Source organism: Rhizobium sp. NFR07 (genome assembly GCF_900111905.1).
Taxonomy (GTDB): Bacteria; Pseudomonadota; Alphaproteobacteria; order Rhizobiales; family Rhizobiaceae; genus Neorhizobium.
In genome coordinates, this window is the sequence record NZ_FOKM01000009.1 from 226,313 (window position 1) to 269,695 (window position 43,383).

General features: G+C 61.7%; 44 protein-coding genes and 1 tRNA gene (1 of these 45 running past the window's edge). 26 read left to right on the top strand and 19 right to left on the bottom strand.

The genetic code is table 11. From position 1 onward, the window contains the following. Both BM216_RS19970 and BM216_RS19975 read right to left on the bottom strand, forming a co-directional pair. Nucleotides 1-89 carry the start of a methyl-accepting chemotaxis protein gene (locus tag BM216_RS19970; RefSeq protein ID WP_093000956.1) on the bottom strand. It extends 1,678 nt beyond the left edge of the window, so only the first 89 of its 1,767 coding nucleotides appear in the window; its start codon is at nt 87-89; the stop codon falls past the left edge of the window. A 193-nt stretch (nt 90-282) separates the two neighbouring features. Continuing rightward, nucleotides 283-1,161 carry a DMT family transporter gene (locus BM216_RS19975; RefSeq protein WP_093000957.1) on the bottom strand — a complete coding sequence of 293 codons (879 nt, stop codon included), beginning with the start codon at nt 1,159-1,161 and terminating at the stop codon, nt 283-285. 308 nt (nt 1,162-1,469) lie between these two features. Here BM216_RS19975 and BM216_RS19980 point away from each other — a divergent pair, with 308 nt between their 5' ends. The 4 genes from BM216_RS19980 to BM216_RS19995 all read left to right on the top strand — a co-directional run bounded on the left by BM216_RS19980 (nt 1,470) and on the right by BM216_RS19995 (nt 5,265). Further along, nucleotides 1,470-2,879, top strand: a complete 1,410-nt coding sequence (locus BM216_RS19980; RefSeq protein WP_177230846.1) for a circularly permuted type 2 ATP-grasp protein — start codon at nt 1,470-1,472, stop codon at nt 2,877-2,879. Between the two features lie 9 nt (nt 2,880-2,888). Beyond that, nucleotides 2,889-3,833 (top strand): alpha-E domain-containing protein, encoded by a 945-nt coding sequence (locus BM216_RS19985; RefSeq protein WP_093000959.1) that lies wholly within the window; start codon nt 2,889-2,891, stop codon nt 3,831-3,833. Nucleotides 3,834-3,842: 9 nt separating this feature from the next. Further along, complete coding sequence (locus BM216_RS19990) at nt 3,843-4,694, top strand: transglutaminase family protein (RefSeq protein ID WP_093000960.1); 852 nt, start codon at nt 3,843-3,845, stop codon at nt 4,692-4,694. 70 nt (nt 4,695-4,764) lie between these two features. Beyond that, on the top strand, nt 4,765-5,265 hold the full coding sequence (locus BM216_RS19995; protein ID WP_093000961.1) for a hypothetical protein: 501 nt from the start codon (nt 4,765-4,767) through the stop codon (nt 5,263-5,265). A gap of 4 nt (nt 5,266-5,269) precedes the next feature. Here the strand turns inward: BM216_RS19995 and BM216_RS20000 are convergent, their stop codons facing one another. Together BM216_RS20000 and BM216_RS20005 are read right to left on the bottom strand one after the other, a co-directional pair. Continuing rightward, on the bottom strand, nt 5,270-5,479 hold the full coding sequence (locus BM216_RS20000) for a hypothetical protein (RefSeq protein WP_093000962.1): 210 nt from the start codon (nt 5,477-5,479) through the stop codon (nt 5,270-5,272). Nucleotides 5,480-5,483: 4 nt separating this feature from the next. After that, a complete protein-coding gene (locus BM216_RS20005; RefSeq protein WP_244530241.1) occupies nt 5,484-6,737 on the bottom strand; it encodes an ROK family transcriptional regulator in 1,254 nt (417 codons plus the stop codon). Nucleotides 6,738-6,920: 183 nt separating this feature from the next. Between BM216_RS20005 and xylF the strand changes: the two genes are divergently transcribed. The 4 genes from xylF to BM216_RS20025 all read left to right on the top strand — a co-directional run bounded on the left by xylF (nt 6,921) and on the right by BM216_RS20025 (nt 10,601). Then, nucleotides 6,921-7,961: a D-xylose ABC transporter substrate-binding protein gene (gene xylF / locus BM216_RS20010; RefSeq protein ID WP_093000964.1), complete on the top strand. Its 1,041-nt coding sequence runs from the start codon at nt 6,921-6,923 to the stop codon at nt 7,959-7,961. Nucleotides 7,962-8,223: 262 nt separating this feature from the next. Further along, nucleotides 8,224-9,570 (top strand): sugar ABC transporter permease, encoded by a 1,347-nt coding sequence (locus BM216_RS20015; protein ID WP_093001017.1) that lies wholly within the window; start codon nt 8,224-8,226, stop codon nt 9,568-9,570. A 17-nt stretch (nt 9,571-9,587) separates the two neighbouring features. Next, a complete protein-coding gene (locus BM216_RS20020; protein WP_093000965.1) occupies nt 9,588-10,406 on the top strand; it encodes an ATP-binding cassette domain-containing protein in 819 nt (272 codons plus the stop codon). 118 nt (nt 10,407-10,524) lie between these two features. Continuing rightward, a tRNA-Arg gene (locus BM216_RS20025) sits at nt 10,525-10,601 on the top strand. Nucleotides 10,602-10,663: 62 nt separating this feature from the next. Here the strand turns inward: BM216_RS20025 and BM216_RS20030 are convergent. From BM216_RS20030 to BM216_RS20055, 6 genes are all read right to left on the bottom strand, one after another. Further along, nucleotides 10,664-11,539 carry an SDR family oxidoreductase gene (locus BM216_RS20030; RefSeq protein WP_093000966.1) on the bottom strand — a complete coding sequence of 292 codons (876 nt, stop codon included), beginning with the start codon at nt 11,537-11,539 and terminating at the stop codon, nt 10,664-10,666. Between the two features lie 170 nt (nt 11,540-11,709). Further along, entirely contained in the window at nt 11,710-12,105 is a 396-nt protein-coding gene (locus tag BM216_RS20035; protein ID WP_093000967.1) for a PRC-barrel domain-containing protein, read from the bottom strand. A gap of 143 nt (nt 12,106-12,248) precedes the next feature. Next, a complete protein-coding gene (locus tag BM216_RS20040; RefSeq protein ID WP_093000968.1) occupies nt 12,249-12,866 on the bottom strand; it encodes a DNA binding protein in 618 nt (205 codons plus the stop codon). A gap of 104 nt (nt 12,867-12,970) precedes the next feature. Beyond that, nucleotides 12,971-13,747 carry a molybdopterin-binding protein gene (locus tag BM216_RS20045; protein WP_093000969.1) on the bottom strand — a complete coding sequence of 259 codons (777 nt, stop codon included), beginning with the start codon at nt 13,745-13,747 and terminating at the stop codon, nt 12,971-12,973. After that, entirely contained in the window at nt 13,744-14,598 is an 855-nt protein-coding gene (locus BM216_RS20050; RefSeq protein ID WP_093001018.1) for a cytochrome b/b6 domain-containing protein, read from the bottom strand. The genes BM216_RS20045 and BM216_RS20050 overlap by 4 nt, the downstream gene beginning before the upstream one ends. A gap of 88 nt (nt 14,599-14,686) precedes the next feature. Further along, a complete protein-coding gene (locus tag BM216_RS20055; protein WP_093000970.1) occupies nt 14,687-14,977 on the bottom strand; it encodes a pentapeptide MXKDX repeat protein in 291 nt (96 codons plus the stop codon). Nucleotides 14,978-15,170: 193 nt separating this feature from the next. On the opposite strand from BM216_RS20055, the gene BM216_RS20060 reads away from it, so the two are divergent. From BM216_RS20060 to BM216_RS20075, 4 genes are all read left to right on the top strand, one after another. Beyond that, nucleotides 15,171-15,728 carry a sigma-70 family RNA polymerase sigma factor gene (locus BM216_RS20060; RefSeq protein ID WP_093000971.1) on the top strand — a complete coding sequence of 186 codons (558 nt, stop codon included), beginning with the start codon at nt 15,171-15,173 and terminating at the stop codon, nt 15,726-15,728. Then, the gene (locus tag BM216_RS20065) at nt 15,715-16,356 is read left to right on the top strand and encodes an NrsF family protein (protein WP_093000972.1); all 642 of its coding nucleotides are present in this window, start codon (nt 15,715-15,717) and stop codon (nt 16,354-16,356) included. Before BM216_RS20060 ends, BM216_RS20065 begins: the two co-directional genes overlap by 14 nt. A 284-nt stretch (nt 16,357-16,640) precedes the next feature. After that, nucleotides 16,641-17,828, top strand: coding sequence for an efflux RND transporter periplasmic adaptor subunit (locus BM216_RS20070; protein WP_093000973.1), 1,188 nt, complete (start codon nt 16,641-16,643; stop codon nt 17,826-17,828). After that, nucleotides 17,825-21,007, top strand: coding sequence for an efflux RND transporter permease subunit (locus tag BM216_RS20075; RefSeq protein ID WP_093000974.1), 3,183 nt, complete (start codon nt 17,825-17,827; stop codon nt 21,005-21,007). The genes BM216_RS20070 and BM216_RS20075 overlap by 4 nt, the downstream gene beginning before the upstream one ends. Before the next feature lie 98 nt (nt 21,008-21,105). On the opposite strand, the gene BM216_RS20080 is transcribed toward BM216_RS20075, so the two are convergent. Together BM216_RS20080 and BM216_RS34070 are read right to left on the bottom strand one after the other, a co-directional pair. Further along, complete coding sequence (locus BM216_RS20080) at nt 21,106-22,113, bottom strand: aldo/keto reductase (protein WP_093001019.1); 1,008 nt, start codon at nt 22,111-22,113, stop codon at nt 21,106-21,108. 259 nt (nt 22,114-22,372) lie between these two features. After that, the gene (locus BM216_RS34070; RefSeq protein WP_093000975.1) at nt 22,373-22,528 is read right to left on the bottom strand and encodes a hypothetical protein; all 156 of its coding nucleotides are present in this window, start codon (nt 22,526-22,528) and stop codon (nt 22,373-22,375) included. 695 nt (nt 22,529-23,223) lie between these two features. Between BM216_RS34070 and BM216_RS20090 the strand changes: the two genes are divergently transcribed. The 7 genes from BM216_RS20090 (at nt 23,224) to BM216_RS20120 (ending at nt 29,672) form a co-directional block, all read left to right on the top strand. Next, nucleotides 23,224-24,822, top strand: a complete 1,599-nt coding sequence (locus tag BM216_RS20090) for a peptide ABC transporter substrate-binding protein (RefSeq protein ID WP_093000976.1) — start codon at nt 23,224-23,226, stop codon at nt 24,820-24,822. Between the two features lie 55 nt (nt 24,823-24,877). Beyond that, entirely contained in the window at nt 24,878-25,801 is a 924-nt protein-coding gene (gene oppB / locus BM216_RS20095; RefSeq protein WP_093000977.1) for an oligopeptide ABC transporter permease OppB, read from the top strand. Then, on the top strand, nt 25,794-26,939 hold the full coding sequence (locus BM216_RS20100; protein ID WP_093000978.1) for an ABC transporter permease: 1,146 nt from the start codon (nt 25,794-25,796) through the stop codon (nt 26,937-26,939). Before oppB ends, BM216_RS20100 begins: the two co-directional genes overlap by 8 nt. 1 nt (nt 26,940) lies before the next feature. Beyond that, nucleotides 26,941-28,542 (top strand): ABC transporter ATP-binding protein, encoded by a 1,602-nt coding sequence (locus BM216_RS20105; RefSeq protein WP_093000979.1) that lies wholly within the window; start codon nt 26,941-26,943, stop codon nt 28,540-28,542. 60 nt (nt 28,543-28,602) lie between these two features. Beyond that, entirely contained in the window at nt 28,603-28,794 is a 192-nt protein-coding gene (locus BM216_RS20110; RefSeq protein ID WP_093000980.1) for a hypothetical protein, read from the top strand. Between the two features lie 112 nt (nt 28,795-28,906). Then, nucleotides 28,907-29,296, top strand: coding sequence for a group II truncated hemoglobin (locus BM216_RS20115; protein ID WP_093000981.1), 390 nt, complete (start codon nt 28,907-28,909; stop codon nt 29,294-29,296). 4 nt (nt 29,297-29,300) lie between these two features. After that, nucleotides 29,301-29,672: a DUF423 domain-containing protein gene (locus tag BM216_RS20120; protein WP_244530242.1), complete on the top strand. Its 372-nt coding sequence runs from the start codon at nt 29,301-29,303 to the stop codon at nt 29,670-29,672. 171 nt (nt 29,673-29,843) lie between these two features. Here the strand turns inward: BM216_RS20120 and BM216_RS20125 are convergent, their stop codons facing one another. The 4 genes from BM216_RS20125 to BM216_RS20140 all read right to left on the bottom strand — a co-directional run bounded on the left by BM216_RS20125 (nt 29,844) and on the right by BM216_RS20140 (nt 31,564). After that, nucleotides 29,844-30,065 (bottom strand): hypothetical protein, encoded by a 222-nt coding sequence (locus tag BM216_RS20125; RefSeq protein ID WP_177230847.1) that lies wholly within the window; start codon nt 30,063-30,065, stop codon nt 29,844-29,846. Then, nucleotides 30,046-30,459: a DUF2325 domain-containing protein gene (locus BM216_RS20130; RefSeq protein ID WP_093000983.1), complete on the bottom strand. Its 414-nt coding sequence runs from the start codon at nt 30,457-30,459 to the stop codon at nt 30,046-30,048. Before BM216_RS20130 ends, BM216_RS20125 begins: the two co-directional genes overlap by 20 nt. A gap of 179 nt (nt 30,460-30,638) precedes the next feature. After that, entirely contained in the window at nt 30,639-30,971 is a 333-nt protein-coding gene (locus tag BM216_RS20135) for a FliM/FliN family flagellar motor switch protein (protein ID WP_093000984.1), read from the bottom strand. A gap of 161 nt (nt 30,972-31,132) precedes the next feature. After that, nucleotides 31,133-31,564 (bottom strand): hypothetical protein, encoded by a 432-nt coding sequence (locus tag BM216_RS20140; RefSeq protein ID WP_093000985.1) that lies wholly within the window; start codon nt 31,562-31,564, stop codon nt 31,133-31,135. A gap of 216 nt (nt 31,565-31,780) precedes the next feature. Between BM216_RS20140 and BM216_RS20145 the strand changes: the two genes are divergently transcribed. After that, a complete protein-coding gene (locus tag BM216_RS20145; protein WP_093000986.1) occupies nt 31,781-33,154 on the top strand; it encodes an NAD(P)-dependent oxidoreductase in 1,374 nt (457 codons plus the stop codon). Nucleotides 33,155-33,169: 15 nt separating this feature from the next. Further along, on the top strand, nt 33,170-34,483 hold the full coding sequence (preA, locus tag BM216_RS20150; RefSeq protein ID WP_093000987.1) for an NAD-dependent dihydropyrimidine dehydrogenase subunit PreA: 1,314 nt from the start codon (nt 33,170-33,172) through the stop codon (nt 34,481-34,483). A gap of 26 nt (nt 34,484-34,509) precedes the next feature. On the opposite strand, the gene ftrA is transcribed toward preA, so the two are convergent. Then, the gene (gene ftrA / locus BM216_RS20155) at nt 34,510-35,511 is read right to left on the bottom strand and encodes a transcriptional regulator FtrA (protein WP_093000988.1); all 1,002 of its coding nucleotides are present in this window, start codon (nt 35,509-35,511) and stop codon (nt 34,510-34,512) included. Between the two features lie 76 nt (nt 35,512-35,587). On the opposite strand from ftrA, the gene BM216_RS20160 reads away from it, so the two are divergent. The 3 genes from BM216_RS20160 to BM216_RS20170 all read left to right on the top strand — a co-directional run bounded on the left by BM216_RS20160 (nt 35,588) and on the right by BM216_RS20170 (nt 40,309). Next, a complete protein-coding gene (locus BM216_RS20160; RefSeq protein ID WP_093000989.1) occupies nt 35,588-35,995 on the top strand; it encodes a rhodanese-like domain-containing protein in 408 nt (135 codons plus the stop codon). 347 nt (nt 35,996-36,342) lie between these two features. After that, entirely contained in the window at nt 36,343-38,256 is a 1,914-nt protein-coding gene (locus BM216_RS20165) for a methyl-accepting chemotaxis protein (protein WP_093000990.1), read from the top strand. A gap of 202 nt (nt 38,257-38,458) precedes the next feature. Further along, entirely contained in the window at nt 38,459-40,309 is a 1,851-nt protein-coding gene (locus tag BM216_RS20170) for an ABC transporter ATP-binding protein (RefSeq protein ID WP_093000991.1), read from the top strand. Nucleotides 40,310-40,338: 29 nt separating this feature from the next. Here the strand turns inward: BM216_RS20170 and BM216_RS20175 are convergent, their stop codons facing one another. Then, on the bottom strand, nt 40,339-41,220 hold the full coding sequence (locus BM216_RS20175; RefSeq protein ID WP_093000992.1) for a LysR substrate-binding domain-containing protein: 882 nt from the start codon (nt 41,218-41,220) through the stop codon (nt 40,339-40,341). 111 nt (nt 41,221-41,331) lie between these two features. On the opposite strand from BM216_RS20175, the gene BM216_RS20180 reads away from it, so the two are divergent. Further along, complete coding sequence (locus BM216_RS20180) at nt 41,332-42,363, top strand: YeiH family protein (protein WP_177230848.1); 1,032 nt, start codon at nt 41,332-41,334, stop codon at nt 42,361-42,363. A gap of 56 nt (nt 42,364-42,419) precedes the next feature. Here the strand turns inward: BM216_RS20180 and BM216_RS20185 are convergent, their stop codons facing one another. Next, the gene (locus tag BM216_RS20185; RefSeq protein ID WP_093000993.1) at nt 42,420-42,611 is read right to left on the bottom strand and encodes a DUF2735 domain-containing protein; all 192 of its coding nucleotides are present in this window, start codon (nt 42,609-42,611) and stop codon (nt 42,420-42,422) included. Nucleotides 42,612-43,024: 413 nt separating this feature from the next. On the opposite strand from BM216_RS20185, the gene BM216_RS20190 reads away from it, so the two are divergent. Beyond that, the coding region (locus tag BM216_RS20190) for a glutamine synthetase beta-grasp domain-containing protein (RefSeq protein WP_177230849.1) at nt 43,025-43,383 on the top strand (359 nt) is incomplete at its 3' end.

The window sequence follows — 43,383 nt, forward strand, 5'->3', positions numbered from 1 at the left end:
TCGGGCGTAAAGGAGATGATCGCCTGCGAGCGACCGAAGGCTTCGAGAATCGCTGAGGATTCATTTCCGAGAAATGTAGAAAGCGGCATATCCGGCCCTTCAGCAAACAAATTGATTATTATCAATATTGTGCTGCAGGCCCTGCTAAAATTGAGTTAATACTGAAGCAATAATAGAATTACACCCAATAGATGCGTGAATAGAAATAATAAAAACCGGAAATTGCGCATCACCGAAACAGAAGTTCGTGGATTTCATTTGCGGGCGCGACACAATACCTGATCATGACTTGGGTTTTCGATTGACCATCATGACGCCCAGCACGACGATGACCGTGCCGACGATCATCGGCCATGTCAGCGCCTCGCCGAAAAGGACGGCGGCTTCGATCGCCACCATTGGCGGCATCAGGTAGATCAACGAGGCAGCGCGCGACACCTGCCCGCGCCCGATTAGATAGAGCAAAAGCAGAACCGCTCCCATCGAGATGCCGATCACCGACCAGGCCATGGCAGCGATTGCCTGATAGGTCCAGTCGAAACGCATCTGTTCCGTCAGCATCGCGATCGGCAGCGTGACGATGAAGGCGCCGACGAATTGCAGCGTTGCCGTGGTCCAGAGATCGCCATTCTGCAGGTAGCGCTTCTGGTAGAGCGTGCCGTAGGTGACCGAACTCATCGCCACGAGATTGATGATCAGTGGAATGCCGAGCCCCGTCAACCCCGACGAAAGGCTCGCGATCAGCTGCGGCGAGATCGCAAGGAGGATGCCGGCAAAACCGAGAAACAGACCAACACGCTGCCGGCCGGCAAGACGTTCGCCGAGCAGGAACGGCGCGGCCAGGGCCGTCAGCAGCGGCTGCAACCCGGCGATGATGCCCGACAGCCCAGACGGCACGCCTTGCCCGATCGCATACCAGACACCGGCAAGATAAAGCCCGTGCAGTAAGACGCCGGACAGCATGGCGCGGCCGGCCTGCGCAAGGCTTTCCGGCCAGCGCGCCCGGATGACGAGACAGACACTCACAAATGCGCAGGCAGCCAGCGCATGGCGCGCGGCCAGGAACGTCACCGGGTCGGCATGCATGGCAGCATATTTTGCGACGATCCAGCCGGTGGACCAGAGGAAGACGAAGATCGCCGGGGCAAGGCGGTCGAGCATGGGAGATTCCCGTGACAGAGGTGAAGCCCCAATAAGCGCCGCCCTCGCCACGGTCAAAGCAGAAATGCTGACGGCTATTTCAAGCCCGGCTGATCACACACTGAGCAGTTGGCGTTTTTGCGGGCAAGGTATTGTTTTACTGAACACAAGCGCAACCTAATCCATGCGCCGAAAACGTCGTTTTGGGGCCGGCGCGGCTTTCTTTTGGAACCTCAAGACCGCTCGCGATTTTGTCTTCGCCGATCGCGCATGGTTCTTGCATTGCCCTCTGCGTTGTATTCTTATGGCCAAAAAAGGGGATCGTTTCTTTGGCATTTGATGAAATGTTAACTGCGGAGAACCTTCCGCGCCCACCATACCAAAACTATCACGACTGGTACGCGGCCCAGGATACCGCGCATCTGATCCGCAAGACCCAGGACGCGGAAAACATCTTCCGCAAGACCGGCATCACCTTCGCCGTCTACGGTCATGCGGACAGTTCAGAGAAACTGATCCCCTTCGACATCATTCCGCGCATCATCTCCGCCCGCGAATGGCGCAAGCTCGCCCAGGGCATCGAACAGCGGGTGCTGGCGCTCAACGCCTTCCTTGATGACATCTACCACAAGCAGGAAATCATCAAGGCCGGCCGCATTCCCCGCGAACTGATCGAGAAGAATGTCGCCTTCCTGCCCGAGATGATCGGCTTCAAGCCGCCGGGCGGCGTCTACACCCATATCGTCGGCACCGATATCGTGCGCACCGGCGAGGACCAGTTCTACGTTCTGGAAGACAATGCCCGCACGCCCTCCGGCGTCTCCTACATGCTGGAGAACCGCGAGACGATGATGCAGATGTTCCCCGAACTGTTCACGCTGAACAAGGTGCAGCGGGTGGAAGACTATCCGCGTCTCCTGCGCCAGTCGCTTTCGGCCGTCGCCCCTCCCGGCTGCAAGGGCAAGCCCCGCGTCGCGGTTCTGACGCCCGGGATCTACAATTCCGCCTATTACGAACACTCCTTCCTCGCCGACCAGATGGGCGTCGAACTGGTTGAAGGCTCCGACCTGCGCGTCATAGACGGCAAGGTGCAGATGCGCACCACCCGCGGCTACGAGGCGATCGATGTTCTCTATCGTCGCGTCGATGACGACTTCCTTGATCCCCTGACCTTCCGGGCTGATTCCGCGCTCGGCATTCCCGGCATCATGGATGTCTACCGCGCCGGCAACATCACCATCGCCAACGCCCCCGGCACCGGTATTTCCGACGACAAGGCGATCTATTCCTACATGCCGGAAATCGTCGAATTCTATACCGGCCGCAAGGCGCTGCTCGAAAACGTGCCGACCTGGCGCTGTTCGGAGCCGGACAGCCTGAAATACGTGCTGGAGAACATCGCCGACCTCGTCGTCAAGGAAGTCCATGGCTCCGGCGGCTACGGCATGCTGGTCGGCCCGACCGCGACGAAGAAGGAGCGCGCCGACTTCGCCGAAAAACTGGCGGCCAAGCCGGGCAATTACATCGCCCAGCCGACGCTGGCGCTCTCCACCGTACCGATCTTCGTCAACAAGGGCGTCGCCCCCCGCCACGTCGATCTGCGCCCCTACGTCCTGGTCTCCGACAAGGTGAAGATCATCCCCGGCGGCTTGACCCGCGTGGCCCTGAAACAGGGGTCTCTGGTGGTCAATTCCAGCCAGGGTGGCGGCACCAAGGACACCTGGGTTCTGGAAGATTGAGGGCGTAACATGCTGGGAAGAACTGCAAACGGCCTCTACTGGATGTTCCGTTACATCGAGCGCGCCGAGAACATCGCTCGCCTCGTCGATGCCGGCCTGCGCGTCTCGCTCACCCGCGCCGGCTCCTCCGACGAGGACTGGCACGGCGTGCTTGAAAGCGCCGGCGTGCGCGAGGCCTATTCCGAGGTCCATGAAAAACTGACGGCATCGGATGCGATCGACTACCTGCTGCGCGACCGTTCAAACCTGTCGAGCGTCATGTCTTGCATCGAGGCGGCCCGCAACAATGCACGCATGGTCAGAACCGCGCTTACCCGCGAGACCTGGGAAGCCACAAACGAAGCCTGGATCGACCTCAAGGCGCGGCTGTCGCGAAAACTCCGGCCTGCCGACATGCCAGAACTGATCGATGGCATCAAGCATCGTTGCGGCCTCATCCGTGGCGCCTTCCACGGTTCGATGCTGAGAAACGAGATCTACAATTTCGCCCGCATCGGCACATTCATCGAGCGCGCCGACAACACCGCCCGTATTCTCGACGTCAAATATTACGTGCTCCTGCCCTCGATCAGCCAGGTCGGCTCGGCACTCGACAACATGCAGTGGGAATCGATCCTCCGCTCCGTCTCGGCGCATCGCTCCTACGGCTGGGTCTATGATGGCGACTACCAGTCTGCCAACATTGCCGACTTCCTGATCCTGCAGGTGCAGATGCCCCGCTCGCTCGCCTATTGCTACGAGAAGATCACCAGCAATCTCGGCTACCTTGCCTCCGACTACGACGGCGAGCGACTGAAGGCCCACGAGACGGCGGACGCGATACGCGTGATGCTCAAACGCGGTTCGATCACCGAGATCATGGATCACGGCCTGCACGAGTTCCTCGAGGACTTCGTCTCACGCAACAGCCAGCTCAGCGCCGAAATTTCCGACGGCTATCGCTTCTACCAGTAGGACCTCTCGATGCGGTTGAAGATCTCTCACACGACCGAATATGTCTATGACGAACCGGTCCCCTACTCCCTTCAGCGCCTGAGGCTGACGCCCGTCAGCGGCCCGACGCAGAAGGTGCTCGACTGGTCCGTCACCGTCGACGGCGCCAAGATCGAGACCGGCTATGCCGACCAGTTCGGCAACCGGACGGAGCTGGTTTCGGCCGAAGGCGCCGAGCACAGGATCCGCATCATCGCTTCCGGCGAGGTCGAAACCTTTGACAAGGCGGGCGTTTTCGGGGCCCACCAGGGCTTCTGCCCGCTCTGGCTCTTCCTGCGCGAGACCGCACTGACCAAGCCCGGCAAGCTGGTACGGGAACTGGCGAAAAGCGCGAAGGGCGACAGCGAACTCGCCCATATGCATGCGCTGATGGATGCGATTCACGAGGCGGTCGCCTACACGCCCGGCACGACCACGACGGAGACGACCGCCGAGGAAGCGCTCGCGGCGAAAACCGGCGTCTGCCAGGACCACGCCCATATTTTCATCTCCGCCGCGCGCCTGCAGGGCATTCCGGCCCGCTATATTTCCGGCTACCTGCTGATGGAAGGCCAGGAGGAACAGGTCGCGACCCATGCCTGGGCAGAAGCGCATATCCCCGGCCTCGGCTGGGTCGGCTTCGACCCGGCCAACAAGGTCTGCCCGGATGATCGCTATGTGCGGATCGCATCGGGGCTCTGCTACCGTGACTGCGCCCCGATTTCCGGCATGCGCATCAGCCGCGGGGGGGATAGCCCGAGCGAGAACCTCAAGGTGTCGCTGACGGTGTCGAGCCAGACGCAGAGCCAGGGACAGCAGGAGCAGAGCCAGACCCAATCCTGATCTCCGAACCGGTCGCAAGCCCGGCACCACCTCCGTCTGATTGCATGCGCACCGGAATCGAGGTGAGTTTATGCTGTTCGGGCAATCGGTCTTCCAGTCGGTGCTGACACGCCTGAAGGAAGAAGAGACGGACGAGGAAGAAGCGGATGTGGCGGTCGCGGATTTTCGTATCCGCGGACTCGGCGCCGGCTTCGTCGCACCGACCGAAGAGCATTCGGTTGCGACCGAGGCCGATATCGAGGCCTATTTCGCCTATCTGCCCGATGAGCCTGGCGAACAATCATCAGGTGCCGGCGACACTCTCCCTGAAGAGGTCCATGTCGACGAAACGCAGGCAGAAGGCGCGCTCGTTCCCGAACATCTGCTGCGGCTGACGGAAGCGGAGATTGCCGAGGATCTGGCGATTTCGGCCGACGACACGGAGGCCACTCTGGCGGACAAGCGTCGCCAGTTCGCCAAGACCAATCACCCCGACCTCGTGGCCGCGCAATTCCGCGACAATGCAACGATCCGAATGACGATCGCCAATCAGCTGATCGACCGGGCGATCAAGGGCCTGTTCTGGCGCTGACTGCCTATTCCTGCGGCTCGGAAGGCTTGTTGGCCGGCGGATCTTTCCGTTCGATGAACAGCTTATAGGCCGCAAACAGCCCGACCACCGCGACGATGCCCGCCCAGACCGGGGATCCCATATAGAGTTCGATCCCCACCCAGGTGGCGCATGCGACGACGATGAGCACGCGCCGCCACAGGGCATCGTAGAACGGATGGTTCGGATCGATCATTCTGTCATTCTCCCGCAGCCTGGATGGCCGGTCTCGACTGGATGATATCCCGATCCGCGACGGAAAAAGCAAGGCTGAGATGGCCGGTAAACACAAGCGAGCGCTCGTCGGGCATCACCGAGATATCCGGCATGCCGAGAAGCCGGATCACCTGCGACTGCCTCAGCCCCTCCTCGACACCGGCCCGAAGCAGGTCGAAATGCTGCGCACCCGGCCCGGTCAGGACCATCGGCATATGCCCGTGGAGACTGAGCAGGCGTGACAGCCCGTTGCCGATCGCGATGCCCGCCTGGCGGAAAGCATGTTGCGCCCGATGGCCTCCCTGCCGGGCCTGGCCGGCGATCTTTTCGATCTCGCCGAATGGCACGAACTTCGCCGGAATGGTGTTGAGCGGCACGTCGAAGGCATTACGCAGGATGGCGTAGAACCCGGCATAGGCTTCGACGCAGCCAAGCGCCCCACAGCGACAGAGCGCTCCGTTCGGCACATGCAGCATATGGCCGAAATTCGGGGCGGAGATCGCCCATCTACCGCCATCACTTCTTTGTGCCACCCCGAGGCCGACGCTGTGGCCGAGCGACAGCGCAGCAAGACTGGTCCTGCCGTCATCGTCCTTCCTGTCTTCCAGCTCGCACAGGGCGCCGGCCACCAGCAGCGTCTCGTTGCTGAGCAGCACGCGGGTCCCTTCCCAGTCACCCAGTGCTTCAGCAAAATCGATCGGCTGCGAACCGAGGATCGGCGACCAGACGAGGATCGGCCTCATGGCATCGACCAGCCCCTTGCTGCTGATGGAAATGCAGAGAACCCCGTCGCGGGCAATCGACGAACGCCGGATCAACCGGTCCAGCGCCGCCTTGAGTTCGGCAACGAAAGGAGCCGGATCCGCCCGACCGCGAGGCTCGGAAAACCGGTCGATCAGCGTGCCTCCGTAATCGACCAGGGAATATTCGATCACATCCGACGAGATGATCACCGCGATCACATGGCCGCATCCGCGCCGCTGACCAAACAGCACGCGCGGACGCCCTCGCCCACCGGCGGCCTGCTGCTCGACCCTTTCGATGACGCCGTGAGCTTCCAGATCTGCAGTAATGGCCGAAACTGTCGCGGAGGAAAGCCCGGTTGCGGCCGAGATTTCCGTATGGGCAAGCCGCCCGAGCTTCCTCAGTTGCGACAGAACGAGGCTGCTATTAGCCTGGCGCACCAGTTCCGTGCTTGCCTTGCCCGCCTGCCCTCCAACCGCATTCCCGACAATCAACCGCCGCGTCCCAAATCCTGCCGCACAACTGCCGATTGACAGCCTTTCGGATTCCTGACATCTATTTTCTCGACTGTCGAGAAAAAAGCTGGAGGAGCTTCTTTCGACAGTTTTTGGCGGAGGGGGAGCTTGGGGGCCAAGCCAGGACGCCGGGCCCATCCGCGGGTCACTCGGGAGGATAGAATGAACTCGTTTCTGAAGCTGATGGCCGGCGCGGCCATCTTCGTTTCCATGCATGGCGCCGTGCAGGCGCAGCAGGCCGTCGTCGGCGTGTCCTGGTCGAATTTCCAGGAAGAGCGCTGGAAGACCGACGAGGCCGCGATCAAGAAAGCGCTCGAAGCAGCCGGCGCCAAATACATTTCCGCCGACGCCCAGTCGTCCGCATCCAAGCAACTCACCGATGTCGAAGCGCTGATCTCGCAGGGCGCGACCGCGCTCATCGTGCTGGCGCAGGACAGTGATGCCATCGGTCCGGCCATCGAAAAAGCCTCGGCCGAGGGCATCCCGGTCGTCGGCTATGACCGCCTGATCGAGAACCCCGATGCCTTCTATATCACCTTCGACAACAAGGAAGTCGGCCGCATGCAGGCCGAGGGCGTGTTCAAGGTGAAACCCGAGGGTAATTACGTATTCATCAAGGGCAATTCGGCCGATCCGAACGCCGACTTCCTGTTCTCCGGCCAGATGGAAGTGCTCAAAGGTGCCATCGACAGCGGCAAGATCAAGAATGTGGGCGAGGCCTATACGGACGGCTGGAAGCCGGAAAACGCCCAGAAGAACATGGAGCAGTTCCTCACCAAGAACGACAACAAGGTCGACGCGGTGGTCGCCTCCAATGACGGCACTGCCGGCGGCGCGATCGCGGCACTGGATGCGCAGGGTCTTGCCGGGTCCGTTCCCGTCTCAGGCCAGGATGCCGACAAGGCGGCATTGAACCGCGTCGCGCTCGGCACCCAGACCGTCTCCGTCTGGAAGGACTCCAGAGAACTCGGCAAGACGGCCGCCGAAATCGCCCTGGAACTGGCATCCGGCAAGAAGATGACCGAGATCAAGGGCGTGCAGGTGTTCGAGGGCGGGCCGAAGAAGCAGAAGATGCAGTCCGTCTTTCTCAAGCCGCAGCCGATCACCAAGGACAACCTGAACCTCGTCATCGATGCCGGCTGGATCACCAAGGCGGAAGCCTGCCAGGGCGTGAAAGCCGGAACGGTGGCGGCCTGCAAGTAGCGAAGGTCGGAGGGGCATATCGGGGGCGTTGAGTTTTCATCAAGGCCCCTCCCCAACCCTCCCCACAAGGGGGAGGGCTTAACCTGGTCGCGCCGCCGCATTCCTCGATTGAGGCAGGTGGGTGCCGCAAATTTTCTCCCCCCTTGTGGGGGAGATGGCCGGCAGGCCAGAGGGGGACTTTCTTTCGACGAACAGGCCAGCACGGCACGGCCGATCCTGACTGGACGAAAAATTCGATGAGGAACGGCAGGACATGGCCGACATGACGCAACCCACGACACCGCCACCCCATACTTCGACAGGCACATCGGCATCGACGAGCACGCCGACAACGAGAGCGTCAGACGGCAACCTCGTCACCCGCTTCTTCCGCGCCACCGAGATCGATACCCGACTGCTCGGCATGGTCGGCGCGTTGCTGATCATCTGGATCGGCTTTCATATCCTGACAGGAGGCCTGTTCCTGACGCCGCGGAACCTGTGGTTCCTGTCGGTGCAGACCGCCTCCGTGGCGGTCATGGCGACCGGCATGGTGCTGGTCATCGTCACCCGCAATATCGACCTCTCGGTCGGCTCGATCCTCGGTTTCACCGGCATGATCATGGGCGTACTTCAGGCGCAGCTCCTGCCCGCCTGGCTCGGCTTCGATCACCCCGCGACATGGATCCTGGCGCTTGCCGGCGGCGTCATCGTCGGCGGGCTGATCGGCACGCTGCACGGCGTCATCATCGCGTTTCTGAACGTCCCCTCCTTCATCGTCACCCTCGGTGGCCTGCTCGTCTGGCGCGGTGCCACCTGGTATGTCACCAGCGGCCAGACGGTCGCCCCTATGGATGCCAATTTCCGCCTGATGGGCGGCGGCACGGAAGGCTCGATCGGCGCGACCTGGAGCTGGGTCGTCGGCGTCATCGCCTGCCTTGCCATCATCGCCGCGATCATCAATGCGCGCCATCAGCGCAAGCGCTTCCACTTTCCCCGCCGGCCGCTCTGGGCCGAATATGTGCTGGCGGCACTCGGCTGCGCCATCGTGCTCGGCGTCGTCTCAATCGCCAACCACTATTACTGGCCGGTCAACATCGCCCGCCGTTACGCCGAGGCAAATGGCATCGCCTGGCCGGAGACCGGCCTTCTGATCCCCCATGGGATCGCAATCCCGGTGCTGATCGCCGTCGGCGTCGGTATCGTCATGACCTTCATCGCCACGCGCCTGCGCTTCGGCCGTTATGTCTTCGCCATCGGCGGTAACCCGGAAGCGGCCGAGCTTGCCGGCATCAAGACCCGCTGGGTGACGGTCAAGATCTTCATGCTGATGGGCGTGCTCTGCGCCATCGCGGCGGCAATCTCGACCGCCCGCCTCAACGCCGCAACCAATGCGCAAGGGGAACTCGACGAGCTCTACACGATCGCCGCGGCCGTGATCGGCGGCACGTCGCTGTCGGGCGGCATCGGCACGATCGCCGGCGCCATGCTCGGCGCGCTTCTCATGCAATCGCTGCAATCCGGCATGGTGCTGCTCGGCATCGACACCCCCTTCCAGCGCGTCGTCGTCGGCATGGTGCTCGTCATCGCCGTCTGGCTCGACACCGTCTATCGCGCCAGAGCCAAGTGATCAGGGAGAACGGCAAGATGACGGACATTCCGAACACGACACAGGCGCCTTCTGCCACCCATCCTCACCCGCTGGTGGAGATGAAGAATATCTCGATTTCCTTCGGCGGTATCCACGCCGTGGACGACGCCTCGGTCGATCTCTATCCCGGCGAGGTCGTCGCCCTCCTCGGCCATAACGGTGCGGGCAAGTCGACGCTGATCAAGGTCCTGTCCGGCGCCTACAGGCGCGACGAAGGCGACATCCTGATCAACGGCGAACCGGCCGAGATCCGCAATCCGCGCGACGCCAAGAAATTCGGCATCGAGACGATCTACCAGACGCTCGCCGTGGCCGACAATGTCGATGCCGCCGCCAACCTCTATCTCGGCCGCGAGCTGCGCACCAAATGGGGCACGCTCGACGACGTTGCGATGGAGGCCAGTACCCGTGAGGTGATGGGCCGCCTCAACCCGAATTTCCGTCGCTTCAAGGAGCCGGTAAAGGCGCTCTCCGGCGGCCAGCGGCAGTCGGTGGCGATCGCCCGCGCCATCCTGTTCGACGCCCGTATCCTGATCATGGACGAACCGACGGCGGCCCTCGGCCCGCAGGAAACGGCCCAGGTCGGCGACCTGATCAAGCAGCTGAAACGCGAGGGCATCGGCATCTTCCTGATCAGCCACGACATCCACGATGTCTTCGATCTGGCCGACCGCGTCTTCGTGATGAAGAACGGCAAGGTGGTGGGCCATGCCCGCACCGGAGACGTCACAAAGGACGAGGTGCTCGGCATGATCATCCTCGGCAAGGTGCCGCCGGGCGCGGTACCCGGCCCCGGTGCGATGAAGGTGGCGTGACAGGCAGATCGGCGACGAAAGATTTCCGCCGCCGATCAACGTATGGGCATTGATGCCGGTCACGACCTGGGTTAAGAACCTGCCATCGGATACCGGCGAGTCATCGCCGGCACGGTTAGCACCCGTAGCTCAGCTGGATAGAGTGTTGGATTCCGATTCCAAAGGTCACAGGTTCGAATCCTGTCGGGTGCGCCATTTTCTCTGAGAGCTTCGAAGCTCATTCCTCCGTTTCTTGACCGTCACGTGCGCCAATCGCCTCACGGCTGGCCGCTGCCGCCCGCCGCGCCGTAGACCTGCCCCGTCGAGAAGCTCGCGCCGTTGTCGGCGAGCTGGACGTAGATCGAGGCGAGCTCGGCCGGCTGGCCGGGGCGGCCGAGCGGGGTCTTTCCACCAAACTGCTGGAGCTTTTCCATCGTCGCGCCGCCAGCCACCTGCAACGGCGTCCAGACCGGGCCGGGCGCGACGCCGTTGACGCGGATGCCCTTCGGGCCGAGCTGCTTTGCCATGGACTTGGTGAAGCTCATGCCGGCCGCCTTGGTGATCGCATAGTCGACGAGGTCTTCGGATGGATCATAGGCCTGCTCGGAAGTCGTCTGGATGATCGACGATCCCGGCTGCAGATGTTTGAGCGCAGCCCTGGTCAGCCAGAACATGGCGTAGATATTGGTCTTCATCGTCGCGTCGAAGGCATCCGACGTGATGTCGGAAAGCGACGCCGCCTGCTGCTGGCGGCCGGCATTGTTGACGAGGATATCGAGACCGCCGAGGGCCTTCACGGCGTCTTCGACAAGCTTTTCGCAGAACGCCTCGTCGCGAAGATCGCCTGGAAGCGCGATCCCCTTTCGGCCCTCCTTCTCGATCAGTTCGATGACCTCCCTGGCGTCCGGCTCCTCGTCCGGCAGGTAGTTGATCGCGACGTCGGCGCCTTCCCGCGCGTAGGCGATTGCCGCCGCACGCCCCATCCCGGAATCGCCGCCGGTGATCAATGCCTTGCGGCCGGCCAGACGACCGGAACCCTTGTAGGACGCTTCGCCGTGATCAGGCTTCGGGTTCATTTGCCCCGCAAGTCCCGGAAACGGCTGCGACTGCTTTTCGAATTCCGGCTTGGGATATTTGCTGATGGGGTTTTCCACGGGAGGCGCTCCTTCATAACAATGCGTATGCGAGTAAGAAGGGAACCGATCACACCGGCGTCTGTTCCGCAGACTTTTCTGCCTTCTTGATGATCATGAAGTGCGAAGGGACGGCACAAAGAGAAGAGGCCCCGCATAGCGAGGCCTCGATCCCTTGATCCTTATGGCGATCACATCCGGGTGGGCGGGATGCCATAATAATCGTCGACCCGTCGATCGTTCGCACGATACCAGGAATCGTCGTCCAGATCGGCATAGCGCGGAGCGCCGCTGATCTGGTCCTTGGTCAGATCGATCCGGTAGCCATCCAGGCCTTCGTCATAGGCCAGTTTTTCCCAAGGCAGCGGATAGTAGTCGTCACCGATACCCAGGAAGCCACCGAAGCTGAGGACAGCGTAGGAAACTCGACCGCCGCGCTTTTCCAGAAGGATGCGCTGGATCGAGCCGATACGCTTGCCATCGGCACCGTAGACCTTCGTGCCTTCGACCTTGTCGCTTGCGATCAATGAAGTGGTATCCTTGACGTAAGGATCCTGACCGGTGATGCGATTTTCGTGATTCAGCATAAATGCCTCCTCTTTTTGGTTTCAGGTACGCGGAAGGAACAGCTGTGTCGGCGATCTGTTCCGAAAAAAAATCCTCAGCCTTTCAATTGCGGCAGGCCTCACCCGCAAACCGCATCGCGATGCAAACGGATGAGCAAGCTCCATCACATCGGCGGGACGACGCCGTTGGTGCCGACGACGACGCGAGAGCTGGAGATCGAGCCATCCGAGGCCTTTTCGGAGGGGATAAAGACGGTTGCTCCGCTCTTCAGGTCGGCCACTTCAGCCGGGGCGAAGGTCACGACCGGCGTGCCCTCGGGGATCGAGATCTTCTTTTCCCCGCCCTTGTAGGTCACGGTCAGCGTATGACCGTCGACGGACTTGACGGCATTGGCGACGGTCGCATTGGTCATCGAGCTGTTCGGCTTCAGATCCCAGGCATAGCTACCCTCGCCGGTGCCTTTCATGGCGGCCGGGAAGATCAGCACTTCGAGCGCACCGTTGCCGCCATCGGCAGTCGGCAGCGACGCAATGCCGACGAAATCGCCTTCCTTGATGTCGTTGACGGAAGCCTTGGCGACGCTGGAGATCTTCCAGCCATCCTTGAGCATGATCTTGGCATCGGTCCCTTCGCGCGTCTTCACGGAAAGGGTCGAACCGTCCAGGCTTTCGACCGTGCCACGAACGCGGATCTGGTCGGCGGCATGGGCGGAGAAACCGAACGTGACGGCAATCAAAGCGCCGGCGAGCAGCGAGAAGCCGGTCTTGGAAATGGAAGACATCTGCTTTTCCTTTTGAATATCCCGAAGTCTCAACGGCCGAAGGATGCGGGATGAAATCCGTCAGCCTTTTCAGGGCAGAGGCAAGAAGACCCTGCCCGTTGAACTCAGATCCCGGCGTACCATTCGTAGCCGCGGTCTTCCCAGAAGCCGCCATTGCCGCCGTAGAGGGTCGAAAGGTCGGAGACCGCTTCGATGCGCATCAGGTATTTGGCCTGCTTGTAGCCGAGCTGCCGCTCGACCCGCAGCCTGAGCGGAGCGCCATGGGCGACTTCCAGATCATGGCCGTTCATCGAATGGGCGAGAATGGTCTGCGGATGGAAGGCATCGACGAGGTCGATGCTCTCATAATACCAGCCGCTGCCATCGAGCGTCTTTTCGTATTCGTCGGCGCAGTGGAAGACGATATAGCGTGCCTCGGGCTTGAGGCCGACCTGATTGAGCAGGGCACCAAGCGGCACGCCGCTCCACTGCCCGATGGCGCTCCAGCCCTCGACACAGTCATGCCGCGTGATCTGGGTGCGCGCGGGCATCGCCTTCAGTGCGGCGAGCGAAAGTTTCGCCGGGCGCTCGACGAGCCCGCCGACCTCCAGCTGCCATGTCGAAAACTGCCGGCTGAGCAGGTCCTGGTACTGCGCGCCGTCGGGCATGCTCGTGCCGTTGGCACGGAAGCTCGGCGAGATGTCAGCCAGACTGTATTCGCGCGCAAGCGTGTCGTCGCCGATCAGAGCGCGCTGCGTCTTCATCGTCAGGCCCTCGGCGATCTTGAGGATCGACTGGACCTTCGGGCTTTCGACCAGCGCATCGCAGCCGGAAAGACCGAGCGTCGAGGCGGTGAGCGTCGAGCCGATCAGGAACCGGCGACGGGTGATGATGCGGCTCATGGCTTGACCTCCGTCCGGTCGTCGACGTCGATGGCATAACGGCCGGTGATCATCGAGCGCATGTTGTTGAAGAGACCCGAAACGATGACCATCGCGACATGCACGACGACGAAGGCGACGAGCGCGCTGGCGGTGATGAAATGCAGCGTGCGAGCTGACTGCCGGCCGCCGAAGATATCGAGCAGCCATGGGGCGAAGGCATCGAAGCCGGGTGACATGGTGAGCCCCGTCGCGATCATCACCGGCAACAGAATGAAGATGACGAGGAGATAGGTCAGCTTCTGCAGAGCGTTATAACGTCGGGCCTTCTCGCCCTTGGGAAAGCGCAGGCGGGCATGATCGACGATCTCGTGCCGGAGATTGCCCGGCGAAAGCTCGTCGCGCGCCGGCAGAAGGTCGCGGCGAAAATGGCGGGCGATGAAGCCGTAGGCCATGTAAATCAGGCCGTTGATGACGAAGAGCCAGGCGAAGAAGAAGTGCCAGCGCCGGCCGGTCGCGAGATCCTGATAACTGGGCAGCGTGATCCAAGAAGGAAAGCCGCGGGCCGTCGCCTCGCCATCCACGTTAGAGACGCCGAGGACGCCGGTCGTGTCGAAGGACAGGCCGCCGATCCGGGTAACGCCCTTGATACCATCCCCTTCCTCTGCCGCTTCCAACGACAGAACCGACGGATCGTTGTCTGCGCCATACTGCCCCCAGTAGAGCGCTGGATGCGCGTTGAAAATCTGCAGGCCACTGAAAAGCAATACCGTCATGCAGAGAACGTTCAGCCAGTGCGACAGGCGCACAGTCAGGCTGTGCCGGCGGATCAGCACCCGCTTGCTGCCGATCCTGTGGTTCAGTGCTTCCATGATTTCCATGAGTTCACTCCGTCCAGATGGTCTTCATCCTGTACGGCGGCGCCCTCGCCGAAGTTTCATCCGCGAGGGCGCAACCCGCTTATTTCATCGCGTCGCAGTGCTTCATCATCTCGGACTTCTTCATGCTGTCCTTTTCCATGCCGGCCTTGTGCATGCAGTCGGCCTTGCTGCCCGTTTTCGTGCTGCCCATCTTCATGCTGTCGGTCTTCATCGGATCGGTCTTCATGCTGTCCATCTTCATGGTGTCCGATTTCATGCTGTCCGGCTTGCTCATGCTGTCCGTGCTGGTCTGCGCGCTGGCGCTGCCGGCCGCGACACAGAGGCTGAAAAAGATTGCGCCGACTGCGGTGGCGTAAAGACGAATGGTCATGATGGTTCTCCCGTTTTGCTCGTGCCCTTCGCCTCGTGCGGTTAGGGTCACGGAAGGTTCATTCGCCATCGGCCGGGACCAGTTACAGGCATCACGCCCATGTGATGACTGATGCGATCACCGCAGTTTTCTCGCTTTTATTTCGATCGGCGTGTAACGGTTTCGTCGCAGCGACGTATGAGCCTTCAAAGACATGAAGCAATTGACCGAGCCCGAGCTGAAAGCCCTGATGCTCTCGTCCCTTGATGGGGACGAGCTGGCTTATCGCCGCCTGCTCGACACGCTGAGGCACCTGCTGGTCAGCTATTACGTCCGGCGGCTTTCCCGTTCGGCACCTGCGGATGTGGACGATCTCGTCCAGGACACGCTTCTGGCGCTGCACCAGCGCAGGATCACCTACGACCGCGGACGGCCGTTCACGGCATGGTTCTTCACGATCGCGAGGCACAAGCTGGTGGATCACTATCGTCGCTCGGGTGGCGGCTCTCACCTTGGCCTGGAGGCGATCGAGGAGATGGCCGACGGTTATAGCGAGGAAGCAGTCTCCGCCGGCATGGACGTCAACCGGCTGCTTGAGGGCTTGCCCGCGTGGCAGGGGGAGATGATCCGGCAGGTGAGGCTGGAAGGCCATTCCGTGTCTGACACGGCAACGCGAAGCGGGCGCAGCGAGGCAGTGGTCAAGATCAGTGTATTCAGAGGCATTCGGGCGATGGCCGCAAAATTGAGAGGCGAACGCAGTGAAGACGGATGATCTGATCGATAGGCTGGCAGGCGATCTTCGGCCGGTGCCGCCCGGCGCGCTGGGGCGACTGCTCGCCCTCGCCCTCCTGCCCGGCCTTGTGCTTTCAGCGGCGCTGATCCTTCTCGGGCACGGCCCGCGGCCCGATCTGGCGGCAGCCATCTACACGCCGGCCTTCTGGGCAAAGTCGATCTATCCGCTTGCCCTTGCGGTGGCTGGCATAACCGCACTGATGGTCGTCGCCCGGCCGGGCGGCCTGCCGCATAGATCTGGCATGGCATCCGTCCTGATCTACCTCGCGCTTGTTGTCCTCGGCCTCTGGCAATTGCGCGTGGCACCGGTCGAAGATTATCCGACCCTGATTTTCGGCATTTCCGCCTGGTTCTGCCCGTTCATCATCGTAGCTGCAGCCCTGCCGGTATTTGCCGCGATCGTCTTTTTCCTGCGCCGCTCCGCGCCGACCAACCTGCCGCTGGCGGGCGGTATTGCCGGACTGGCAGCCGGGTCCGTCGGTGCATGGACCTACTCCTGGGGCTGCATCGAAAACGGTCTCACTTTCGTGGCGCTGTGGTACACGCTCGGAATTGTGATCTGCGGCGCAGCCGGTGCATTCCTGGGTCGGCCGCTGCTGCGCTGGTAGCGACAGGGCACGTCGATCGCCATCCGCCTGACCTGCGTTAACCTATCGCAAGCCGGGGGCTCGAAACGATAGACCGTAGGATTGTCCTAGCAGTTATTCCCATAACAGCTTTAACGCGATATCTTGGCTTTCGATCGCGAAGAGAGTGAAACCCAATCAATCCAGATTGATAGGACAAGAAAGCGGTCTCCGCGCCAGGTATTCTCATCCGACTACCCGGCCGCGATGCGAAATCCATGACAATTCGGCCCGTGTTCTGTCGCACGACCAAGGAGAGTGATTTCATGCATTGCTTCCCTACAATTCGATATGTCTGCGCATTCATTCTTGGCCTTTCCGCTTCGGCCACTTTTGCTCAGGATGCCCCACCCCCACCACAGGTGACCGTCGCCAAGCCCGTCGTCCGAGACGTGGTCGATAGCGACGACTTCATCGGCCGCTTCCAGGCGTCCGAAAGCGTCTCGATCCGCTCGCGCGTCGGCGGTTATCTCGACAAGATCGAATTTACTGACGGCCAGATCGTCAAGCAGGGCGACGAGCTCTTCGTGATCGACCAGCGGCCCTTCATCACAGCGCTGAATGAGGCCAATGCGCAGCTGACCGTGGCAAAATCCACGCTCGTCTATGCCCAGGCGCAGTTTGACCGCGTCAACGCGCTGGTCACGTCCGGTAGCCAGTCCGTCTCGACGCTGGACGACCGCCGCCGTGAGCTGGAATCCGCCCAGGCCAATCTCGGCGGGCTGCAGGCGAGTGTCGAACGCGCCCAGCTGGACCTCACCTACAGCAAGATCACCGCCCCGATCGGCGGCCGCATCGACCGGCACCTGATTTCGACCGGCAACCTCGTCCAGGCCGACCAGACGGAGCTGACGACGATCGTGGCGCTCGATCCGATCGATTTCTACTTCGACATCGATGAACGGCGCCTGCTCAACTACGCCGAGACGGCAAGAAAGAGCGGCACCTACCTGCAGGAGGGTGGCGGCGGACTGAAGGTCACCGTGCGCCTTGCCGACAGCAACCAGTCCAGCTTCCAGGGCACGGTGGATTTCGCGGCAAACAGCATCGATCCTGCCACCGGTACGTTGCGGATAAGGGCACGCCTGCCGAACCCGGATTACATTCTTCAGCCGGGTCTCTTCGGCAGGGTCGAGATCACCGCATCCAATACCTATCAGGCAATGCTCATCCCCGATGACGCCATCGGCACCGACCAGAACGAGCGCGTCGTCTATGTGCTTCAGCCGGACAACACGGTCGTCTCAAAGGCGATACGCCCCGGACCGCGGCTCTACGGATACAGGGTCGTCAGAAGCGGGCTCGATCCGAACGACACGATCGTCGTGCGTGGCGTGGTGCGGGTCCGTCCCGGCGCCAAGGTCACGCCCGTGACGACGGAACTGCCCCAGGAAAACCGCGAGGAAGCCTCCAACACGCCGACGAACGGAACGGCTCCGGAGGCCCAGCAATGAGGTTTGCCCATTTCTTCGTCGACCGGCCGGTCTTCGCCTCGGTCATCTCACTGGTGTTGCTGCTCGTCGGCAGCGTCGCCTATTTCCAGTTGCCCGTGGCGCAATATCCCGAGATCGCGCCACCAACCATCGTCATCCGCACCTCGTTTCCAGGCGCCAATGCCCAGACGATCGCCGATACGGTTTCGACACCGATCGAGCAGGAGGTCAACGGCGTCGAGGACATGCTCTACATGTCCTCCTACTCCACCTCCGACGGCACGATGCAGCTGACGGTGACGTTCAGGCTCGGCACCGATCTCGACAAGGCACAGGTGCTCGTCCAGAACCGTGTTTCGACCGCCCTGCCCCGCCTTCCCGAGGAAGTGCAGCGGCTCGGCGTCACCACTTCGAAAAGCTCTCCGAACCTGTTGATGGTCATCCACGTCCTGTCGCCGAACGGGCGTTATGACCAGCTCTATACGTCGAACTTCGCCCGCAACCGCATCCGCGACCGGCTGGTTCGTCTCGAAGGCGTCGGTGACGTGCAGATCTTCGGCGAGCGCCAGTATTCCATGCGCATCTGGCTCGATCCGGAAAAGCTGTCGGCCTATGACATGACGGCGAACGATGTCGTCAACGCCCTGCGCGACCAGAACGTCCAGGTCTCCGGCGGCTCGATCGGCGGCCCTCCGAACCCCAACAATATGGGCTTCCAGTACACGATCACGACGGAAGGCCGGTTCTCGGACGTGCGCCAGTTCCGCTACGTCATCGTCAAGTCGGGCACCGAAGGCCGCCTCGTCAAGCTCGAGGATGTTGCCCGCATCGAACTGGGCGCGCAGGACTACGTCACCAACAGCTACCTCAACAACAGCCCCGCCGTGGCGCTCGGCATCTTCGCCCGGCCCGGCACCAATGCGCTCCAGACCGCGGAAGAGGTCCGCGGGGTCATGACCGAGATGCAGCCGAGCTTCCCGCCGGGCCTCGAATACCGCATCGTCTACGACACGACCGGCTTCGTCGAGGAATCCATTACCGAAGTCTACCGGACGATTGCCGAGGCAGCGATCCTCGTCGCCATCGTCGTTCTCGTGTTCCTCCAATCCTGGCGCACCGCGATCATCCCGATCGTCGCCATCCCCGTGTCGCTGATCGGCACCTTTGCCTTCCTTGCAGCCTTCGGCATGTCGCTGAACATGCTGAGCCTGTTCGGCCTGGTACTGGCGATTGGCATCGTGGTGGATGACGCGATCGTGGTCGTGGAGAATGTCGAGCGAAACCTGGCCAAGGGCATGACGCCGCGCCAGGCGGCGCATGTGACCATGGACGAGGTAGGCACTGCGGTGGTGGCGATCTCGCTCGTGCTCATCGCCGTCTTCGTGCCGACAGCCTTCATTCCAGGCATTTCGGGGCAGTTCTACCGGCAGTTCGCAGTCACGATCTCGATCGCGACAGCCATTTCCGCGCTGAACTCCCTTACTCTGTCCCCTGCGCTCGCGGCGCTGGTGCTGCGGCCGCACGACCATTCGGAAGGCCGCAAGCGCAACATCTTCTCGAGGATCGGCGGAGGAGCCGCCAATATCTTCAACCGCGGCTTCGATGCGACCAGCCACGGCTATTCGCGCGTCGTCCATGGCGTTGTTTCATCGACGGTCGGGCTGGCCGTTGCGTTTCTCGTCTTCCTGGGTCTCCTGGGCGGAACCTGGTTCCTCAGCACCAAGGTGCCGAGCGGCTTCGTTCCCGTCATGGACCAGGGCTACGCGATCATCGTCGTGCAGCTTCCCGAAGGTGCGGCACTCGGCCGAACGGACGCCGTCGTCCGCGAAGTGGCCGACATCGCCCGCAAGACTTCCGGCGTCGGCGATGCAGTGGAGTTTGCCGGCTTCAGCGGCGCAACCTTCACCAATGCGTCGAATGCCGGCGTGGTCTTCACGCCGTTCAAGCCGTTCGAGGAACGGCTTGAACACGGTGACAGCGCCGCCAAGATCATCGGGACGCTCTACCAGAGCCTCCAGGCGCTGGACGAAGCCTTCATCATCGCCATCCCGCCGCCGCCGGTGCAGGGCATCGGCAATTCCGGTGGCTTCAAGATGCAGATCATGGACGAGGAAAACCCGACCATGACCCGCGCGCTGGGCCTTGCCCAGCAGATGATGGGCGCCGCCAACCAGACGCCCGGCCTGACCGGCGTGTTCACCACCTTCTCGGAATCGAGCCCGCAATTCTATCTCGATATCGACCGGGACAAGGCGCAGTACCTGAACGTGCCGCTGCAGAACATCTTCGACACGCTGTCGAGCAATCTGGGCGTCAACTATGTGAACGACTTCAACGCCTTCGGCCGCGTTTATCAGGTGCGGGCGCAGGCGGACGAGCGGTACCGCATGGATGAGAGCGACATATTGGACCTCAAGGTCCGCTCGGCGAGCGGCAGCCTCGTGCCGCTCGGCACGCTGGTCGAGATCCGCAACACGAGCGGCCCTGCCCTGGTGCAGCGCTATAACATGTATGTCTCCGTTCCGCTGCAGGGCAACGCGCTGCCCGGTGTTTCCACCGGCGAGGCGCTACAGAAGATGGAGGCGCTCGCCGCCCAGACATTGCCGCCCGGAACCACGTTCGAATGGACGGAACTCGCCTATCAGGAAAGCCAGGCGGGCGGTGGTGCGACATGGATCTTCGCGCTGTCGGTCGCCTTCGTCTTCCTGGCGCTCGCCGCGCAATATGAAAGCTGGGTCCTGCCCCTCGCGATCATCCTGATCGTGCCGCTGGCAGTGTTGGGCGCCCTGCTCGGGGTCTTCTTCCGCGGCATGGACAACAACATCCTGACCCAGATCGGCTTCGTGGTGCTGATCGGCCTGGCGGCCAAGAACGCGATCCTGATCGTGGAATTCGCCCGCCAGGCGCAGGAGGAAGGCAAGAGTGCCGTCGATGCCGCGGTCGAGGCGAGCTTCCTGCGCCTTCGCCCTATCCTGATGACGGCGTTCGCCTTCATCTTCGGCGTGCTGCCGCTGGCGATCGCCGAAGGGCCGGGTGCGGAAATGCGCCAGGCGCTCGGCACCGCCGTCTTCTTCGGCATGCTCGGCGTCACCTTCTTCGGCCTGTTCCTGACGCCGGTCTTCTTCGTCATCCTGCGCTCGCGCTGGAAGGCGAGAAAGGAAGAGCCGTCGGCACACATGGAGCCGACACCCGCAGAGTAAGGGCGCGGCTCTACCTTCGCCCTTCTCGGGGAGCCAATATTAAAAAATATCCCGGCCGGACCCCGACCGGGATATTTTCTTTCAGTCTTTCTCCAGCATCAGGCCGGCAGCGGCGCCTCGGGATTGACGAGTCCCGCAGACTTGAGCTCCTGCCAGAAATCTGCCGGCACGACCTCCTTCAGCGCAGCGCTGTCCTCGGCGATACGCGAGGGCTGGCTGGCACCCGGAATGACGGCGGCGACCGCCGGGTTGGCAAGCGAGAACTGCAGGCCTGCCGCCTTCATGCTGACACCGTGGCGGTCGGCGATCGCCTTGATGCGGGCAATCCTATCCTTCATCGCGGGCTTGATCGGCGCATATTCGAAATTCGGCCCGCCAACGAGGGCACCCGAACTGTAGGGGCCACCGACGATGACGCCGAGGCCGCGCTCGGCAGCCGCCGGCATCAAGCGCTGCAGCGCCTTGTCGTGGTCGAGCAGCGTATATCGGCCGGCAAGCAGGAAGGCATCCGGGCGCGGCTCGTCGAGTTCCATCACCAGTTCGATCGGCTCCACGCGGTTGACGCCAAGGCCCCACGCCTTGATGACGCCCTCGTCACGCAGCCGGTCCAGAGCCCTGAATGCACCCTTGCGCGCCTCCTCGAATTTCTCCAGCCAGACGTCGCCCCAGAAATCCTGCGCAAGGTCGTGAACGAAGGCGAACTCGACATGGTCCGTCCTGAGACGCGTCAGGCTGTCCTCGATCGAGCGCAAGGTCGCGTCATGGGAATAGTCGTTGACGATCTTGTTCGGCCGTCCGTACTGGAAGACCCCGGCCTTCTCGCCCTGTTCGCGGGCACTGACATCCTCGACCTCGTCGAGAATGACGCGGCCGACCTTGGTCGAGATCACATACTGATCGCGAGGCTTGCCGGCGAGCGCGTTTCCCATGCGGATTTCCGCGAGGCCCGCGCCGTAGAATGGCGCGTTGTCATAATAGCGGATGCCATCATCCCAGGCGGCTTCGACGGTGGCGAGCGCCTCGTCTTCCGGAATATCGCGAAACATATTGCCGAGCGGTGCCGCACCGAAACCGAGCCTGCTCGGAAGAATGTCCTTGAGTGTCATGTCGCTGTCCTTCATCTGCTCACGCCGAGATGTGCCCCATGACCGCCGGCTTCAAGCACGCATTCCGTGTGCCCGGGTAAAACTATGATATTATAGGAATAATTCTCTAAATCCGCCATCAGGCGACGCTCAGCGTCGGGCCACGGCCAAACGGGCTTGTCGCCCCTAGTTCACCCAACAGATCATTCAGACCAGGTCAGATCGCAAAACTCAGAACAACGGTGCCTGTGGCCGAAATCGGCTGCCGCACCCTTGAGAATTACGGCTTGGAGCCGGCGAACTGAAAATATCCCCAGACCGCGACAAGGGCAATAATGATCCCCAGCACCGTCAGCAGGCGCCGCAACCAGGGCGGCGTTTGGCGAGGCGGCTTCGGCGGTTTGGGACGCTGGAATTTGATGACGTTGTCGTTCATGCGGCAGGCAATCCGAGTGGCGGTTCGAGTCGGCCGATCGCGTATCGGCCAACCGGTTCTGAAGAGGCAAGACATTTTCGCATTCGCTGTCTAACGCATGGGAGACCAAAGAGCGAGCCGGAACGTCGATCAATATCGAGCGCGCATCGCGGCAGGCATCTCCGATGCGGCCCCTCTTCACCCCCGGCAAAGGCACTCGCCACAGGCCTTACCCCATTAAAGGCTAAAGCCAGCAATCACGGCGTGCCTCAGGCGCTCTGCCGCGGACAGGAGATGCCTTGTCGCTTTTGTAACAGGGATACGGATGCTCAAATATCCACACCCCGCAGCGATTACAAAAAATATCTCGCAAAGGTTGCACCAAATCGATCTGCGATGCTGCCTGTGGTTCGGTCGGAATGCGACCGATGGCAAGAAAATTGCGCCGGGACAGATGCCATCGATGGATCGGTTTCGTCGGCACTTCTTCCCATTACGTAAGATGTCCTGAGAGGCAGCAAGCCAGCAAACAGCAAATTGGGCGTCAATCGCTTTTTCGTTGCCCCTGATATGCGGAATTTGCAATCCTGACGTTTACCGCACCTGCAAAAGCCTAATATTCTGTTGCGACCAGCATCAGAAAAGCCTTGCAGTCCAAGCCTTTCTATCATTCATTCCTGCAACCAACCGGAACAAACTGGGAAAGGATAAACGGTATGTCATCTCGTCTTCTTCGCCTGACCACGGCCGCATTGCTCGGCTCCGTGCTCTTCGCCAGCGCGCCGGCCTTTGCCGAGGCGGTTCTCCATCGTGGTAATGCCGGCGAGCCGCAGACGCTTGATCAGGCACAGACCTCGATCAATATTGAGGCCTTCATCCTCAAGGATCTCTATGAAGGACTGACTGTTTACGACGCCGCCGGCAAGATCATCCCCGGTGCTGCAGAGTCCTGGACCTTGTCCGATGACGGCGTGACCTACACGTTTAAGCTGCGCGAGAATGCAAAATGGTCCGACGGCTCGCCCGTTACTGCGCAGGACTTCGAATTTTCCTTCAAGCGGATAGAAGATCCGAAGACTGCTGCCGGCTACGCCAATATTCTCTATCCGATCAAGAATGCCGAAAAGGTCAACAAGGGTGAGGCTCCCGTCGACCAGCTCGGCGTCAAGGCAGTCGACGACAAGACGCTCGAAGTCACTCTGGAACAGCCGACGCCCTTCTTCCTCGAATTGCTCGCCCATCAGACCGCCCTTCCCGTTTCCAAGGCAAGCGTCGAGAAAAACGGCGCCGACTTCGTCAAGCCGGGCACCATGGTGTCGAACGGCGCCTTCAAGCTCGTAAGCCACGTGCCGAATGACAGCCTCGTCGTCGAAAAGAACGCCAGCTACTGGGATGCCGCCAACGTCAAGCTCGACAAGGTGATCTTCTACCCGATCGACGACCAGGCAGCCTCCGTGCGCCGCTTCGAAGCGAAGGAAATGGACCTCGTGTTCAACTTCTCCGCCGACCAGATCGAACGCCTGCGCGGCACCTACAAGGATCAGGTCCACGTCTCGCCGACGCTCGCCACCTATTATTACGTGTTCGACAGCCGTCAGCCGCCGTTCGATGACGTCCGCGTCCGCCAGGCGCTTTCCATGGCCGTCGACCGCGACTTCCTCGCCAAGGAAATCTACAGCGGCTCGCAGCTGCCGTCCTATTCCTTCGTACCGCCGGGCATGGCGACCTATGGCGAGCCGGCCAAGGCCGACTTCGCCGAGCTTTCGCAGCTCGACCGCGAGGACAAGGCGCTCGAACTGATGAAGGAAGCAGGCTACGGCGAGGGCGGCAAGCCGCTTACTGTCGAGATCCGCTACAACACCAACCCGAACCACGAACGCGTGGCAACGGCCGTCGCCGATATGTGGAAGAACACGTTCGGCGCCAAGGTGACGATGACCAACCTCGATGTCTCGTCGCACTATGCCTATCTGCAGGAAGGCGGAAAATACAACGTCGCCCGCGCCGGCTGGGTGGCGGACTATGCCGACGCCGAAAACTTCCTGGCGCTCAACGTCTCCACCAACAAGACTTTCAACTACGGCAAGTACAACAATGCCGAGTTCGATGCGCTGATGAAGCAGTCCTACACGGAAGAGGACCCGGCAGCCCGCTCCAAGATCCTGCACCAGGCGGAAACGATCCTGATGCGTGACCAGCCGGTTGCCCCCTTCCTGACGCAAGCCGATCTGTGGCTGGTCTCCAACCGCGTCAAGGGTTGGGAAGACAACGCCGCCAACGAGCATCTGAGCCGCTTCCTGAGCATTTCCGAGTAATTGGCATCAGAGACGGCGCGCGCCATCCGCGCGCCGTCTCGCAGGAGACTCACGCATGCTGGCTTTTGTCCTGCGCCGCCTTGCGAGCGCCATCCCGACACTGTTCATCGTCGTCACAATTTCATTCTTCCTGATGCGTTTTGCCCCAGGCGGTCCCTTCAACCTGGAACGTCCGCTCCCTCCTGCGACCATGGAGAACATCATGCGGACCTACCAGCTGGACCAGCCCCTGTGGCGGCAATATGTGACCTACATATCGAACGCCGTTCAGGGTGATTTCGGCCCGAGTTACATCTACAAGGACAACTCGGTCGCCGAGCTGATCGGCAAGGGCCTGCCCTATTCGATAGAGCTCGGATTCTATGCGCTGCTGCTTGCGCTCGTCGGGGGCGTGGCGCTCGGCACCGCGGCGGCATTGAGGCAGAACAGCACGCTCGATTTCGCCATCATGTCGCTTGCCACCGTCGGCACGACCGTTCCCAATTTCGTCGTTGGCCCGGTCCTGACGCTTGTCTTCGCCATCCTCCTGTCGCTGCTGCCTGCCGGCGGCTGGGGCGATGGATCGCTGTCCTACCTGCTCCTGCCGATGATCGCGCTGGCGCTGCCGCAATTGGCCGTCTTCGCCCGCCTCACCCGCGGCTCGATGATCGAGGCGCTGCATGCCGACCATATCCGCACCGCCCGCGCCTATGGCCTGCCGGCGCGTATCGTCGTCATCACCCATGCGATGCGGGGCGCGATGCTGCCGGTCGTGTCCTATCTTGCGCCCTGCGCTGCCGCCCTGATGACGGGTTCGGCCGTGGTGGAGACCATCTTCACCATTCCCGGCGTCGGCCGCTACTTCGTGCTCGGCGCGCTGAATCGCGACTACACGCTGGTCATGGGCACGGTCGTGCTGATCGCCATCTTCGTCATCGTTTTCAATCTTCTGGTCGATCTTCTCTACGGCCTGCTCGATCCGAGGGTCCGTCATGACTGATATCGTCAACAATCCCGGCACCGATCCGGCAGCGGCGCTGCCTGAAACCAGGAGCCGCAGCCTCTTCCAGCTGGCCGCCCTCCGCTTCCGCCGCAACAAGGCCGCGATGGCGGGCTGCGTGGTGATGCTTCTGATCGCGCTTTTCTCCTTCCTCGGCCCGCTCTTCGTCCCCCACCGCTACGATCAGGTCTACTCGTCCTATGTCACGGTGCCGCCGAGCCTCCAGCCAAGACCGGATGAAGCATCGCTGGAAGACGCCATGCGCGGCGTCGCGACCCGCGCCCGCGTCAACCTCGACGAGTTCAACGTCGAGGGCCAGACCTTCAAGGCGACGATCAGCGCCGCGGAGCCGATCGATGCCCGCGCGACACGGTACTTCGACCGGGCAAACGAGTTCGACGACACCAAGGTCGTCGCCACCGAGAACGATGGTCGCCTGCTGAAGGTCGAGGGCTCGGTCAGCCGCGAATATTTCTTCTTCGGCACCGATCCCAACGGCCGAGACATGCTGGCCCGCGTCATGCTCGGCGGCCAGATCTCGATCGCTGTTGGCCTGCTTGCAAGTCTCGTGTCACTCGGCATCGGCGTCGTCTACGGCGCGACGTCGGGTTATCTCGGCGGTCGCGTCGACAACGTCATGATGCGTTTCGTCGAGATTCTGTATTCGCTGCCATTCGTCTTTCTCGTCGTCGTGCTGGTCGTTTTCTTCGGCCGCTCCTTCATCCTGATCTTCCTCGTCATCGGCGCGGTGGAATGGCTGGACATGGCCCGCATCGTGCGCGGCCAGACGCTTGCCCTGAAACGGCGCGAATTCGTCGGCGCCGCCCAGGCGCTGGGATTGACCGACTGGCAGATCATCCGTCGCCACATCATCCCGAACACGATCGGCCCGGTCATCGTCTTCGTCACCGTCTTGGTGCCGAAGGTGATCCTGCTCGAGAGCTTCCTGTCCTTCCTCGGCCTCGGCGTCCAGGCGCCGCTGACGAGCTGGGGCGCGCTGATCTCGGAAGGCGCCAACAACATCCAGTCGGCCCCCTGGCTGCTGATCTTTCCGTCCATCTTCTTCGTGGCAACGCTGTTCTCGCTGAACTTCATCGGCGACGGCCTGCGTGACGCGCTCGATCCGAAGGACCGCTGACATGGCCGAGACCAAACAGAACATCCTCTCCATCCGCGATCTCAAGGTCGACTTCGCAACGCCGGATGGCACCATCAACGCGGTCAAGGGCATCGGCTTCGACATCAAGGCAGGTGAGACGATCGCGGTTGTCGGCGAAAGCGGTTCCGGCAAGAGCCAGACGATGATGGGCATCATGGGCCTTCTCGCCAAGAACGGCATGGTGACCGGCTCGGCGAAATATCGCGGCCTGGAACTCGTCGGCCTGCCGCGACACGAGCTGAACGCCGTGCGTGGCGCCAAGATCACCATGATCTTCCAGGAGCCGATGACGTCGCTCGACCCGCTCTACACGATCGGCCGGCAGGTCGCCGAACCGATCGTCTACCACCGGGGCGGCACCTACAGGCAGGCCCGCAGGCGGGTGCTGGAGCTACTGGAACTGGTCGGCATTCCCGATCCCGCCCGCCGCATCGACAGCTATCCGCACGAACTGTCCGGTGGCCAGCGCCAGCGCGTGATGATCGCCATGGCGCTCGCCAACGAGCCGGACGTATTGATCGCCGACGAGCCGACGACCGCGCTCGACGTGACGATCCAGGCACAGATCCTCACACTCCTGCGTTCCCTGCAGGAACGCTTCGGCATGGCGATCGTGCTGATCACCCACGATCTCGGCATCGTCCGGCATTTTGCCGAACGCGTCGTCGTCATGCGCCGGGGCGAAGTGGTCGAACAGGGCAAGACGAAACAGATCTTCGAAAGCCCGACATCGGCCTATTCGCGCATGCTGATCGATGCCGAGCCCCATGGCCGCAAGGAGCCGCCGGCAGCCGGTACTCCGGTCATCCTGGAGGGCCGCGACGTGACGGTCGATTTCGAGATCGGCAGGGGCTTCCTGTCCAAGGGTCCACGCACATTCCGCGCGGTGGATCGCGTCTCGGTGAAGCTGCACGAGGGGCAGACGATCGGCATCGTCGGCGAAAGCGGCTCGGGCAAGTCGACGCTCGGCCGGGCCTTGCTCAGGCTCGTCCAGAGCGATGGCAGCTACCGCTTCGGCCGGGAGGACATTTCGCGCCACGACCGCAAGAAGATGCGCTCGCTGCGCAAGGAAATGCAGCTTGTCTTCCAGGATCCCTACGGCTCGCTCTCGCCGCGCCAAACGGTCGGCGAGATCATCACCGAGGGACTGCTCGTGCATGAGCCGGCCCTCGGCAAGGCCGAGCGTGACCGCCGCGCCATCGCCGCGCTGCAGGAAGTCGGCCTGGATCCGGCTGCCCGCAACCGCTATCCGCACGAGTTTTCCGGCGGCCAGCGGCAGCGTATCGCGATCGCCCGCGCCATGATCCTTAAGCCCCAGGTGGTGATCCTCGACGAGCCGACATCCGCGCTCGATCGCTCGGTGCAGGGACAGGTCATCGACCTTTTGCGCAAGCTGCAGGCCGACCACAACCTCTCCTATGTCTTCATCAGCCACGACCTGTCGGTGGTGAAGGCGATCTCGGACTATGTGATCGTCATGAAGAATGGCGAGATCGTCGAGCAGGGCGAGACGGACGCGATCTTCGAGGCACCGCGGGCAGACTACACCAAGGCGCTTATCGGCGCTGCCTTCAACGTCTGACTACCGGAACCCTGCCCGTCGCAAAACGTTGATTCTCCGACAGACAGATCGGAGGCAATCATGGTTGAAGACAGACGTGCCCAGGAAAGCATCGAAGGCGGCAGCGGCAAGGACAGGGCTGGAAAGCCCGCCGCGAAAACGCCGGCAGGCGGTCCGCACGCCAAGGAGCACCTGACGGATCACGACAAGACGCCGGGTACCGGATCTCTCCCGGCAAACGGCTCGAAGGACACGGATGCGGGGCCGGAGTGATCCGGCCCTTTCCTTTTGCAGCGCAGCCACGCCAAGTGGTTGCGACGCCATGGCACTTGCCCGCGTCACCCCCTGCGGTTAACACCTGCTGATCGAACAGCGGATGTGATCCATGTCAGGCGAAACCATCACCCTTTACGACGCAATCGGCGGCGACGCGACGATCCGGGCGCTGGTCAAGCGCTTCTACCAGTTGATGGACACGCTGCCGGAAGCGGCGCGTTGCCGTGCGATCCACCCGCCAAGCCTTCAAGGCAGCGAGGACAAGCTTTACGATTATCTCACCGGCTATCTCGGCGGACCGCCGGTCTATGTCGAGAAATATGGCCATCCGCGCCTTCGTTCTCGCCATTTCGGCGCCGAGATCGGGCCGCAGGAGCGGGACGAATGGTTCCTTTGCTTCCGCCGCGCCATGGAAGAGACGATCGAGAACCCGAAGCTTCGGGACATCATCTGGCCGCCGATCGAACGCCTTGGCTTCCACATGCAGAACAAGGAATAGCGTCTTGGAAAGACTCGCCAAATTGCGGCCGTTGATTCTGTTTGTGAGCGGCCTGATGGGCCTTGCAGGCGTGGCCCTTGCCGCCGCCGCAAGCCATGGCGGCGACGCCCATCTCCTCGGCTCAGCCTCGACGATGTGCCTGGCGCATGCGCCTGTCCTGCTGGCTCTCTTCATAGCGCATGGAAGCTTCAGGGCGGCGACGCTCGCAGGACTCGTGCTCGGCCTCGGCACGATCATCTTTGCCGGCGACCTCGTGTCCCGGCATTTTCTCGGAGATCGGCTGTTTCCGTTCGCAGCCCCCGCTGGCGGCATGCTGATGATGCTTGGCTGGCTCGCCGTCGCCGCGGGTGCGCTATTCACCCATCGCCGCGCCTGAGAGTGATCTCTCTTACGAGATCCGGCAGGCGTATCCCGCCGCCGGCACCTTCTCCCCGCCGTGACGGGGAGAAGGACCTGAGCCTCACCGCTTCGACCTCTCGCCGCCGGGCAGCACGCGTCCCCTCGCACTAATGGCGCGAACAAGGTCAGGGTAAGGAGTGGAAATACATTACCGCCTGAACGGCAGAATTCTGCCCGCTTCGGACTGGGGAATGGTCGTCGAACCGACCGTCGCATGAGCGGGAAATCTCACGACATTTCCGCTGTGATCATCATTCCGGCCGCGATTGGCCAGGATCTCGTAGAGCTCGGGCACCAGCCCGTCGGCATTCTGTTCGGCGAGCTTGTGCAGGCCTATGAACAGGCTGGCGTCAGGACGCTCTTCTTTCATCATTGCGATCCTTCATCGTCTGAAGCGCACGTTCGAGGCTCGATTTCGAGCCGTTGCGCAGGGGCACGAAGGTGACGCCGAACTTCTTGCAGCCGGTCTTCACCCTCAGACACGCATCGTGGCTAATACAGTCGATGGGGCAGAAGACGCAGTCGACGGAAGGCAGGACCGTATCGATGCGGGAAACCGCCTCGCGAAGGCCGCCGTCGTGATGGATCAGCTCGGCGCCGTGGCGGCTGGCAATGGCACGAAGATGGGCGACTTGGCAGTCGCGCCCGCCGACATAAAGGAAGCTGCGAATGTCGATCGCATCACGCTCCATCTTCACCTGCTGACCTGCGGCCTGCTCGGCCGCACCGCTGCCGCCGTTCTTGCGCTTGTTCTTCTTCGCCATGCCGCTCCTCACCAGACCGATTCATTTCGCTGGAACCTGTTGTGAGCGGCACCTTAGATAAGTTGACTGTTCGAGTAAAGATTAAACTCGACTCTTTTTATCAAGAAAGAATGGGCGGCTTTCGAAGTGGTCCTCAGACCCATGGTCTGGCCAAGGCGAACAGGGCCGAAGCCCTTGGATCAGCGTGTTGCCTCGATGGAAATAAGCCTGATCCCGACAAGATTGTCGCGATCATCGGCGATGATCTCGCCGTAACCGATCACCTGGCCGTTGACCTGAAGCTGGACGGGATCGCCGAAATGGCTGTCCAGCCTGAATTGCGCGCCCTCGCCCGCGGCCATCAACTGGGCGACCGATACTTTCGTCTTGCCGATCACGGCCTGGATTTCCACGGGGATGTCACTCACACGACGACGCGACGTATCCGGTCGTTGAGCCACATTCACGACCTCTTCGGAGGGAAATTCGGGCAGGTTGAGGGCCGGCTTATCGATGGCCGCTGGGTCGCTCATGATGTTTACCTTTGAAATGCATTTGAATCAGTCAGCACGGCAAAAATAAACCAACGGCCAGCCGGCTTCGCCTTCGACGAAAGCCGAGGCTTAACGGATCGTAAACATCCACAGATGGGACGGCCCGGCAGCATCAAGGTGACACACTGTCACGAATGCGGTCAGCCGCGGCGGTGATTCTGCGTCATGCGCGCCTGGATGACGGGAGGGCACAGGCCACGCATCCGTTTCAGAGTCGCGAGCGGCAGGCCGATCTTGGCAAGCGTTTCGATGAAGAACGTGTCTTCCGGCCGGGAGAAGGACACGACCATCTCCGCCTTGAGCACATTGATCTTGGCGCAGGTGAAGAAGATCTCGTTCTCGCCGAGGCAGAGGTAGAAATGGTCGGGAAGGAAGTCGATCGCGCTCGACTGGATGGTCGCGCCATTCTCGTGCAGGCCGACGATCCGCACCTGGATGCTCGCGAACGATTTCACCCCCGCCGTCGGATAGACGGCGCGCGCAACCAGATTGGCCTTGCGAAGGCGGATCTGCGGGTTGTCGTTGGCTCCGTAAAACTGAGCCAGATAGTGGCGGGATTTCCCGTTCTGCAAAATGGCCGGCCTGAAAATTGATGGTTAAAGCAATGTTAATTCCCTAACCCCATCGGCGAAGATGTTCAATTATCAGATTTAAGGATGCTGTGGAGAAAGACAGCCGGGCGGCCTGATCCCAATGGCATCTGCAATATTTTTACCAATTGATAAAATTTCCGCCCGTGGTACCCTTCCCTCAATAGTTGTCCATGACCATAGAATGAGGGAACTCGGATGGAACGACTGGGAAGCGGGATAGAGGCCGGGCGCCTCTCGTCCAACGAATACGCATCGAATTTTTCCGACCTTCACCCGCGCCTCGGGCATCATGAGGCGCTGGTGGCAAGCGACCGCTGCTACTTCTGTTATGACGCGCCGTGCATGACGGCCTGTCCCACCGCCATCGATATCCCGATGTTCATCCGGCAGATATCGACTGGCAATCCTCTCGGATCGGCAAAAACCATCTTCGACCAGAACATTCTGGGCGGCATGTGCGCCCGGGTCTGTCCCACCGAAACGCTCTGCGAGGACGCCTGCGTCCGCAACACGGCCGAGGAACGCCCGGTCGAGATCGGCAGGCTGCAACGTTATGCCACCGACATCGCCATGGAGACCGGCCGCCAGTTCTATGCCCGCAAGGCATCGAGTGGGAAGACGATCGCCGTGGTCGGCGCCGGACCTGCAGGACTTGCCGCCGCGCACCGGCTGGCCGTCAACGGCCACGAGGTCACCATTCTCGAAGCGCGTGAGAAATCCGGTGGGCTCAACGAATATGGCATCGCCACCTACAAGGCGGTCGACGACTTTGCCCAGCGGGAGGTGGACTATGTCACCGCAATCGGCGGCATCACCATCGAACACGGCAAGGCGCTCGGCCGCGATTTCTCCCTGTCGGACCTGACCGCCCGATATGACGCCGTCTTCCTTGGTATGGGCCTTGCCGGCGTCAACGGCCTCGGTGTCGAGGGCGAAAACCTGTCCGGCGTCGACGACGCGGTCGATTTCATCGCAGCGCTTCGGCAGGCAAAAGACAAGGCGGCGATCCCGATCGGCCGCCGCGTTATCGTCATCGGCGGCGGCATGACGGCGATCGATGCCGCGGTCCAGGCAAAGCTGCTCGGCGCCGAGGAAGTGACGATCTGTTACCGCCGCGGCAAGGAAAACATGAACGCCTCGACCTGGGAGCAGGATCTCGCGTCATCCAAGGGCGTCATCATCCGCCACTGGCTTCAGCCGAAATCGATCATCGGCAAGGACGGCCCCAATGGCGCTCATGTCGCCGGCATCGAGGTCGAATATATGGCGATGAAGGACGGCAGGCTGACCGGCACCGGCGAGACTGGCATTCTGGCAGCCGACCAGATCTTCAAAGCGATCGGCCAGACCTTCGAGGCTTCCGGCCTCGGCGCCCTGCAGTTTGACAAGGGCAAGATTGCGGTCGATGCGGAAGGACATACCTCGATCGAAAATGTCTGGGCCGGCGGAGACTGTATCAGTCGCGGTGAGGATCTGACGGTATCGGCCGTCGCGCAGGGGCGCGACGCCGCCGAAAGCATCAACCGCATGCTTGCCGCCGGGCTCAAGCCCGCCAGTGCAGTAGCCTGAGGGGAGACGTGAACCATGGCTGATATCCGCAACAATTTCGTCGGCATCAAATCCCCCAATCCCTTCTGGCTCGCCTCGGCACCGCCGACCGACAAGGCCTATAATGTCGAGCGCGCCTTCAAGGCCGGCTGGGGCGGCGTCGTGTGGAAGACGCTCGGCGAACAGGGACCTCCCGTCGTCAACGTCAACGGCCCGCGCTACGGCGCGATCTGGGGTGCCGACCGCCGCCTGCTTGGCCTCAACAATATCGAGCTGATTACCGACCGCGATCTCTACACCAACCTCGTCGAGATGAAGCAGGTGAAGAAGAACTGGCCGGACCGGGCGATCGTCGCCTCGATCATGGTCCCTTGCGAGGAAGAGGCCTGGAAGGCGATCCTGCCGCTGGTCGAGGAAACCGAGGTAGACGGCATCGAACTGAATTTCGGCTGTCCGCACGGCATGTCGGAACGCGGCATGGGCTCGGCCGTCGGCCAGGTGCCGGAATATATCGAGATGGTCGTGCGCTGGTGCAAGCAATATACCCGCATGCCGGTCATCACCAAGCTGACGCCCAACATCACCGACATAAGGCACCCTGCCCGCGCCGCAAAACGCGGCGGCACCGATGCCGTATCGCTGATCAACACGATCTCCTCGATCGTCTCCGTCGATCTCGACAGCTTTTCGCCCAATCCCTCGATCGACGGCAAGGGTAGTCACGGCGGCTATTGCGGCCCGGCGGTCAAGCCGATCGCGCTCAACATGGTGGCCGAGATCGCCCGCGATCCGGAAACCCATGGTCTGCCGATCTCCGGCATCGGCGGGGTGACGACCTGGCGCGACGCCGCCGAGTTCCTGGCGCTCGGCGCCGGCAACGTGCAGGTCTGCACCGCGGCGATGACCTACGGCTTCAAGATCGTTCAGGAAATGATTTCGGGCCTCTCCGCCTGGATGGATTCGAAGGGCCACCTGACGCTGGACGACATTACCGGCCGCGCCGTGCAGAACGTCACCGACTGGCAGTATCTCAACCTGAATTACATCGCCAAGGCGCATATCGATCAGGACGCCTGCATCAAATGCGGCCGCTGCCACATCGCGTGCGAGGACACGTCCCACCAGGCGATCACGGCATTTGTCGATGGCGTCAGGCATTTCGAGGTGAAGGAGGAGGACTGCGTCGGCTGCAATCTCTGCGTCAACGTCTGTCCGGTGGAGAACTGCATCACGATGGAGGCCCTGCCCCCAGGCAGCCTCGACCAACGAACCGGCCGCACCGTCTATCCGAATTATGCCAACTGGACGACCCATCCAAACAATCCGATGGCACGGCAGGCGGCGGAATAGTCATCGCGGCGAAAAGCCGGGCGCTTCTACGCCCCGAAAGACTTTCGGTAGGCGCTCGGGCTCGTCCCGAGCCGCTTGCGGAAATGGTGGCGCATCGTGGCAAGCGTGCCGAAGCCGCAGGCGACCGCGATATCATCCAGCGATGCTGTCAACTGCTTCTCGAGCAGGTCGCGGGCGTGCCGCAGTCTTTCATTCAGCAGCCATTCGCCGACGCTGTCGCCGGTCGCCGCCTCGAAGCGGCGCTGAAAGGTGCGCATGCTCATGCCGGCGCGGGCGGCCAGCATGCGGATGGACTGTTCCTCCGACAGCCGTTCGCGCATCCATTCGATCAGCGGGCCGAGCCTCAGCCCTTCCCTTTCCTCCGGCACGGGTGCCGCAATGAACTGCGCCTGCCCGCCCTCCCGATGCGGTGGCACGACAAGGCGGCGGGCGACGCTGTTCGCCGCCTCGACTCCGAAATCGCCGCGCACCACATGCAGGCAGAGATCGATGCCGGCGGCACTTCCTGCGGCCGTCAGCGTGTTGCCTTCGTCCATGTAGAGAACGGCGGCATCGAAGGCCGTCTCCGGATAACGTTCGGCGAGCGCATCGACATAACGCCAATGGGTCGTGGCCTTGCGGCCGTCGAGCAGGCCTGCAGCGGCGAGCACCGCGACGCCCGAGCAGAGCGACATGACCCGTGCACCACGCCGATGGGCCGCCCGCAACGCCTCAACCAGCGGCGCGGGAACCGGCGCACCGATGCCGCGCCAGCCCGGCACGACGATCAGGTCAGCCTCGTTCAGCAGCTCCAGCCCAGTATCGACGGATACCGTCAGTCCGCCGGCAGCCCTGAGCGGCCCCGGCTCGATGCCGGCGACGGAGAAGCGATACCAGCCTTCCCCCATTTCCGGCCGGGGCAGACCGAACACCTCGTAGGCGATGCCGAATTCGAAGGTGCAGAGCCCGTCATAGGCAAGCGCCACCACATGCGGACCGGAGGCTTGATGAATAGATGATTTTGGCATGATCTTCACGCTGCCAGTCATAATGGCCAATTTCTCTCACCGGTAGCATCGGCGATGATCGGCGGCAACAGCAACCGAAGAACCACAGGATCAGCCAATGCCAAGCCCCGTTTCAGACTTCCCCGCCGCCGCTCCGGAGGACGCCGCCGAACATTTTGCACGGAAGCTCGCCTTCGAAGCCGACTGTTGGGATGTGCACGCCTCCTTCGCCGGCGGCAAGGTGGATTTCGTTCTGCTCGATGTCCGCTCACCGACGCTGTTTGCTCAATCCCATGTGCCGGGCGCGGTCAGCCTGCCGCACGGCAAGATGACCGCCCATCGCATGTCCGAATGGCCGGCAGATACGTTTTTCGTCGTCTATTGCGCCGGCCCGCATTGCAACGGGGCTGACAAGGCAGCACTTCGCCTCGCCCGTCTCGGCCTCTCGGTAAAGATCATGATCGGCGGCATGACGGGTTGGGCGGATGAAGGTTTCAGCTTCGAAGCGGAAGCTGCCGCCGCCTGAAATCATCCCGATCGCCAGGCATTCTCCATCTGCCGCCACAAGAATAGTTTGCAACCCAACAATGTTGCATTGCAGCAAAAATTACCGACACTTCGCCTCCTGATAGCGAAGTGCCGGACTTCAAAAGAGTTTTAGCGTGATCTTTTTCGAGCATTTGCTCACCGCTGAAAATAATGATCGAAAAAAACAGAAAAATTTCGCAATCGACCAAAGAACAAACAAGTAGTCGCAAGACATCTTAACCCGCAATTAGTGTAATCATGGCAAGACGTTAGCGAGGCATCCTGACGCGAACCATAAGAACGCGCCACGAGCTGTTGTGTTGGGCAAACTGAGTGGTGTGAACTATGGCATTTCGAGACATGGCCATTTCGAAGAAACTCGGCCTCGTCACCGTCGTGATGGGTCTTTCTTCTCTGATTATCGCAGGCATTGCAGGAACCGGCCTTTATGGCCTGCAGAAGGCCATGATTTCCGTCGGCGCCCGCGAGGAGGTTGCCCGCGAGGCGATGGACCTGCGCGTCGACATCATCGCCATCAGCCGCATGACCTACCAGCTGGCGGCGGCACCGGATAAAGCGAAGGATTTCCGCGCCGATGCCGAAAAGCGCTCGAGCGAAATGCTCGCCCGCCTGCCGAAGATCGAATCCACTGCAGATGCGACCGAAAAGGATCAGCTGAAGACGATCCGCGGCGCACTCGACAGCTATTTCGGCGCGATCCGCAGCATGGTCGACACCGCCGAGAAGAACCCGGCCGATGCGGCTGCGATTTCCGCAGCACTCAAGACAACGCTTGACGGCCAGAAGGTCGTGACCGACACGGTCAAGGTCTACAGCACCTATTCCGGCAAGTCGCTGGCCGACGCCCGCGCCGCGGCCGTCGCCTCCTCCAGCACCGCGATGCTGATTTCGGCTGTCTCCGCTGTTGTCTTCATCATCATCGGTGCAGCGATCAGCACGATGGTCTCCCGCCGCGGTATCGTTCGCCCGATCCGCTCGCTGACCCAGGCCATGACCCGCCTTGCGAATGGCGAGATGAACAACCTCGAGATCGATGCCGCCCGCAAGGACGAGATCGGCGAGATGGCCCGTGCGGTCGAAGTCTTCCGCACCAATGCGCTCGCCATGGATGAACTGAAGGCCCAGGAAGCCGCCCTGCACCGCAGCAGCAGCGACCTGCAGTCGAGCATCTCTGCCGTGGTCGCCTCCGCCGTCGCCGGCGACTTCTCCGGCCGGATCAGCAAGGACTACCAGAACGAGGACCTCAACCGCTTCGCATCGGGCGTCAATGAACTGGTCGAGAGCGTCGATGACGCCGTCACCGAGGTTCGCCGCGTCATCGCAGCGCTTGCAGACGCCGACCTGACCCAGAGCATGGAAGGCCACTTCCAGGGCGCATTCGCCGAACTGCAGGTCAACGTCAACAACACGATGGTCCGCCTGCGCGGCACCATGCACAATGTTCGCGGCGCCGCCAGCACGATCAACAACAACTCGGCCGAACTGTCGTCCGCCGCAAACGATCTGTCGAAGCGTACCGAACAGCAGGCCGCGGCCCTCGAAGAGACCGCAGCAGCGCTCGACGAGATCACCGCGACCGTCCGCGCCGCCTCGGCCCGTGCGACCGAAGCCCGCGATATGGTCCACGAGACCAAGCAGAGCGCGGCGAAGTCGGGTGAGATCGTCCGCTCGGCCGTCACCGCCATGGGCCGCATCGAAGAATCTTCGACCAAGATCAGCCAGATCATCGGCGTGATTGACGAGATTGCGTTCCAGACCAACCTCCTGGCGCTCAACGCCGGCGTCGAGGCTGCCCGCGCTGGCGAAGCAGGCCGCGGCTTCGCCGTCGTCGCCCAGGAAGTCCGCGAACTGGCACAGCGTTCTGCGAACGCCGCAAAGGAGATAAAGACGCTGATCAGCGCTTCGGCTGCGGAAGTCGAAGGCGGCGTCTCGCTCGTCCGCTCCACCGGCAGCGCGCTGGTCGAGATCGAAGGCCTCGTAAACCGGGTCAACGAACACGTCGAATCCATCGCCACTGCTGCCCGCGAACAGGCAACGGCGCTGGCCGAGATCAACTCCTCGGTCAACCACATGGACCAGATGACCCAGAAAAACGCCGCGATGGTGGAAGAAACCACCGCCGCCAGCGAGACACTGGCCGACGAAAGCCGACAGCTGCAGCAGATCCTGAGCAACTTCAAGCTGGATGCCGGCAGCGAACTCGGCGCCATGGGCCGCCGGATGCGCAACGCCGCCTGATCGGCGACATTCAACGATCGAAATCAAAAGGCCCGGACGCCATGCGCCCGGGCTTTTTCTTTGTGAGAAATACCGCCCGAGCAGTATCCCGGTTGAATTTCAGGCCTGATGCCCTGCGAGGTTGCCTCGCAGCGAAGACGATGGTCTTATTGGTCGCAAACTGAAACCTGCCTTTTTTGCCGATTTTCGAAGCGATAGAGACATGTCGATTTCAGATGCCATTTACCGCCCGTTCGAGACGCTAATCCGACCGCTGGATATCCCTTACCGGCCGCTGCCCTCCAGAGGCCCGGTCGCGGTGCTCATGCATTTCATCTCGATGTTCCGCGGAGTTCTAATCGCGCTTGCACTTGCCTCGATCGCCATGGAGGCGATCAATCTGACCATCGTCTGGGGGCTTTCCGTCGTCGTTGACGGGGTCAGCCAGCAAGGCGCCGCGGCCTTCCTGAAAAGCGAGCAGCGGCTGTTGGCGTTTCTGGGCCTGCTCCTGTTTCCCGGCCTGCCGGTCGCCTCGTTCTTGCTGAACACTCTTCAATCCCACACGCTAAGCGTTGCTATGCCGGCGGCGATCCAGTGGCAGGGCCATAAGGCAGTGGAGAGGCAGGACATCGCATTCTTCCACGATCTCTTTGCCGGACAGGTTGTCTCGCGGCTTTCGCAGGTCGCATCCGCCGTGCAGCAGCAGATCATTGCCGCGTTCCAGACGATACCGCGCTTCATTCTGTCCATGGCGGGGTCCGTGGTGCTGCTCAGCGCGCTCGCTTGGCAATTGGCGCTCCCTGTCGTCGTCTGGATCCTGCTCAACGTCGCTCTTGCGGTGAAGATGGCCCCCATCTTCACCGAGCGCTCCCGCCGCACGGCCAAACAACGCAGCCTGATAGCCGGCACCGTCAACGACCTTTACGGCAACATGCAGATGATCAAGCAGTTTGCGGCTGAAGACAGCGAGGCAGGTGCAATCCGCCGTGTCCTTCAAAATTCGGTCGATACCCAGCACAGCGAGCAACGAATCTACCGGACGTCGGAACTCATCGTGGTCGCCCTCAATACCGGCCTCTGGCTCACCATCCTTTGGATCGGGCTCACCGGCCTGGTCGAAGGCTTCATATCCGTCGGCGAGTTCGTGGCAGCAGTCTACGTTCTGCAGCGGCTGTCAGCACACACTTTCACCTTTCTCCAGATGGGCCAGCAGATCTTCCAGGCCATCGGCACGATCAGGGACGCCATGCCGGTGATGACGACACCGCCGACCATCACCGATCGGCCGGGAGCCGGAGAGCTTGCGGTCACGGACGGAGAGATCCGCGTCCAGAACGTCACCTTCGCCTACCGGGCGGAAAAACGAGTGGTCAAGGATCTTTCGCTCGTCATCAAACCCGGAGAAAAAGTCGGCCTTGTCGGCCTGTCGGGTGCAGGAAAGACGACGCTGGTAAGCCTGCTTCTGCGCTTCTACGATCCCGGCAATGGCGCCATCTTGATCGATGGTCAGGACATAAAAAACGTTACGCAGGCAAGTCTGCGACAAAGTATCGGCGTTATCGCACAGGATGTCGCCCTTCTCCATCGCTCGGTCGGCGACAATATCCGCTACGGCCGCCCCGAAGCGACACGGCAGGAAATCGAGGATGCAGCAAAGACTGCCAGTGCCGACGCGTTCATTGCCGAACTGAAGGATGCAGAAGGCCGCACGGGCTACGAAGCCTTTGTCGGCGATCGTGGCATCAAACTGTCCGGCGGCCAGAGACAGCGCATCGCCATCGCACGCGTCCTGCTGAAAAACGCGCCTATCCTGGTTCTGGACGAGGCGACATCCTCCCTAGACAGCGAGTCAGAAGCCGCAATCCAGGACCGGCTCGATTTCGTCATGGAGGGAAAAACGGTCATTGCGATTGCCCATCGCTTGTCCACCATTGCCAAGATGGATCGCATTCTGGTGCTCGATAAGGGACGGGTCATCGAGGAGGGAACGCCCGCAGACCTGATCGAGAGCGACGGCCTTTTTGCCCGCCTATGGAAACGCCAGACTGGTGGCTTCATTGCGGAAGATGCATGATCGGCCGGACGGTTTCGAAAGCCATCCGCTCACCCTTTCCCCAGCATCCCCAGCATGGCCCCAAGCGCCCGCGTGACATGCCGCTCACCGTGACGTAGCGTCGAGAAGGCGCGCGACGGCATCTCGAAATTGGCCACATGCAGCGCACCGGCCAGCGAATGGAATTCGGTCGCCCGGCTGGAGAGCACCGTAGCCGACAGCCCCGCCTCGACAGCCGCGATCGCCGCCTCGTTCGACGGCATTTCCAGCACCACTGATAGCGCCTGCGGGTCGATATCAAGGCTCGTCAGATGTGCCTCGAAAGCCGAACGCGTACCGGAGCCCTTTTCTCGCATGATCCAGGATGTTTCCAGAAGATCATCGGCCGTGAGCTCTCTCCCGTCCGCCCAAGGGTGGCGACTGCCGACCACGAGGACGAGCCGATCTCGCGCCACCAGCGAACGCCGAAGCTCCGGCATCGCGATCTCGCCCTCCACCACCGCAAGCTCGGCCGCGCCGGCAAGCACCGCCTCCGCAGCACTCTGGGTATTGCCGACGGTGAGCCGCAGATCGACGCGCGGAAAACGTTCGTGATAGCCGACCAGCCTTGACGGCAGCCAGTAGCTCGCCACCGTCTGGCTGGCATGGATGCGCAGCACGCCGGCGGCAGAACCGCCGAGATCGGCGAGCGCCAGCTCCGCCGCCTTCGCCCGCTCCAGCACGCCCTGCGCCTCGTCGACGAACAACCTGCCGGCTTCCGTCAGCGCGATGCGCCGACCGACCCTGTCGAACAGGATCACGCCGTGGCGCGCCTCAAGCGCCGAGATCGCCGCACTGACAGCCGATTGCGTCAGATTGAGCGCTTCCGCCGCCTGCGTCACATGCTCGCGCGCCGCGACTTCCAGAAATATCCTGAGCTGGTCGAGTGTCATTGCGCCATCATTCGATTTTAGCGAACGATATCACAAAACTTATCAATTGGATTTGTTCTTTTGCTGAGAGGAGAATGATTTTCGACAAAGTTCGAATATTTTGGAAATTTCATGAGGCCGAGCACAACAGCCCTAGAACGCGGAACCAGTTCGCTGGCGACCCTGCCGCCGCTTCTGCCTGGCATCCTGTTGACGGCAGCGATCGCTGCGATCGCGATTGCCATTCGATCGCTAACCGGCTGGACGGCTCTCAGCCCGCTGATCCTGTCCATCATCATCGGCATGCTGATCCGCAACACGCTGAGCCTCCCGGCGGCAATCGAACCCGGTATCGGCTTTTCGCTGAAACGCATCCTTCGCTTCGGCATCACCCTGCTCGGCCTGCAGGTAACGGTAGCGCAGATCCTGTCGCTCGGCGGCGCGGCACTTGTCATGGTCGCACTTACGCTCGCAGCCTCCTTCCTCGCCATCAGGCTTGCCGGCCGCGCACTCGGCGTCGACAGCCAGCTGACGGATTTGATCGCCGCCGGAACCTCGGTCTGCGGTGCATCCGCGGTGATCGCGGCAAACACCGTCGTGCGCGGCAAGCAGGAACATGTCGCCTATGCCGTCGCCTGCGTTACGCTTTTCGGCTCCATCTCGATGCTGGCCTACCCGTTGCTGGCGTCCCCGCTGGGGCTCGACGAGCGCGCCTACGGCCTGTGGTCCGGCGCCACGATCCACGAAGTGGCCCAGGTCGTCGCCGCCTCTTTTCAGGCTGGTGATGTCGCGGGTCAGTTCGGCACGATTTCGAAACTCGCCCGCGTCGTGCTGCTGGCACCGCTCGTCATGACGCTGGCACTTGCCCTGCGTTCAGGCGCAAACGGCAAGGGACAGTCGGGCGGCGTTCCGATGCCTTGGTTCGTGCTGGGTTTCATTGCCATGATGGCAGTCAACAGCGTGGTCGACATTCCCACCGAGGCCAGCAAGAGCATCGTCATGCTGACCAACTTCTTGCTCTCCATGGCACTCGGTGCGATGGGCCTGCAGGCCAATATCGCCAAACTGAAGGCAGAGGGATGGCGACCACTGGCGCTCGGCGCCTTCGGCTGGGTTTTCATCGCCGCCTTCGGCTTCGTGATGCTCAAACTTTTCGGATTTTGACTTCGGGAGACCACGGCCGCACCCGCTTGAAGCGGTGCGGCCGGCCTACGCGTCACTCAGCAGGGCTTTGGGCGTTCCGGCTCCCGTTCCTCTTCGCGAACCGCCTCGTCATGATACCAGCAGGTATCGACGACCGAGAACACGATGTCTCCCATACCGAGAGGGGTCGTCAGGCCATTGTCGAGACGACGCCGCGGATTGACCGGAAACTGGTAGATCTTTGCTGTTTCACGATGGATGCCTGCCATCCTATCGCCTCCTCACTTCACTGCATCAAACTGACCAAGACTTCATTTTTGCCTATTTTTTATGCTCGATGCATTAATTTACATCATTTGCATATATGTTGCCAGCTAAGATTGAGATCGCGTCGAGTTTCGCTGCAGAAATCTGCGCGTTAAAAGGCCAACAGCATTGGCGCGAGAAAGTTCCGCGGGCCACAGCCAAGTGCCAAAACGCCTGCTTTATCCATGTACGGATGCGATTCAGTCCTGCCGAGCGCGCGCGACCTTGCATTTGTAACATTTTTTTAAAGGCACCTCGCCCGGAGACGGCAAACTGGCACGGCACGTGCTTTTGATAGAGCAAGCCCGGGGTGGCGGCCGCAAGGCAGGCATTCTGGATGGCTCAACCATGAAGATCACGGCCTGAGAGATAAAACATGACCAAGTATAAGCTCGAGTACATCTGGCTCGACGGTTACACCCCCGTCCCGAACCTGCGCGGCAAGACGCAGATCAAGGAATTCGACGCTTTCCCGACGCTCGAGCAGCTGCCGCTCTGGGGCTTCGACGGTTCGTCGACCATGCAGGCCGAAGGCCGCTCCTCGGATTGCGTGCTGAAGCCCGTCGCGATCTACCCGGATCCGGCCCGCACGAACGGTGCTCTCGTCATGTGCGAAGTCATGATGCCGGATGGCGTTACCCCGCATCCGTCCAACAGCCGCGCAACCATCCTCGACGACGAAGATGCATGGTTCGGCTTCGAGCAGGAATACTTCTTCTACGAAGACGGCCGTCC

What these genes read in the sequence shown, in the direction of transcription:
- BM216_RS20145 (WP_093000986.1), top strand. Translation starts at nt 31,781, where the DNA reads ATGGAACGACTGGGAAGCGGGATAGAGGCCGGGCGCCTCTCGTCCAAC.
- BM216_RS20110 (WP_093000980.1), top strand. Translation starts at nt 28,603, where the DNA reads ATGGTTGAAGACAGACGTGCCCAGGAAAGCATCGAAGGCGGCAGCGGC.
- BM216_RS20115 (WP_093000981.1), top strand. Translation starts at nt 28,907, where the DNA reads ATGTCAGGCGAAACCATCACCCTTTACGACGCAATCGGCGGCGACGCG.
- BM216_RS20105 (WP_093000979.1), top strand. Translation starts at nt 26,941, where the DNA reads ATGGCCGAGACCAAACAGAACATCCTCTCCATCCGCGATCTCAAGGTC.
- BM216_RS20020 (WP_093000965.1), top strand. Translation starts at nt 9,588, where the DNA reads ATGACGGACATTCCGAACACGACACAGGCGCCTTCTGCCACCCATCCT.
- BM216_RS20035 (WP_093000967.1), bottom strand. Translation starts at nt 12,105, where the DNA reads ATGCTGAATCACGAAAATCGCATCACCGGTCAGGATCCTTACGTCAAG.
- BM216_RS20070 (WP_093000973.1), top strand. Translation starts at nt 16,641, where the DNA reads ATGCATTGCTTCCCTACAATTCGATATGTCTGCGCATTCATTCTTGGC.
- BM216_RS20135 (WP_093000984.1), bottom strand. Translation starts at nt 30,971, where the DNA reads ATGAGCGACCCAGCGGCCATCGATAAGCCGGCCCTCAACCTGCCCGAA.
- BM216_RS20000 (WP_093000962.1), bottom strand. Translation starts at nt 5,479, where the DNA reads ATGATCGATCCGAACCATCCGTTCTACGATGCCCTGTGGCGGCGCGTG.
- oppB (WP_093000977.1), top strand. Translation starts at nt 24,878, where the DNA reads ATGCTGGCTTTTGTCCTGCGCCGCCTTGCGAGCGCCATCCCGACACTG.
- BM216_RS20075 (WP_093000974.1), top strand. Translation starts at nt 17,825, where the DNA reads ATGAGGTTTGCCCATTTCTTCGTCGACCGGCCGGTCTTCGCCTCGGTC.
- BM216_RS20185 (WP_093000993.1), bottom strand. Translation starts at nt 42,611, where the DNA reads ATGGCAGGCATCCATCGTGAAACAGCAAAGATCTACCAGTTTCCGGTC.
- preA (WP_093000987.1), top strand. Translation starts at nt 33,170, where the DNA reads ATGGCTGATATCCGCAACAATTTCGTCGGCATCAAATCCCCCAATCCC.
- BM216_RS20055 (WP_093000970.1), bottom strand. Translation starts at nt 14,977, where the DNA reads ATGACCATTCGTCTTTACGCCACCGCAGTCGGCGCAATCTTTTTCAGC.
- xylF (WP_093000964.1), top strand. Translation starts at nt 6,921, where the DNA reads ATGAACTCGTTTCTGAAGCTGATGGCCGGCGCGGCCATCTTCGTTTCC.
- BM216_RS20090 (WP_093000976.1), top strand. Translation starts at nt 23,224, where the DNA reads ATGTCATCTCGTCTTCTTCGCCTGACCACGGCCGCATTGCTCGGCTCC.
- BM216_RS20160 (WP_093000989.1), top strand. Translation starts at nt 35,588, where the DNA reads ATGCCAAGCCCCGTTTCAGACTTCCCCGCCGCCGCTCCGGAGGACGCC.
- BM216_RS20045 (WP_093000969.1), bottom strand. Translation starts at nt 13,747, where the DNA reads ATGAGCCGCATCATCACCCGTCGCCGGTTCCTGATCGGCTCGACGCTC.
- BM216_RS20170 (WP_093000991.1), top strand. Translation starts at nt 38,459, where the DNA reads ATGTCGATTTCAGATGCCATTTACCGCCCGTTCGAGACGCTAATCCGA.
- BM216_RS20175 (WP_093000992.1), bottom strand. Translation starts at nt 41,220, where the DNA reads ATGACACTCGACCAGCTCAGGATATTTCTGGAAGTCGCGGCGCGCGAG.
- BM216_RS20130 (WP_093000983.1), bottom strand. Translation starts at nt 30,459, where the DNA reads ATGGCGAAGAAGAACAAGCGCAAGAACGGCGGCAGCGGTGCGGCCGAG.
- BM216_RS20100 (WP_093000978.1), top strand. Translation starts at nt 25,794, where the DNA reads ATGACTGATATCGTCAACAATCCCGGCACCGATCCGGCAGCGGCGCTG.
- BM216_RS20125 (WP_177230847.1), bottom strand. Translation starts at nt 30,065, where the DNA reads ATGAAAGAAGAGCGTCCTGACGCCAGCCTGTTCATAGGCCTGCACAAG.
- BM216_RS20040 (WP_093000968.1), bottom strand. Translation starts at nt 12,866, where the DNA reads ATGTCTTCCATTTCCAAGACCGGCTTCTCGCTGCTCGCCGGCGCTTTG.
- BM216_RS20165 (WP_093000990.1), top strand. Translation starts at nt 36,343, where the DNA reads ATGGCATTTCGAGACATGGCCATTTCGAAGAAACTCGGCCTCGTCACC.
- BM216_RS19995 (WP_093000961.1), top strand. Translation starts at nt 4,765, where the DNA reads ATGCTGTTCGGGCAATCGGTCTTCCAGTCGGTGCTGACACGCCTGAAG.
- BM216_RS19975 (WP_093000957.1), bottom strand. Translation starts at nt 1,161, where the DNA reads ATGCTCGACCGCCTTGCCCCGGCGATCTTCGTCTTCCTCTGGTCCACC.
- ftrA (WP_093000988.1), bottom strand. Translation starts at nt 35,511, where the DNA reads ATGACTGGCAGCGTGAAGATCATGCCAAAATCATCTATTCATCAAGCC.
- BM216_RS34070 (WP_093000975.1), bottom strand. Translation starts at nt 22,528, where the DNA reads ATGAACGACAACGTCATCAAATTCCAGCGTCCCAAACCGCCGAAGCCG.
- BM216_RS20060 (WP_093000971.1), top strand. Translation starts at nt 15,171, where the DNA reads ATGAAGCAATTGACCGAGCCCGAGCTGAAAGCCCTGATGCTCTCGTCC.
- BM216_RS19990 (WP_093000960.1), top strand. Translation starts at nt 3,843, where the DNA reads ATGCGGTTGAAGATCTCTCACACGACCGAATATGTCTATGACGAACCG.
- BM216_RS20180 (WP_177230848.1), top strand. Translation starts at nt 41,332, where the DNA reads ATGAGGCCGAGCACAACAGCCCTAGAACGCGGAACCAGTTCGCTGGCG.
- BM216_RS20050 (WP_093001018.1), bottom strand. Translation starts at nt 14,598, where the DNA reads ATGGAAGCACTGAACCACAGGATCGGCAGCAAGCGGGTGCTGATCCGC.
- BM216_RS20080 (WP_093001019.1), bottom strand. Translation starts at nt 22,113, where the DNA reads ATGACACTCAAGGACATTCTTCCGAGCAGGCTCGGTTTCGGTGCGGCA.
- BM216_RS19985 (WP_093000959.1), top strand. Translation starts at nt 2,889, where the DNA reads ATGCTGGGAAGAACTGCAAACGGCCTCTACTGGATGTTCCGTTACATC.
- BM216_RS20015 (WP_093001017.1), top strand. Translation starts at nt 8,224, where the DNA reads ATGACGCAACCCACGACACCGCCACCCCATACTTCGACAGGCACATCG.